General features: G+C 63.1%; 55 protein-coding genes, 1 tRNA gene and 1 pseudogene (2 of these 57 running past the window's edge). 29 read left to right on the forward strand and 28 right to left on the reverse strand.

Annotated features, from left to right (window positions below; all coding sequences use genetic code 11):
• A protein-coding gene (gene rimO, locus LB553_RS01915; RefSeq protein ID WP_224510001.1) for a 30S ribosomal protein S12 methylthiotransferase RimO crosses the window boundary here: on the forward strand, positions 1–969 show its 3' portion. The gene continues 345 nt to the left of window position 1, outside the view; only the last 969 of its 1,314 coding nucleotides appear in the window; its start codon lies beyond the left edge, outside the window; the stop codon is at positions 967–969.
• 80 nt (positions 970–1,049) lie between these two features.
• On the opposite strand, the gene LB553_RS01920 is transcribed toward rimO, so the two are convergent.
• The 8 genes from LB553_RS01920 to LB553_RS01955 form a co-directional block, all read right to left on the reverse strand.
• Positions 1,050–2,117 carry a BMP family ABC transporter substrate-binding protein gene (locus LB553_RS01920; RefSeq protein ID WP_224510006.1) on the reverse strand — a complete coding sequence of 356 codons (1,068 nt, stop codon included), beginning with the start codon at positions 2,115–2,117 and terminating at the stop codon, positions 1,050–1,052.
• A gap of 51 nt (positions 2,118–2,168) precedes the next feature.
• A complete protein-coding gene (locus LB553_RS01925; protein ID WP_224510009.1) occupies positions 2,169–3,089 on the reverse strand; it encodes an ABC transporter permease in 921 nt (306 codons plus the stop codon).
• Complete coding sequence (locus LB553_RS01930) at positions 3,089–4,216, reverse strand: ABC transporter permease (RefSeq protein ID WP_224510013.1); 1,128 nt, start codon at positions 4,214–4,216, stop codon at positions 3,089–3,091. The genes LB553_RS01925 and LB553_RS01930 overlap by 1 nt, the downstream gene beginning before the upstream one ends.
• Positions 4,213–5,790 (reverse strand): ABC transporter ATP-binding protein, encoded by a 1,578-nt coding sequence (locus LB553_RS01935; RefSeq protein ID WP_224510015.1) that lies wholly within the window; start codon positions 5,788–5,790, stop codon positions 4,213–4,215. Before LB553_RS01935 ends, LB553_RS01930 begins: the two co-directional genes overlap by 4 nt.
• Positions 5,791–6,084: 294 nt before the next feature.
• The gene (locus tag LB553_RS01940; protein ID WP_224510017.1) at positions 6,085–7,062 is read right to left on the reverse strand and encodes a quinone oxidoreductase family protein; all 978 of its coding nucleotides are present in this window, start codon (positions 7,060–7,062) and stop codon (positions 6,085–6,087) included.
• 134 nt (positions 7,063–7,196) lie between these two features.
• The gene (gene pcsA, locus LB553_RS01945) at positions 7,197–7,958 is read right to left on the reverse strand and encodes a phosphatidylcholine synthase (protein WP_263483897.1); all 762 of its coding nucleotides are present in this window, start codon (positions 7,956–7,958) and stop codon (positions 7,197–7,199) included.
• Positions 7,959–8,011: 53 nt separating this feature from the next.
• Positions 8,012–8,626: a DUF1326 domain-containing protein gene (locus LB553_RS01950; RefSeq protein ID WP_224510019.1), complete on the reverse strand. Its 615-nt coding sequence runs from the start codon at positions 8,624–8,626 to the stop codon at positions 8,012–8,014.
• A gap of 11 nt (positions 8,627–8,637) precedes the next feature.
• Positions 8,638–9,528, reverse strand: coding sequence for a DUF2182 domain-containing protein (locus LB553_RS01955; RefSeq protein WP_224510490.1), 891 nt, complete (start codon positions 9,526–9,528; stop codon positions 8,638–8,640).
• Positions 9,529–9,629: 101 nt separating this feature from the next.
• Here LB553_RS01955 and LB553_RS01960 point away from each other — a divergent pair, with 101 nt between their 5' ends.
• Positions 9,630–10,841, forward strand: coding sequence for a UbiH/UbiF family hydroxylase (locus tag LB553_RS01960; RefSeq protein ID WP_224510021.1), 1,212 nt, complete (start codon positions 9,630–9,632; stop codon positions 10,839–10,841).
• Here the strand turns inward: LB553_RS01960 and LB553_RS01965 are convergent.
• Positions 10,818–10,988 (reverse strand): annotated as a pseudogene (locus LB553_RS01965) (AEC family transporter); the annotation flags it as partial. The gene LB553_RS01960 and the pseudogene LB553_RS01965 overlap by 24 nt on opposite strands.
• A 172-nt stretch (positions 10,989–11,160) precedes the next feature.
• Here LB553_RS01965 and hspQ point away from each other — a divergent pair.
• Complete coding sequence (gene hspQ / locus LB553_RS01970) at positions 11,161–11,484, forward strand: heat shock protein HspQ (RefSeq protein WP_040983419.1); 324 nt, start codon at positions 11,161–11,163, stop codon at positions 11,482–11,484.
• A gap of 196 nt (positions 11,485–11,680) precedes the next feature.
• Here hspQ and LB553_RS01975 read toward each other — a convergent pair whose 3' ends face one another.
• A complete protein-coding gene (locus tag LB553_RS01975) occupies positions 11,681–12,301 on the reverse strand; it encodes an invasion associated locus B family protein (RefSeq protein WP_040982846.1) in 621 nt (206 codons plus the stop codon).
• Positions 12,302–12,596: 295 nt separating this feature from the next.
• Between LB553_RS01975 and LB553_RS01980 the strand changes: the two genes are divergently transcribed.
• From LB553_RS01980 to mgtE, 5 genes are all read left to right on the forward strand, one after another.
• Complete coding sequence (locus LB553_RS01980) at positions 12,597–14,417, forward strand: extracellular solute-binding protein (RefSeq protein WP_224510023.1); 1,821 nt, start codon at positions 12,597–12,599, stop codon at positions 14,415–14,417.
• Between the two features lie 39 nt (positions 14,418–14,456).
• Positions 14,457–15,140, forward strand: coding sequence for a DsbA family oxidoreductase (locus tag LB553_RS01985; RefSeq protein ID WP_224510024.1), 684 nt, complete (start codon positions 14,457–14,459; stop codon positions 15,138–15,140).
• A gap of 306 nt (positions 15,141–15,446) precedes the next feature.
• Complete coding sequence (locus tag LB553_RS01990; protein WP_411962238.1) at positions 15,447–15,791, forward strand: DUF6252 family protein; 345 nt, start codon at positions 15,447–15,449, stop codon at positions 15,789–15,791.
• A 356-nt stretch (positions 15,792–16,147) separates the two neighbouring features.
• Positions 16,148–18,037, forward strand: a complete 1,890-nt coding sequence (locus tag LB553_RS01995; RefSeq protein WP_224510028.1) for an ABC transporter ATP-binding protein/permease — start codon at positions 16,148–16,150, stop codon at positions 18,035–18,037.
• Between the two features lie 280 nt (positions 18,038–18,317).
• Positions 18,318–19,682, forward strand: a complete 1,365-nt coding sequence (mgtE, locus tag LB553_RS02000; RefSeq protein WP_224510030.1) for a magnesium transporter — start codon at positions 18,318–18,320, stop codon at positions 19,680–19,682.
• A 108-nt stretch (positions 19,683–19,790) separates the two neighbouring features.
• On the opposite strand, the gene gor is transcribed toward mgtE, so the two are convergent.
• The 3 genes from gor to rpiA all read right to left on the reverse strand — a co-directional run bounded on the left by gor (position 19,791) and on the right by rpiA (position 22,632).
• Positions 19,791–21,179: a glutathione-disulfide reductase gene (gene gor, locus LB553_RS02005; protein WP_224510032.1), complete on the reverse strand. Its 1,389-nt coding sequence runs from the start codon at positions 21,177–21,179 to the stop codon at positions 19,791–19,793.
• 118 nt (positions 21,180–21,297) lie between these two features.
• Positions 21,298–21,915, reverse strand: coding sequence for a DUF2059 domain-containing protein (locus LB553_RS02010; protein ID WP_224510035.1), 618 nt, complete (start codon positions 21,913–21,915; stop codon positions 21,298–21,300).
• Between the two features lie 21 nt (positions 21,916–21,936).
• Entirely contained in the window at positions 21,937–22,632 is a 696-nt protein-coding gene (gene rpiA / locus LB553_RS02015; RefSeq protein ID WP_224510038.1) for a ribose-5-phosphate isomerase RpiA, read from the reverse strand.
• A 158-nt stretch (positions 22,633–22,790) separates the two neighbouring features.
• Between rpiA and LB553_RS02020 the strand changes: the two genes are divergently transcribed.
• The gene (locus LB553_RS02020) at positions 22,791–23,471 is read left to right on the forward strand and encodes a phosphoglycolate phosphatase (protein ID WP_224510041.1); all 681 of its coding nucleotides are present in this window, start codon (positions 22,791–22,793) and stop codon (positions 23,469–23,471) included.
• Between the two features lie 67 nt (positions 23,472–23,538).
• Here the strand turns inward: LB553_RS02020 and LB553_RS02025 are convergent.
• From LB553_RS02025 to LB553_RS02040, 4 genes are all read right to left on the reverse strand, one after another.
• Positions 23,539–23,613, reverse strand: a tRNA-Val gene (locus tag LB553_RS02025).
• 110 nt (positions 23,614–23,723) lie between these two features.
• Positions 23,724–23,894: a hypothetical protein gene (locus tag LB553_RS02030; protein ID WP_224510045.1), complete on the reverse strand. Its 171-nt coding sequence runs from the start codon at positions 23,892–23,894 to the stop codon at positions 23,724–23,726.
• A gap of 135 nt (positions 23,895–24,029) precedes the next feature.
• On the reverse strand, positions 24,030–25,547 hold the full coding sequence (locus tag LB553_RS02035; protein ID WP_224510048.1) for an MBL fold metallo-hydrolase: 1,518 nt from the start codon (positions 25,545–25,547) through the stop codon (positions 24,030–24,032).
• Positions 25,540–28,947, reverse strand: coding sequence for a S8 family serine peptidase (locus tag LB553_RS02040; protein ID WP_224510049.1), 3,408 nt, complete (start codon positions 28,945–28,947; stop codon positions 25,540–25,542). The genes LB553_RS02035 and LB553_RS02040 overlap by 8 nt, the downstream gene beginning before the upstream one ends.
• Between LB553_RS02040 and LB553_RS30635 the strand changes: the two genes are divergently transcribed.
• Positions 28,915–29,313 (forward strand): hypothetical protein, encoded by a 399-nt coding sequence (locus LB553_RS30635; RefSeq protein WP_224510051.1) that lies wholly within the window; start codon positions 28,915–28,917, stop codon positions 29,311–29,313. The two genes, LB553_RS02040 and LB553_RS30635, sit on opposite strands and share 33 nt — an antisense overlap.
• Before the next feature lie 435 nt (positions 29,314–29,748).
• Positions 29,749–30,432 (forward strand): Crp/Fnr family transcriptional regulator, encoded by a 684-nt coding sequence (locus LB553_RS02050; protein WP_224510052.1) that lies wholly within the window; start codon positions 29,749–29,751, stop codon positions 30,430–30,432.
• Between the two features lie 71 nt (positions 30,433–30,503).
• Here the strand turns inward: LB553_RS02050 and LB553_RS02055 are convergent, their stop codons facing one another.
• Positions 30,504–34,727 carry a cytochrome P450 gene (locus LB553_RS02055; protein WP_224510054.1) on the reverse strand — a complete coding sequence of 1,408 codons (4,224 nt, stop codon included), beginning with the start codon at positions 34,725–34,727 and terminating at the stop codon, positions 30,504–30,506.
• A gap of 118 nt (positions 34,728–34,845) precedes the next feature.
• Positions 34,846–36,627: an adenylate/guanylate cyclase domain-containing protein gene (locus tag LB553_RS02060; RefSeq protein ID WP_224510057.1), complete on the reverse strand. Its 1,782-nt coding sequence runs from the start codon at positions 36,625–36,627 to the stop codon at positions 34,846–34,848.
• A 416-nt stretch (positions 36,628–37,043) separates the two neighbouring features.
• Between LB553_RS02060 and LB553_RS02065 the strand changes: the two genes are divergently transcribed.
• Both LB553_RS02065 and LB553_RS02070 read left to right on the forward strand, forming a co-directional pair.
• Positions 37,044–37,301, forward strand: a complete 258-nt coding sequence (locus LB553_RS02065) for a PepSY domain-containing protein (RefSeq protein WP_224510060.1) — start codon at positions 37,044–37,046, stop codon at positions 37,299–37,301.
• A gap of 246 nt (positions 37,302–37,547) precedes the next feature.
• A complete protein-coding gene (locus LB553_RS02070) occupies positions 37,548–38,027 on the forward strand; it encodes a hypothetical protein (RefSeq protein ID WP_412033149.1) in 480 nt (159 codons plus the stop codon).
• A 63-nt stretch (positions 38,028–38,090) separates the two neighbouring features.
• Here LB553_RS02070 and LB553_RS02075 read toward each other — a convergent pair whose 3' ends face one another.
• Both LB553_RS02075 and LB553_RS02080 read right to left on the reverse strand, forming a co-directional pair.
• A complete protein-coding gene (locus LB553_RS02075; RefSeq protein WP_224510065.1) occupies positions 38,091–39,971 on the reverse strand; it encodes a L,D-transpeptidase family protein in 1,881 nt (626 codons plus the stop codon).
• 219 nt (positions 39,972–40,190) lie between these two features.
• The gene (locus LB553_RS02080) at positions 40,191–40,937 is read right to left on the reverse strand and encodes a 3-oxoacyl-ACP reductase family protein (protein WP_224510068.1); all 747 of its coding nucleotides are present in this window, start codon (positions 40,935–40,937) and stop codon (positions 40,191–40,193) included.
• Positions 40,938–41,046: 109 nt separating this feature from the next.
• Between LB553_RS02080 and LB553_RS02085 the strand changes: the two genes are divergently transcribed.
• The gene (locus LB553_RS02085; RefSeq protein WP_224510492.1) at positions 41,047–41,658 is read left to right on the forward strand and encodes a TetR/AcrR family transcriptional regulator; all 612 of its coding nucleotides are present in this window, start codon (positions 41,047–41,049) and stop codon (positions 41,656–41,658) included.
• 71 nt (positions 41,659–41,729) lie between these two features.
• Complete coding sequence (locus LB553_RS02090) at positions 41,730–42,131, forward strand: rhodanese-like domain-containing protein (protein ID WP_224510072.1); 402 nt, start codon at positions 41,730–41,732, stop codon at positions 42,129–42,131.
• A gap of 8 nt (positions 42,132–42,139) precedes the next feature.
• Here the strand turns inward: LB553_RS02090 and LB553_RS02095 are convergent, their stop codons facing one another.
• Complete coding sequence (locus tag LB553_RS02095) at positions 42,140–43,048, reverse strand: alpha/beta hydrolase (RefSeq protein ID WP_224510075.1); 909 nt, start codon at positions 43,046–43,048, stop codon at positions 42,140–42,142.
• A gap of 48 nt (positions 43,049–43,096) precedes the next feature.
• On the opposite strand from LB553_RS02095, the gene LB553_RS02100 reads away from it, so the two are divergent.
• Entirely contained in the window at positions 43,097–43,549 is a 453-nt protein-coding gene (locus tag LB553_RS02100; RefSeq protein ID WP_224510077.1) for a MarR family winged helix-turn-helix transcriptional regulator, read from the forward strand.
• Between the two features lie 12 nt (positions 43,550–43,561).
• Here LB553_RS02100 and LB553_RS02105 read toward each other — a convergent pair whose 3' ends face one another.
• Both LB553_RS02105 and LB553_RS02110 read right to left on the reverse strand, forming a co-directional pair.
• Positions 43,562–44,173 (reverse strand): pyridoxamine 5'-phosphate oxidase family protein, encoded by a 612-nt coding sequence (locus tag LB553_RS02105; RefSeq protein WP_224510080.1) that lies wholly within the window; start codon positions 44,171–44,173, stop codon positions 43,562–43,564.
• Positions 44,174–44,258: 85 nt separating this feature from the next.
• Complete coding sequence (locus LB553_RS02110; RefSeq protein ID WP_040982795.1) at positions 44,259–44,612, reverse strand: gamma-butyrobetaine hydroxylase-like domain-containing protein; 354 nt, start codon at positions 44,610–44,612, stop codon at positions 44,259–44,261.
• A 260-nt stretch (positions 44,613–44,872) separates the two neighbouring features.
• On the opposite strand from LB553_RS02110, the gene moaA reads away from it, so the two are divergent.
• Positions 44,873–45,868 carry a GTP 3',8-cyclase MoaA gene (moaA, locus tag LB553_RS02115; RefSeq protein ID WP_224510082.1) on the forward strand — a complete coding sequence of 332 codons (996 nt, stop codon included), beginning with the start codon at positions 44,873–44,875 and terminating at the stop codon, positions 45,866–45,868.
• Positions 45,869–45,903: 35 nt separating this feature from the next.
• Here moaA and LB553_RS02120 read toward each other — a convergent pair whose 3' ends face one another.
• Positions 45,904–46,113, reverse strand: a complete 210-nt coding sequence (locus LB553_RS02120) for a hypothetical protein (RefSeq protein WP_224510085.1) — start codon at positions 46,111–46,113, stop codon at positions 45,904–45,906.
• Between the two features lie 140 nt (positions 46,114–46,253).
• Here LB553_RS02120 and LB553_RS02125 point away from each other — a divergent pair, with 140 nt between their 5' ends.
• The 12 genes from LB553_RS02125 to LB553_RS02180 all read left to right on the forward strand — a co-directional run bounded on the left by LB553_RS02125 (position 46,254) and on the right by LB553_RS02180 (position 54,492).
• Positions 46,254–46,430, forward strand: a complete 177-nt coding sequence (locus LB553_RS02125) for a hypothetical protein (RefSeq protein ID WP_224510088.1) — start codon at positions 46,254–46,256, stop codon at positions 46,428–46,430.
• An 87-nt stretch (positions 46,431–46,517) separates the two neighbouring features.
• Positions 46,518–46,874, forward strand: a complete 357-nt coding sequence (locus LB553_RS02130; protein ID WP_224510091.1) for a hypothetical protein — start codon at positions 46,518–46,520, stop codon at positions 46,872–46,874.
• A 124-nt stretch (positions 46,875–46,998) separates the two neighbouring features.
• Positions 46,999–47,919 carry a DMT family transporter gene (locus LB553_RS02135; RefSeq protein WP_224510094.1) on the forward strand — a complete coding sequence of 307 codons (921 nt, stop codon included), beginning with the start codon at positions 46,999–47,001 and terminating at the stop codon, positions 47,917–47,919.
• Positions 47,920–47,923: 4 nt separating this feature from the next.
• A complete protein-coding gene (gene mobA / locus LB553_RS02140; protein WP_224510097.1) occupies positions 47,924–48,556 on the forward strand; it encodes a molybdenum cofactor guanylyltransferase MobA in 633 nt (210 codons plus the stop codon).
• Positions 48,553–49,068, forward strand: a complete 516-nt coding sequence (gene mobB, locus LB553_RS02145; protein WP_224510100.1) for a molybdopterin-guanine dinucleotide biosynthesis protein B — start codon at positions 48,553–48,555, stop codon at positions 49,066–49,068. The genes mobA and mobB overlap by 4 nt, the downstream gene beginning before the upstream one ends.
• A gap of 152 nt (positions 49,069–49,220) precedes the next feature.
• Positions 49,221–50,006 carry an ABC transporter substrate-binding protein gene (locus tag LB553_RS02150; RefSeq protein WP_224510103.1) on the forward strand — a complete coding sequence of 262 codons (786 nt, stop codon included), beginning with the start codon at positions 49,221–49,223 and terminating at the stop codon, positions 50,004–50,006.
• 78 nt (positions 50,007–50,084) lie between these two features.
• Positions 50,085–50,801, forward strand: coding sequence for an ABC transporter permease (locus tag LB553_RS02155; RefSeq protein ID WP_224510106.1), 717 nt, complete (start codon positions 50,085–50,087; stop codon positions 50,799–50,801).
• Positions 50,798–51,622, forward strand: a complete 825-nt coding sequence (locus LB553_RS02160) for an ABC transporter permease (protein WP_224510109.1) — start codon at positions 50,798–50,800, stop codon at positions 51,620–51,622. The genes LB553_RS02155 and LB553_RS02160 overlap by 4 nt, the downstream gene beginning before the upstream one ends.
• 114 nt (positions 51,623–51,736) lie before the next feature.
• The gene (locus LB553_RS02165; RefSeq protein WP_224510112.1) at positions 51,737–52,606 is read left to right on the forward strand and encodes an NAD(P)-dependent oxidoreductase; all 870 of its coding nucleotides are present in this window, start codon (positions 51,737–51,739) and stop codon (positions 52,604–52,606) included.
• 6 nt (positions 52,607–52,612) lie between these two features.
• Positions 52,613–53,317, forward strand: a complete 705-nt coding sequence (locus LB553_RS02170; protein ID WP_224510494.1) for a DNA alkylation repair protein — start codon at positions 52,613–52,615, stop codon at positions 53,315–53,317.
• Positions 53,277–53,855, forward strand: coding sequence for a GNAT family N-acetyltransferase (locus LB553_RS02175; RefSeq protein ID WP_224510114.1), 579 nt, complete (start codon positions 53,277–53,279; stop codon positions 53,853–53,855). The genes LB553_RS02170 and LB553_RS02175 overlap by 41 nt, the downstream gene beginning before the upstream one ends.
• A 64-nt stretch (positions 53,856–53,919) precedes the next feature.
• A complete protein-coding gene (locus LB553_RS02180; RefSeq protein WP_224510117.1) occupies positions 53,920–54,492 on the forward strand; it encodes a DUF3299 domain-containing protein in 573 nt (190 codons plus the stop codon).
• 14 nt (positions 54,493–54,506) lie between these two features.
• On the opposite strand, the gene LB553_RS02185 is transcribed toward LB553_RS02180, so the two are convergent.
• The 3 genes from LB553_RS02185 to LB553_RS02195 all read right to left on the reverse strand — a co-directional run.
• A complete protein-coding gene (locus LB553_RS02185) occupies positions 54,507–54,998 on the reverse strand; it encodes an Lrp/AsnC family transcriptional regulator (protein ID WP_006205209.1) in 492 nt (163 codons plus the stop codon).
• Between the two features lie 107 nt (positions 54,999–55,105).
• Complete coding sequence (locus LB553_RS02190) at positions 55,106–55,723, reverse strand: uracil-DNA glycosylase family protein (RefSeq protein ID WP_224510123.1); 618 nt, start codon at positions 55,721–55,723, stop codon at positions 55,106–55,108.
• A gap of 28 nt (positions 55,724–55,751) precedes the next feature.
• On the reverse strand, positions 55,752–55,968 hold the final stretch of the coding sequence (locus LB553_RS02195; RefSeq protein ID WP_224510127.1) for a glutathione S-transferase. It continues 395 nt past the right edge of the window; the window shows 217 of its 612 coding nt (coding positions 396–612); its start codon lies off the right edge, out of view — the gene reads right to left on this strand; the stop codon is at positions 55,752–55,754.

Below are 55,968 nucleotides of genomic sequence, written 5' to 3' on the forward strand. Positions count from 1 at the left end.
AGCCACGATCCCTATGTCGATCTGTTGCCGCCGCAGGGCGTGAAGCTGACGCCGCGCCACTACGCCTATCTGAAGATCTCCGAGGGCTGCAACAACCGCTGCACCTTCTGCATCATCCCGGCGTTGCGCGGCGATCTCGTCTCGCGCCCGGCCGCGGACGTGCTGCGCGAGGCCGAAAAGCTCGCCAAGGCCGGCGTCAAGGAGATCCTCGTCATCTCGCAGGACACCAGCGCCTACGGCGTCGACATCAAGTACCAGACGTCGATCTTCGGCGATCGCGAGGTGCGGGCGAAATTCCTCGATCTCGCCGAGGAGCTCGGCAAGCTCGGCATCTGGATACGCATGCACTATGTGTACCCCTACCCGCATGTGGCCGACGTCATTCCGCTGATGGTGGAAGGAAAGATCCTTCCCTATCTCGACATTCCCTTCCAGCACGCCTCGCCGCAAGTGCTGAAGAACATGCGCCGCCCGGCGCATGGCGAAAAGACGCTGGACCGCATCCGTGGCTGGCGCGAGGTCTGTCCGGATATCGCTATCCGCTCGACCTTCATCGTCGGCTTCCCCGGCGAGACCGAAGACGATTTCCAGATGCTGCTCGACTGGCTGGACGAAGCCAGGATCGATCGCGCCGGCTGTTTCAAATACGAGCCGGTCAAGGGCGCGCGCTCCAACGATCTCGGGCTCGAGCAGGTGCCGCAGGAAGTCAAGGAAGCGCGCTGGCACCGTTTCATGCAGCGCCAGCAGAAGATCTCGGCAACGCAGCTCGCCAGGAAGGTCGGCAAGCGCCTGCCGGTGCTGATCGACGAGGCACATGGCACATCCGGCAAAGGCCGCACCAAATACGACGCGCCGGAGATCGACGGCTCGGTGCACATCCAATCGCGGCGGCCGCTGCGCGCCGGCGAGATCGTCACGGTCAAGATCGATCGCGCGGATGCGTACGATCTATATGGCTCGGCGGTCTGACAGCCTCGCGAAAGCTGACATCTGCAATGAAAAGGGCGCCCTGCGGCGCCCTTTTCCGTTTCGGTTCCGCGACTTGCCGCTTATTGCGGCAGCTTGTCGTCGATGCCTTTGACGTAGAAATTCATGCCGAGCAGCGTGGCGTCGTCGGCAACCTCGCCGTCCTTCAGCCAGGGCGAGCCGTCCTGCTTGGATACCGGGCCAGTGAAGGGATTCCAACCGCCGGCGATCTTCTTCTCGGTCGCCTCGGCCATCGCCTTTACGTCGTCGGGCATGTTGGTGTAGGGGGCGAGCTTGACCGCGCCATCCTTGATGCCCAGCCACACATTGTCCGGCTTCCAGGTGCCGTCGAGCGCCGCCTGCACGCGGCTGATGTAATACGGACCCCATTCGTCGGTCAGCGAGGTCAGTTGCGCGTGCGGCGCGAACTTGATCATGTCCGACGACTGGCCGAAGCCATGCAGTTTGCGCTCCTCGGCCACCTGCAGCGGGGCGGTCGAGTCGGTGTGCTGGACGATGATGTCGGCGCCCTGGTCGAACAGCGCCTTGGCGGCGTCGGCTTCCTTGCCCGGATCGAACCAGGAGTTCACCCACACGATCTTCACCTTGAAGTCGGGATTGACCGATTGGGCGCCGAGCATGAAGGAGTTGATGCCCATCACCACTTCCGGGATCGGGAAGGAGACGATGTAGCCGGCAAGGCCCTTCTTCGATTCCTTGGCCGCGATCTGGCCGAGCACATAGCGGCCTTCATAGAAGCGGGCGTTGTAGATGCCGAGATTGTCGCCGGTCTTGAAGCCGGTGGCATGCTCGAACATCACCTTGGGGAACTTCTTGGCGACCTTCACCTCGGCATCCATGAAGCCGAAGGAGGTGCCGAAGATGATCTTGCAATTCTCGCGCGCCAGGCGCTCGAAAGCGCGGTCGGCGTCCGGGCCTTCCGACACGTTTTCGAGATAGGCGGTCTCGACCTTGTCGCCGAGCGCCTTCTCGACCTCGAGGCGGCCCTGATCGTGCTGGTAGGAATAGCCGAAATCGCCGATCGGACCCGTATAGACCCAGCAGGCCTTCAGCTTGTCGGCGGCCTCGGCGGTCGCCGCCAGCGACAGGGCTGCGGCCGTGGTGATCAACGCAATAAGCAATTTTTTCATTGTGTTACCTCTCTGAGTTAAGCCTTGGAGCTTCCCGTCTTTTTGTTGTCGTCAACGATCCGGAACGAATGGCTGCCCCAACGAAGCCGGCGTGTTCATCATCGTCAGCCGCTTGTTGCGCGAGATTAGAACGAGAACCATGATGGTTGCCAGATAGGGCAGCGAAGAAAGAAACTGCGAAGGCACCGGAATGCCAAAAGCCTGTGCATGAAGCTGGCCGATCCACACCGCGCCGAAGATATAGGCGCCGGCCAGCACCCGCCACGGGCGCCAGGAAGCGAACACCACCAGTGCCAGCGCGATCCAGCCGCGGCCCGCGCTCATGTTCTCGACCCATTGCGGCGTGTAGACCAGCGACAGGTGCCCGCCGGCAAGGCCGGCGCAGGCGCCGCCGAAGATCACGGCGAGATAGCGGTAGCGGATGACCTTGATGCCGAGCGCGTGCGCCGACGTATGGCTGTCGCCGATCGAACGCAGCGTGAGCCCCGTGCGCGTCCTGAACAGGAACCACATCACCGCCGCGGTCAGCGCGATCGAGATGTAGAATACCGGATCCTGGCCGAAGACCAGCTTGCCGACGATCGGGATCGAGCTGATCCCGGGAATGTCGAGGTTGGGCAGCCTGACGCCCGGCTGGCCTACGAAGCTGGTGCCGATCATGCCGGAGAGGCCGAGGCCGAGCAGCGTCAGCGACAGGCCGGTCGCCACCTGGTTAGTCGCGAGCGACAGCGTCATGACGGCAAACAGCAGCGAGAACAGCGCGCCGACGATGATCGCGGCAAGCAGGCCGATCCACGGCGATCCGGTCAGATACCCTGCGCCGAAGCCGCCCACGGCGCCCATGATCATCATGCCCTCGACGCCGAGATTGAGCACGCCGGAGCGCTCGACCACCAACTCGCCGATCGCCGCGATCAGAAGCGGTGTCGCCGCGGTCGCGATGGTCAAAAGGATATTGACGGTGATGTCCATCAGCGGGCCTCCCCGAGCTTGGGCGCTGCTTCGAGCGCCGCGCCCTTCGGCTTCGTCAGCGCCATGCCGATCAGGCGTATGCGGTAATGGATGAGCGTGTCGCAGCCGAGCACGAAGAACAAAAGCATGCCCTGGAACACGCGCGCCACCTTGTCGGAAATGCCGAGCGCGCTCTGCACCGCCTCGCCGCCGAGGTAGGTCAGCGCCAGCACCAGGCCCGCCGCGACGATGCCCAGTGGGTTGAGGCGCCCAAGGAAGGCGACGATGATAGCGGTGAAGCCGTAGCCGGGAGAGATCACCGGCTGCAACTGGCCGATGGCGCCGGAGACCTCGGAGATGCCGGCCAGGCCGGCCAGCGCCCCGGACAGAAGGAAGGCGAAGAACACCATCTTGTTGAAGCCGAAGCCGGCAAAGCGCCCTGCCCTTGGGCTTGAACCCAGCACGCGGACCTCGAACCCTTTCAGCATGCGGCTCATCATCAGCCAGATCGCTACCGCGGCGACCAGCGCGAAGACGAAACCCCAATTGGCGCGGCCGGCATCCGGCATCAGTTCAGGCAGCACGGCGGAATCGCCGAACTGGATGGTTTGCGGGAAGCCGTGGCCTTGCGGATCGCGCCAGGGGCCGCGCACCAGCCAGTCGAGGAAAAGCTGCGCGACATAGACCAGCATCAGGCTGGTGAGGATCTCATTGGTGCTGAAGCGCGTCTTCAGAAGCGCCGGGATCGATGCGTAGAAGGCGCCGCCGACCATGCCCAGCAAAAGCATCAGCGGGATCACCAGCGGGCCTTCGAATTGCGGGAATAGCACCGGCATGATCGAGCCGAAGATCGCGCCGAAAATGAACTGGCCTTCGGCGCCGATGTTCCAGATGTTGGCTTTGTAGCAGACCGACAGGCCGACCGCGATCAGGATCAGCGGCGCTGCCTTGATCGCCAACTCATGTAACTGCCAGACCTGGCTGATCGGCTCGACGAAATAGATCTCGAACGCACTGAGCGGATTGACGCCGAGCAGCGCAAACATGATGGCGCCGGCAATGATCGTCAGCGCGAAGGCGATGAAGGGCGACAGCATCGAGAACAGCGCCGAGCGCTGCGGGCGTTTGACGAGTTCGATGCGCATCATGCGACCTCCAAGCTGTGTTCGGCATGGCCGGGCTCGGCGCCGCCCATCAACAGGCCGACCTTCTCGAAAGTCGCCTCGGCGATCGGCAGCGGCGTCGACAGTTCTCCGTTGTGGATGACGGCGATGGCGTCCGACAGTTCGAACAATTCGTCGAGATCCTGGCTGATGACCAGGACAGCGGAGCCGCTGCGGGCGAGCTCGATCAAAGCCTGGCGGATGTGAGCGGCAGCACCCGCGTCCACGCCCCATGTCGGCTGGTTGACGATCATGACGCTGGGCCTGCGGTCGAGCTCGCGGCCGACGATGAATTTCTGCAGATTGCCGCCCGATAGTGCGGCGGCCTCCGGATCGGGCGCGCTCTTGCGCACGTCCATGGCTTTAATGATACGCTGGGCGGCGCTGTAAACCGCGCCGTTCTTGACCGTGCCGCCCGAGCCGACGAAAGCCTTGCCGTCGGTGGCGTGACGAGACAGAAGCAGGTTCTCCGAAAGCTTCATGCGCGGCGCCGCGCCATGACCTAGCCGCTCCTCCGGCACGAAGGCGGCGCCCATCAGGCGGCGGCCGGTGATCGACAGGCCGCCGGCATCCTTGCCGCGGATGCGCACGGAACCGGCATCGTGCTGCAGCACCTCGCCGGAGACGGATTCGAAGAACTCGCCCTGACCGTTGCCGGCGACGCCGGCGATGCCGATCACTTCGCCGGCACGAACGGTGAGGTTGATGTTCTTCAGCGGGATGGCGAAGGGCGTCGCCGGCTTGCGGCTGAGGCCGCGGATTTCCAGCAGGGCCGGCGCCGTTTCGATGCCTTCCGCCGGCGCACGCACCACCGCCTTTACCTCGCTGCCGACCATCATGCGGGCAAGCGATGCGGCCGTCTCCTCACGCGGATTGCAGTGGCCGACGACCTTGCCGTGGCGAAGCACCGTGGCGCGGTCGCAGATGCGTTTGACCTCTTCCAGCCGGTGCGAGATGTAGAGGATCGACTTGCCCTCCGAGCGCAGGCGCTCCAGCGTCTCGAACAGCTTGTCGGCTTCCTGTGGCGTCAGCACCGAGGTCGGCTCGTCGAGAATGATGAGCTGCGGTGTCTGAAGCAAGCAGCGGATGATCTCGATGCGCTGGCGTTCGCCGACGGAGAGGTCTCCGACCAGCGAGTCCGGATCGAGCGGCAGTCCATAGCTGAAGGACAGCGCCCTCGCCTTCGCCGCAATGGTGCTGATCGGCGAACCGTCATTGAGCGAAAGCGCGATGTTCTCGGCCGCCGTCAGCGCTTCGAACAGCGAGAAGTGTTGGAACACCATGCCGATGCCGAGCTTCTTGGCCACGCCCGGGCTGGTGATCTTGACCGGCTTGCCGTCCCAGAAGATCTCGCCCGAGTTCGGCTCGAGCGATCCGAACAGCATCTTGACCAGCGTCGACTTGCCGGCGCCGTTCTCGCCGAGCAGCGCGTGGATCTCGCCCTTGGCGATGTTGAGATCGATGTGATCGCACGCCGTCAGCGTGCCAAAAATCTTGGTAAGGCCACGAACCTCGAGCAGGTTCGACCTGTCATGATTTGCACTCACGGTGCCTCCCATCCAGTTTCCCGGATATGTTCTGTGTTCCCGCGATCATGGTATGCGCGGCCGGCTCCCATCGGAAAGCAGCACCCAACTTGAAAGAGCTTCAAGAATTTCAGCGGAAACTCAAGGGCTAAGATAGATCTCTTGAGAACAACGGCAAATCCGCATCGCTTTTCAGGCAAGCCGTGCCTTCGGGCTCGGCAAGCCGCTGAAAAACAAGGCAGCCGGATAGAGCACGGTGCCGAAGGGTGTAAAGCGGTTTTCCGTCGGGAATTGCAATAGAGCGGTGCGCCGCTTCCGTGAAGCGCTCTAAGGAATGAGAATGGTCGTCCCCGTCGTCTTGCGGGCTTCGAGATCAGCTTGCGCCCTTGCGGCGTCCTTCAGCGCATAGCGCTGGTTGATCTTGATCTCGACGGCGCCGCTCTTGACCACGTCGAAAAGCGCTTCGGCCGATTTTACTAGATCCTCGCGCCTGGCGTTGTAGACGAAGATCGTCGGCCGGGTCGCGTAGAGCGAGCCTTTCTGCGCCAGCAGCGATATCGAGAAAGGCGGGATCGGCCCGGACGACTGGCCGAAGCTGACGAACATGCCCAACGGCCGAAGGCAATCGAGCGATGCCGGAAAAGTGTCGGCGCCGACGGAATCGTAGACAACGTCGCATTTCTTCCCGCCGGTAAGCGCCGCGACGCCGGCGACGAAATCCTGCTCCTTGTAGTTGATGACATGATCGAAGCCATGCGCCCGGGCGAGCTCGATCTTGTCGGCGGAGCTCGCGGTGCCGATCACGGTTGCGCCGAGATGCTTTGCCCATTGGCCGAGGATCAGCCCGACGCCGCCGGCGGCTGCGTGGTAGAGGATCGTGTCGCCGGCCTTCACCGGGAAGGTCCGGCGCAACAAGTATTCGGCCGTCATGCCCTTCAGCATCATCGCCGCTGCCTGCTCGTCGCTGATGCCGTCCGGCACTTTGACCACGCGCTCGGCGGCAATCACCCGTTGCTCAGCGTAAGCCCCGACATTGACGGCATAGGCGATGCGGTCGCCCGGCTTCAGCCAGTCGACACCGGTGCCGAGCGCCAGCACGACGCCTGCCGCCTCGCCGCCCGGGATCAGCGGAAAACCGCCGAGCGGCGGGTAAAGTCCGGAGCGATAGTAGACGTCGATGAAGTTGAGGCCGATCGCTGTGTGCCGGATCAAGATCTGGCCTTCTCCCGGCTGGCCGGGATCGGCATTTTCATAAGCCAGGACTTCGGGGCCGCCATTGGCGTGGATGCGAATTGCCTTGGACATCGCTCAATTCTCCGAAGAGTAGGCACACAATCTGGACCGTGATTCCGAAAGGAAGAACCATTTTCGGGAGGGCATGCACCGATGGACAGTTAGGTCAGGATGACCATTCAGCCAAAAAATATCCTGATCCAGGATCAGGGCTTCTTGGCGCCCAGATTGGGGAACATCTGCATGACGCCCCCGATGCAGGCGAGATAGAGCCCGGTGATGGTGATGCCGATCTTGGTGAAGTCGCTGACCTGCTCCCCCAGCACGCCGATCTTGTTGTAGAAGCTGGCAAGCGCGGCCTGCGCAAGCGCAAGCGCGCCGAAGGCGCACCACAAAAGGATCATGCCGAGATTGAGCGACCTGAGCCGCACCACCCGCACCGGATGGATGAAGTTGATCGGCAGGAAGGTCAAAATGCCGGCGACCACCACCACGGCGAAAGACACCCATTGCCCAGGCTCGATGACGAAGAGCGTGAACACCACCATGTTCCAGACGACCGGGAACCCCTTGAAGAAGTTCTCCTTCGTCTTCATTCCGGTGTCGGCATAGTAGATCGCGCTGGAGACGACGATGATGGCCGCCGACAGGAAGGACAGATTCTCGCCCATGAAGCCGCGCTGATAGAGCGCGAAGGCCGGAATGAGCACGTAAGTGACATAGTCGATAATGTTATCGAGGAGTTCGCCCGACCATGTCGGCAGGATTTCCTTGACCTCGAGCTTCCTGGCGATTGGGCCGTCGATACCGTCGACGAACAGCGCCAGCCCCAGCCACCAGAACATCGCCGTCCAGCGTTGCTCGCTTGCCGCCACCAGCGACAGGAAGGCAAGGAACGACCCCGACGCGGTGAGCAGATGCACGGAGAACGCGCGCGCCTGCGGCCATGTCACCTTCTTCTTCGGCAACGGGATGCGTTGCGCGATCTTCTTGGCTGCCTTGCCGGCCCTTGTGTTCTTGCTCACGGTCCCCGCCAGTCCAGCTTGCAGATTTCGGCCGAGCGGCCGGCGAAATTCCAGTTGCGGCCGAAGGCGCGCATCTTGCTCTTGTCGGACTTCGCTACGATGATCTCCGGCGCGATCCAATATTCGGAATTGGTGATCACCGTATTCTTGTCACGGTCCCTGCCGGGAATGGGCGTCACCGCGCCGTCGATAATCTTGGGAATCTGGAAGACACGTGTCTTGTCGCGGGTCTCATAGGTGATCGGCACCTGCTCGACGCCGAGGAATTTCCCGACGAGGATCGACAGCAGCGAGGTGGTGCCGCCGGCCTTGCCGGTGAAGATCTTGGTCAGCGCCTTCACCGCATGGATCGAGGCGCGCTTGTCGATGAACAGGCCGGCCGTCCAGTTGCCGCGGCTCATGTAACCGGGAATTTCCATGATCAGGCCAAGATTGAGGCTGGAAAGGTCGACCTCGCCGAAATGGCCCGCATCGATGCGGAAGCCTGCCCAAGTCTGGCAATAGCCCTCGGTCGGCGGATGGCTGCCGAGCGACAGCACGCAGGGACAGAAAACCGTGCAATTGCAGGAGAGTACCAGCTCCCCCTTCATCGCCCAGCTTTGGTCGGTCATCGAATTCTCCCTCATGCCGAAACTAATAGCAGGGCTACCGCCCACACAAGCAGTATCGCACCGGCAACCCGGCTGGCCACCCTGCCGGCGGTCTGTTTCTCGATCAGCGCGAATAGGCCGATCAGCGCCATCCAGAAGACGTTCATGGCGCCTACGGCAAACATCACCAGCATCAGCGCCCAGCAGCAACCGAGGCACCAGACGCCCTGCTCCAGGCCGAGCCGGAAGATGCGGCCTGGTTTCGCGCTCCAGTTGGCGAACAGGATCGAGAACGGGTTGCGGCATTTTTCCAGGCACGCCTGTTTCAAGCCGCTGAATTGATAAAGGCCGGCGACAAGCAGCGCGGCGGCGCCGGCAATGCCAACGGCAGGATCGAGCATTCGGCCGGAACCGGCAAAGGCGTAGACCGCGAGCGTCAACACGGTGAAACCCACGGATGCGCCAAGCCATGTGGCGAGATATCCGGCGACAAGCACCAGCGGATGAACGGCGGGCTCGCCCTTGATCCTCGCGGTATCGGCGATTTCGCAATAGGTGCGGATCAACGGCGCCGCCGAAGGCAGCATCGTCGCCACTCCCATCAGGAACCACATCAGCACAAGCGCCGTCGCTTGCAGGCCGGTCGGGCCGGCAAGCGGCGTCGGCGCAAGACAAAGAGCGAAGAACCGGTCGAGAAAATCCGGCAATGGCAGGCTCGGCAGATTTTTCAGCAGCATGTCGCCCGGCGCGCCGGCGGGGCGGCTTTCGGCGCCGCGGATCGCCATTGCGCCGAGGAGGAACCAGGCAAAGGCGATGCCGATGCCAATCGTGAGCATGACCGCGCGGCGCGGGCTGCGCGCCACGCCCGCCGTCGCGCGGCCGGCGCGGTCGAGATGGCTGAAATCATGCTGCTCGCCGCTCATGGCAATCGAATGGGCTGAATCGCCGCGTTGATCAAGCCGGCCGATCTGACCTATATCCCGATAAAGGCCCGACGGGTCGCCTCGCATTGTGGAAGCCTGGCGTGGAGCACAACGACAAAGCCCTCATCCTGGTTGCCGGCAGCGGTCCTGCCGGCCTGGTCGCGGCGCTCGGCTTTGCCGAGGCCGGCTTCGGCGTGACGCTGGTCGGCCCTGAGGTCAACGCCGCCGACGGCCGCACCACGGCCCTGATGAATCCGGCGCTGAAGGTCCTCGACCGGCTGAGTGTTCTTGCCGAACTGAGGACGCAGGCCGCGCCGCTCAAGGCGATGCGCATCGTCGACGCCACAAGGCGGCTGATCCGAAGCCCAACCGTGACCTTTCGCGCCAGCGAGATCGGCGAGGAACAGTTCGGGCTCAATTTGCCGAACAAGGCTCTCATCCCCATCCTTGCCAGGGCCGTTTCAGCTCATGGTCGCATTCATTGGCTGAAATCCACCGTCGAGTCCTGGAACCTTGACGCCGACCAGGCCCATGCAAGGCTGGCCGACGGCAACGAAGTCTCGGCGTCGCTGGCGGTCGCCGCCGATGGGCGTCTGTCTCCGGCGCGTGAAGCCGCCGGCATTCGCGCCTCCGCGCGGCCCTACCCGCAGTCGGCACTCGTCCTCAATTTCGGCCACCGCAGCGAGCACGGCTTCGTCTCGACCGAATTCCACACCGAAACGGGACCGTTCACACAGGTGCCGCTGCCCGGCAAGCGCTCCAGCCTTGTCTGGGTGGTGAAGCCGGAGACGGCGCGGGAGCTTGCGGCGCTCGACGATGCAGCCCTGTCGGGCCTTGTCGAGGAACAGATGCAGTCGATGCTTGGCCGGGTCTCGGTCGAGCCGGGCCGCCAGGTCTATCCCTTGTCGGCGGCCTCGCCCGGCCGTTTCGCGCAAAATCGCGTGGCGCTGGTCGGCGAAGCGGCGCATGTGTTTCCGCCGATCGGCGCCCAAGGCCTCAACCTTGGCATCAGGGATATCGAAGATCTGATTGGAATTGCGAGTGAAAACAGCAATGATCCCGGATCGCGCCGGACCCTCGCCGCCTATGACACGAGGCGCCGGCCCGACATATGGGCGCGCAGCGGCGCGGTGAACCTGCTCAACATGTCGCTCTTGTCCGACATGCTGCCGGCACAGCTAGCACGCAGCGCCGGCCTGAATGCCTTGGGCAGCTTCGCCCCGCTGCGCGCCTTCTTCATGCGCGAGGGGCTGCGGCCCGGCAGTGGTTTTCGCGCCATTGCCGGCGGCTTAAGGAAGGAGGCCGGCCGATAGGATTCCGTGCCGGATCGCATAAAGCAGCGCGGTCGCCGTCACCACCGGGAAGCATGTCGTGATCAGCACGCTGGCCGAGGCCCGCTGCACCCACACGTCATATTGCTATGCGATCACGAGGACGTTGGTCACCGTCGGCAGCGCCGCCGCTGGCCCGTTGCTTGACTCGTTCGGCTATTGAATTGCGGAAGTGTCTGCGCCAAATAGGCCCAAGCCCAAAGTCGGGGTCGATTTTTGGCTGGCTAACGTGTAAATTCAAGGTCTTAGGCGCCCTGTGCGCGGCCAAGAGAGGCGCCTCGGAACCTAAGTGGTGAATGCTATGAAAACAGCCAAGTTCTCGATCGGGCAAGTGGTTCGCCACAGGCTGTTTCCATTCCGTGGCGTGATCTTCGACGTCGATCCCGAATTCGCCAACACCGAAGAATGGTACGAGGCCATTCCGGCCGACGTGCGCCCGCGCAAGGATCAGCCTTTCTACCATCTTCTGGCGGAGAATTCTGAGACCGAGTACATCGCCTACGTGTCCGAGCAGAACCTGCTCGAGGACCGATCGGGCGAGCCGGTGCGGCACCCGCAGATCGGCGAGATGTTCGACAAGCTGCCGGACGGCCGCTACGAGCCGAAGCGCCAGTCGAAGCACTGAAGCGCAAAAGCACATCGCCAGAGTATTTCACCGTTCACAGAAACGGTGAAATGCTCCATCTCCTTATTTTTACGCTATTCCGGACGGAAAACCGCTCACACTTTTCCTGGAATTGCTCCAAGGAGCGCAGCGCGTCAACAACAAAAAAGCGGAGCATTTGCCCCGCTTTTGTTGTTCCGAAAACGCGCTTGCGCGATCAGTTCGCGGTCTTGGCCTTGTCCTGCTCGTCTTTGAGCTTCTTGGCGAAGTCCTGGTTGTTTTTGGCGACGAAGTCCTGCAGCTTCTTCTGCCGGTCCTCGATGTCCGACTGCTGCAGCGGCGGGCCGTCATAGGCGCCGCTGAAGCCGGTGAGCGCGATCTTGATCGGGTTCGGCTGGTTCTGGAAGTTGATCGAGGTGAGCGTGATGCCCTGCCCCTTTTTGAAGGAAGCAACGAGCTGGTCGCTCAGCGGCACTTCCGCCACGCAACGATCCGGGAAGCAGATCACATAATCGAGCTTCTGCGCCTTGCCGGAATCGATCTGAAGCGCAATGCCCGGGGGAACGAGGCGGCCGGTCGGGACCGTGACCTGGAAGACCTTACGGTTCACCTTGCCCTTGAGCTCGATCAGGCTGACGCCGGTGACGAGCTGGCCGTTGCCGGCAGTGACGATATTCTGCACATTGCAGATGTCGACGTCTTCCTGCTTGGTGCAGGCTTTGAACCAGCCCTGCGGGATCTGCGGCTGCTGTTGGGCCGAGGCGGTGAAAAGCCCGGCGCCCAGAACGCCGACCACGCCTGCGGCCAGCACCGAAAGGCGGTACGCGTTGATCGTCATATGGTGCACTTTCCTCTCAAATGATCCCGGGAACCGGCTTCTTCGTGCCGTGTGGTCTAGCTACCTGTTGCCCAAATGAGGCAACAGGATGACTTCGGAGCGCGTGTTACACTGCCAGCGGCGCCGAATCCAGCCCGGTTTCCGCGATTTCTTAGCGGTTTCGTGTGCCAGGGCGGGGCGTCGATCGGCGGTGGAGCGGCTGAGCCCTATTCCTGTTGGCGCGCCGATTCAATCGGATGGCGAAATGCTCTACGGTGCACGGCGAATCACAAAGCCGCCCGGCAAGGAGACGGTCATGGACCGCGTTCTCGTTCGGCTGATCGCCGCGACCTCGTTTCTGGCTCTCTCGCTGCTTCCGGCACAGTCGGAGCCGAAGCACGGCATCGCCATGCAGGGCGAGCCGGCGCTGCCGCCCGACTACCAGCATTTCGACTACGTCAATCCGGACGCGCCGAAAGGCGGAAGCGTGACCTATTGTGTCGTCGGCTCCTTCGACAACCTCAACCCCTTCATCCTGAAAAGCCTGCGCACCACGGCGCGTGGGATGATCGATACGGTTTACGGCAATCTCGTCTTCGAGCCGTTGATGCAGCGCAACTATGACGAGCCCTTCAGCCTCTACGGACTGCTTGCCGACAGCGCCGACATGGATCCGGATCGCAAGAGCATCGAGTTCCATCTCAACCCCAACGCAAAATGGTCGGACGGCCAGCCGGTGACGCCGGAGGACGTGCTGTTCACCTATGACGTCTTCGCCGAAAAGGGCCGCCCGCCCTATAGCGACCGCATGAGCATGATCGCCAAGCTGGAGAAGACCGGCGAGCACAGCGTGAAGTTCACCTTCAACGACAAGGCCAACCGAGAATTCCCGCTGATCGTCGCGCTGACGCCGATCGTTCCGAAGCACGCCTTCGACAAGGACACGTTCGACAAGACCACGCTGAAGCCGCTGATCGGCAGCGGCCCCTACACCGTGGGCAAGGTGCTGCCGGGACAGCGTATCGTTTTCAAGCGGAATCCGGATTACTGGGGCAAGGACCTCCCGTCCAAGCGCGGCTTCGACAATTTCGACCAGGTCACCATCGAGTATTTTCTCAACGCCAACGCCAAGACGGAAGCGTTCAAGAAAGGCATCTGTGCCCTCGACGACGAGACCGATCCGGTCAAGCGCGAGCGCGACATCGATTTTCCGGCCTTCCGAAGAGGCGAAGTCAAGGAAGAATATTTCAACACCGGTATCCCCCCCGTGGTGACCGGCTTCTTGTTCAACACCCGGTTGCCCAAATTCGCTGATCCCGTGGTCCGCCGCGCGCTCGGCATGCTCTACGACTTCGAATGGACCAACAAGAATCTGTTCGGCGGCAAGTTCAACCGCACCATGAGCTATTGGCAGAATTCGGACCTGTCCGCGCTTGGCCACCCGGCCGACGATCGTGAAAAGGCGCTGCTTGCGCCCTATCCTGACCGCGTGCCGCCCGACGTGATGGACGGCACTTGGCGCCCACCCGTGACCGATGGTTCGGGCCAGGATCGCAAGGTGCTCAAAGCCGCCTTCGAGTTGCTGAAGAGCGCGGGCTTCCACGTGCAGGACGGCAAGATGCTCGACCCGCAGGGAAACCCTTTCGGCTTCGAGATCCTGACCTCCTCGCAGGATGAAGAGCGGCTGGCGGCCATCTATCAGCGCACGCTGGAAAAAATCGGCATCGACGTCCGCATCCGTACGCTCGACGGCGACCAGATCCAGTCGCGCAAGCAGCGTTTCGACTTCGAGGTTCTGATCGGGACAAGCGGCTTCAGCAATTCACTGTCGCCGGGCAGCGAGCAGGTCGGCCGCTGGGGCTCGGTCGCCGCGCAAACGGAAGGATCGTTCAATCTCGCCGGCGTCGCCGATCCGGCGATCGATGCCGCGATCGACGCCATGCTGAACGCCCGCACCAAAGAGGACTATGTCGCGGCGGTGCGTGTCCTCGACCGGCTTCTGATTTCAGGCAACTACATGGTGCCGATGCAATACAACACGCAGCAATGGCTCGCTTACTGGAGTTATCTGGAACATCCGCAAAAGACCCCCATATTCGGCTATCAGCTGCCGACCTGGTGGCGAAAGCCAAACTGACGCAAATCCAACCCAATCGGGACCCAACAGGAGACGAGCATGAGCGCCGAGAACTCGATCACCGTCGACGTGGTTTCCGATGTCGTCTGTCCCTGGTGCTTCATCGGCCAGAAGCGTTTGGATAAGGCCATTGCTGCTGCAAGCGGCATCGACGTGCATGTCCGCTGGCGGCCATTCCAGCTCGATCCGACCATTCCGCAGGGAGGTATGGACCGCCGCCAATACATGCTCGGCAAGTTCGGCAGCGAGGAACGCATCCAGCAGATCCATGCGCGCATCGAGCCGCTCGGCGAAGCCGAGGGCATCCATTTTGCATTTGGCGCCATCAAGGTCGCCGCCAACACGTTGGACGCTCATCGGGTCATCCGCTGGGCGGGCGCTGCCGGCGAGGACGTGCAGAACCGCCTGGTGCGCCGCCTCTTCCAGCTGAATTTCGAGGAAGGCGCCAATATCGGCGACCATGCCGTGCTGGTGAAGGCCGCCGGCGAGGCTGGCATGGATACATCCGTGGTCGAGACGCTGCTACCGACCGATGCCGACGTCGAGGCAGTCCGCAACGAGATCGCCACTGCCTCGCGCATGGGCATCACCGGCGTGCCCTGCTTCCTGCTCGAAGGCAAATACGCCGTGATGGGCGCGCAGGACGCCGACACGCTTGCGGACGCGATCCGCCAGGTGGCCCAGGCCAAGGCGCGCGGCGAATTGGAAACCGCCGCAGGCTGAGCGTTCTTCTACGCAATTTCGGACGGAAAGCCGTCGCGCATTTTTCCTGGATTGCTCCTACCTGACAGTCGGCTCGCCAAAACACGATCTGGTGAATCGCCCTGAAGATGGCGCTGAGCTAGACAAGAGTTTAACTGATTTGAGGGGCACCGAATGGCGGTCAGGCGTCGCGCATTGTTGCTGCTGTGCTTGCCTTTCGCTCTCGGGCTTCCGCTGACATTGCAGCGCGTGTCCGCCGAGGAAGCCGTCATGTCGGCGACTTTTGAAGGCAGACCCTGGACAGCGTCTTTCACCATGGCCCAGACGATGCAGATGGGCGGCAAGCCAGTGCTGAATTTGTCGGGAACCGAGCAGGGCTCGCCGACCAAGACCTTCAATTCGATGCTGGTGCTCAAGGATCCGAACGACCTTGCCGGCAGCTACAAGCTCAAGACCGGGTCCGCCGCGAACAGCGCCAATTTCGATATGCTTGATTCCGGCGCCATGGTCGGTCATGTCCGTTTTGCCAGCGGCGAGATCGTCGTCGACAAGTACGACACAGCGGCAAAGACCATTTCCGGTCATTTTAGTGCCTCGGGAAAAGACGAATCGCGCAAGCCTGAAGAGCTCACGGACGGTAAATTTTCGGGCATTCCAGTCAGCGCGCAGTAGCCATTACGGCTGAGCGGCGCCCCTTTTTCGTTCACAAGCTCGTGTTTTTGCTTCCCCTGGGGAAGCGTTCGTCGGCTGGCTCAATTGCCCTTAACGCCCTGGAATGAAACCCAAAATCTGCGCGCTGAATGGATCTCCCGGCACCGGCCTCCTGTTGCCCGCGCGCCACGGCGGGTAACCTTGTTCACATTCTCCGCCAGAAAATTAATGGAAGATGATCAATTGGTGTTACCCTGTGTAACAAAACTAAGAAAGGTTTGGGCGGGATCGTGATTCGGGTCGGTAGACCGCGACGTACAATACCGGAGCCAATATCCAGCGAGGCAAAGACCTCGTCTCTGACGCCGGTATCGTCGATGCGTACATTCTGGGGGCTTATGCGAGCCTACTGGTTTTCCGACCGGTGGAAGGAAGCCTGGACCCTCACCATCGTCATCGCGCTGCTGACGGCGCTGTCCAGCAAGGCAGGTGTCTGGTTTGCCGTGGCGCTGGGCGAGCTGGGCAATTCGATCGCCTTCCTGCACGACGCCGCCAACACTCACCCCTTGCAGACCATTCTGACCAATGGCGGCATATTGGTGCTGCTGGTGGTGCTGAAGGATGCCGGCCTTACCGGCGTGCGCAATCTCGTTTCGACGACTTTGCACCGCAAATGGCGGGGCTGGCTGAACAACCAGTTCAACCGGGCCTTGCTCGACGGCAACCATACCCATTTCCATGCGCAGCACGGCTCGGTGGCGGGCGGCATCGTCGCTCCGGACAACATCGATCAGCGCATCCAGGAATCGATCAAGGACATGACCGGCGGCGCCATCGGCCTTGCCATGGGCGTGTTGGGTGTGACGACTTCGCTTTATTTCGTCGGCGAGAACCTGATCGGATCCTCGGTCGAGGTCAAAGGCCTGGAATTCCTGGGCAGCTATGGCACGGCGGTGCTGGCTTTCCTTGCCGTCGCCACCTACGTGCCGCTGAATACCTGGATCGCCATCAAGCTCGGGCGATTGCTCGAGCGGCTCAATGTGCGGATGCAGCAGGCCGAGGGCAGCTACCGCAGCGAGCTGACGACATTCCTGCGCCGCAGCTTCCATGTCGCCGCCTCGCATGGCGAGGGCGTGCAAAAGTCGATGCATGACAGGCTCTATGTCGATATCGACAAGACGTGGGGGCGGCTCAATATCGTCAACACGAGCTACACGTCCTTCGAGCTGATCTACAATTTTGTCGGCGCCCGTATCGTTGCCTACGCCCCGGGCCTCGTGTCGTTCATCCACAACCGTCTCGACTACAAGGGCTACATCACTGGCTCCGAAATGGTCGCGCAATTGATCAGCCAGTGCTCGTGGTTCATCCATGTGATGCCGGCGATTGCGACGCTCAGGGCCAACAGCCAGCGCGTGACCGAACTCGCCGACGCCATCGAAAATGTCCAGCACCCGCGCGAATTCTATCAGCAGACCGGCCGCTCCGATTTCAGCTACGGCAGCCAGAATCCGGTCTTCGGCCTGAGCATCCAGAAGCTCGAACTGGCGCATCAGGGCGAAGATGCGACGCCCTTCCTCAGCGCCGCCAATCTGCGCTTCCGCCGCGGCGAATGGACCTTCCTCAAGGGCGAGTCCGGCTGCGGCAAGACTTCGCTGATCAAGGCGATCAACGGCCTGTGGCCCTATGGCCGCGGCACCATCGTCTTTCCCGAGGGCGTGACGAGCTTCTACGCCGCGCAGGAAGTGAAGCTGCAGCAGGTTTCGCTGAAGCAGCTCGTTTGCCTGCCGGGTTCAGAGAGCGATCATAGCGACACGCAGGTTGCGGCCGCCCTGCACAAGGCCGGTCTCGGCGACTTCATCGGCCACCTGGCGGACGAAAGCCGCGAGGGCAAGATCTGGGACCAGGTGCTTTCGGGCGGCCAGAAGCAGAAGCTGGTGGTCGCACGCATTATCCTGCAGCAGCCCGGACTTCTGTTCCTCGACGAGGCGACCGGTGCGCTCGACCCCGAAGGCAAGATCGCTTTCCACCAGGCGATCAAGGACAATTGCCCGAACGTCACCGTCATCAGCGTCATGCACGAGGCGGTGGCGCCGCGCTCGCTGTCCGGCGAGGAATTCTACCACAGCGTGGTTTCGATCGCCGACGGCGTTGCCACCAAGAAGCCGCTTGCGCCCAGCCTGCCGCGTGAGCTCACCACCATTCTCACCCAGCCCCGGCCAGTCGAGGACAAGTGGCTGCGCTTCCGCCGGCTGAAGCAGAAATAGCAGTCATACCAAGCCTTTGACCGGCGACCGTAGCCCGGCTCGGGCTGTCTTCGATCACAGTCTCGCGATCCGGCCTCCCCGCATCCCTTTTCAGCGCCCTTCGTGATTGACTCGGCAAGAACGGCTCCTATGTTGCGCCCGCTCGCCAAATTCAAACTCGAACCCCGCGAGCAGAAAGGTCAACCCGCCATGCCTGGCGACAGTCACAGTCGAACGCAACCGCCGTCCGCCCTGACGTGACCTGACGGCTCACGTCCTGCCGGACGGCATGGAGTGAGCCATGAACGAATTCGCACCCGTATTGGACGACGAAGCCGTCGCCGTAGCCCGTGTTCTTGCCAACGATCACGTCGCCGACGTCGTCGAAGCCCTCAACCACGAGCCCCGCGAGACAGCCATCGAGCTTCTCTGCGCCGTGCCGTTCGAGCGGCTGGTCGAGATTTTCGATCAGCCCGAGCTCGAAGCAGCACCCGAACTTGCCGAGGCCCTGCCGCGCCCGAAGGCGAGCAAGCTCCTGACCGCCATGTCGGTCGACCGCGCCGCCGACATCCTGCGCGAGCTGGACGAACCGGCCCGCTCGGAGCTGCTCGGCGCCTTGGCGCCGCCGCTGCGGGCGACGCTGCTGTCCATCCTGGGATACCCGGAAGGCAGTGCCGCCTCGATCATGACGACGGAATTCGTCAGCGTGCCTTCGGACTGGACCGTCGGCCGCACGCTCGACTACATCCGCAAAGTCGAGCGCACGCGCGAAACCATCTACGCCATCTACATCGTCGATCCGGACACGCAGCTCCTGCTGCGTTCGACCGGATTGCGCCGGCTGATCACCGGCAACCCCGAGGATTCGATCCTGTCGGTGGCGCCCGACCGCATGCCGGTGACGGTGACGCCGCTCACCGATCGCGAGACCCTGGCGCAGACCATCTCCAAATACGACCTGCTGGCCTTGCCTGTCGTCGATCACGGCAGGATCCTCGGCATCGTCACCGTCGACGACATTATCGACACGATGATCGAGGAGACGACCGAAGACGTGCATCGTTTCGGCGGCATGGAGGCGCTGGACGAACCCTATATGAAGATGGGCTTCCTCGCCATGATCCAGAAGCGCGCCGGCTGGCTCTGCGCGCTGTTCCTCAGCGAGATGCTGACGGCAAACGCCATGCAGAGCTACGAGGGCGAGCTGGAGAAGGCGATCGTGCTGACGCTGTTCATCCCGCTGATCATGAGCTCCGGCGGCAATTCCGGCTCGCAGGCGACGTCGCTCGTCATCCGCGCGCTGGCGTTGCGCGAGATCGGGCTGCGCGACTGGTGGCGGGTAGCGCTGCGCGAGTTGCCGACCGGGGTGGTGCTCGGCTCGATCCTCGGCATCGTCGGCATCTGCCGCATCGCGCTCTGGCAACATTTCGGCTTCTACGACTACGGTCCGCACTGGATGCTGATCGCGGCGACGGTGGGCGCGGCGCTGGTCGGCATCGTCACCTTCGGCTCGCTGTCGGGATCGATGCTGCCCTTCGCGCTGAAGCGCATCGGCTTCGATCCCGCAAGCGCCTCGGCGCCGTTCGTCGCCACGCTGGTCGATGTCACCGGGCTGGTGATCTACTTCTCGGTGGCGCTGGTGATCCTGCGCGGCACGCTGCTTTAAAACGCTCTATCGCCGCCGGCGTTGCCGGAGGCGGCTTGTCTCATCATCGGGCTTGCTCACCATAGATCGCGTCGGGAAGCGCCCATCCAATTGCAGACCAGCTGAATGTCAGACCCGTTCGCCGTTCTTCACGCGATAGGTAGGCTTGTACATCGTCACCAGCTCCTCGGCCGCGGTCGGATGCACGGCCATGGTGCGGTCGAAGTCCTCCTTGGTGAGGCCAGCCTTCAGCGGGATACCGAGAAGCTGCGCCATCTCGCCGGCATCGGGGCCCAGAATATGGGCGCCGATCACCTTCCTGGACGCTCCGTCGACCACCAGCTTCATCAGCATCTTCTCGTCGCGGCCGGACAGCGTGTGCCGCATCGGACGGAATGACGCGCGATAGATCTCGACGTCGGAGAAGCGCTTGATCGCGTCGTCTTCCGACAGGCCGACGGTGCCGATCTCCGGCTGCGAGAACACCGCCGTCGGAATGGAGTCGTGGTCCGGCGCGGTCGGATTGTCCTTGAAGGCGGTCTCGATGAAGCACATGGCCTCGTGGATGGCGACCGGCGTCAGCTGCACGCGATGGGTGACGTCGCCGATCGCCCAGATGTTGTCGAAATTGGTTCGTGAGTATCGGTCGACGACGATTGCGCCCGTCTTGCCGAGTTCGATGCCGACGCCTTCCAGGCCCATATTCTCGGTGTTGGGAATACGTCCGATCGCCAGCATCACCTGGTCGACCGTCAGTGTTTGGCCGGATGACAGCAACACGTCCAGCCTGCCCTCCGGGGACTTGCGCACCCATTCCGAAACCGCGGGGCACAGGATCTTGATCCCCTTTTTCTCCATCGTCTCATGCAGCGAGCGGCGCAGATCCATGTCGAAGCGGCTGAGTATTTCCTGGCCGCGATAGACCAGTGTGGTGTCGACGCCCAGGCCGTGGAAAATGTTGGCGAATTCGACGGCGATGTAGCCGCCGCCCTCGATCATGATCGCCTTCGGCAGTTCCTTGAGGTCGAAGGTCTCGTTGGAGAAGATGCAATATTCATGGCCTGGCAGCGCCGGATGGGGGGCCGGACGGCCACCGGTGGCGATCAGGATCTGGTCGGCGCTGACCGTGCGGTCCTCGGCAACCAGATAGATGCTGTGCGCGTCGACGAGCACTGCGCGCGAATGAAAGGTCTCGCCGCCGGCGCCTTCGACATTCCTCTTATAGATCGCCTCGAGCCGCGCGATTTCCTTGTCCTTGTTGGCGACCAGCGTCGGCCAGTCGAAGCTCGCCTCGGGCACGGTCCAGCCATAGCCGGCCGCGTCGGCGAAATGTTCGGGAAACTGCGAAGCATAGACGTAGAGCTTCTTCGGCACGCAGCCACGGATGACGCAGGTGCCGCCGAACCGGTACTCCTCCGCGATGGCGACCCGCTTGCCGAGGGCCGCCGCCACCCGGGCCGCCCTCACCCCGCCTGAGCCGCCGCCGATGACGAACAGATCATAGTCATAAGCGGCCATCGCTTGGGCTCCTGCGGATGAGAAAGTCGGGGGTCACAGGTAGGCTGACAAGCGGTAAAAGAAAAGCCCGGGGAACCCCGGGCTTTGTGGTCCAGTGGTCGTGGGCCTGTAATGTAGATCAGTTCTGCGAGTCGTCCGCAGGAGCCGAATTGTCGGCTGGGGCTGAATTGTCGGCCGGAGCGGCGCCGTCGGCGGGCGCCGTGGCGGCCGGAGCCGGTGCCGCCGGCGCCTTGGCCTTGGCCGCGGCGGCAAGCGTCTCGCCGACCTGCTGCGCTAGGTCGCGGGCAACGCCGTTCTGCCAGATGTCGGCGGCCTTCACGAGGTCGCGCGTCACCGCGGGTCCGCTGTCGAGCAGCTTTTTACCGGCTTCGGAGCTGTAGAAGGTGGCGATGTCATTGAGGTCTTTCTCGGAGAAAACCTTGGCATAGGCCATGGCTGCCTCCTTTTCGAGGTCGGCGCGCCGCGAAGCCATGCCAAGCGCCTTCTCGGTCACGGTCTTGCCGATCAGCTCCTGCATGTCGGGGTTCTTCTGGATGAGCTGTGATTCCAGTGCCGCTGCCGCCTGCGGCAGGATGTTGTCGAAAGAGTCCGTGGCGTGGATCGCTGCGACCGCCGCGCGGGCGGCCTTCAAATGCGATTCGCTGACGTCCTGTGCAAACACCGGCGAGGACAGCGCAAGAACGGCCGAGGCCGCCAGAAGCGTCGAAAGGCGGCGAACTCGTTTAGACAACATCATAGTCAGTAGAACTCCCTGGTTTCAGGCTGCATGGACGGTTTCGATACCGTCGCCGCCGGCGATGATGGCCGTTGACGCCAGCCCGATGAATAGACCGTGCTCGACAACGCCTGGAACGGCGAAGAGAGCATTCGAAAGCGCTCTTGTATCCGGAATGCGGCCAAAAGATGCATCGAGGATAAAGTGGCCGCCGTCTGTAACAAATGGCTGGCCCCCCGTCATCCTCAATGTAACCGGGCCGGAAAGGCCGAGCTTTGCCGCGGCGGCTCGAACCGCGATCTCGGTGGCGCGAAGGCCGAACTGGTTGACCTCGATCGGGAGCGGGAACCGGCCGAGGGTCTCGACCAGCTTGGACTTGTCGGCAATGACGATCATGCGATCGGACGCCGCCGCGACGATCTTCTCGCGCAGCAGCGCGCCGCCGCCGCCCTTGATCAAGGTCAGGTCCAGGTCGATCTCGTCGGCGCCGTCTATCGTAAGGTTGAGCTCCGGCGTGTCTTCCAGTGTAGACAGAGGAACGCCGAGCTCGCGGCAGAGCGCCGCGGTGCGCTCGGAAGTCGGCACGCCGATGACCTTGAGGCCGGTCGCAACCTTCTCGGCCAGCAGCCGCACGAATTCTTCCGCCGTGGTGCCGGTGCCGATGCCGAGCCGCATGCCGCTGCCGACATGGGCGAGCGCGGCCCGCGCGGCTTCGACCTTCAACTGCCTTGCATCCATGGGAAGCCCCGATTTCGCCGGTTTCGCGCGCCTCCTAGCATTTTTGCCTGCCCCGTCAAAGGCTCCCGTTAAAGCCTCTGTGGACCGATCGAGGCTTCTTGCTTGAACCCGGCCCAGCCTGTATCGGCTGCGGCAACTCAATTGCCGCAGGACCGCCCATGACTCGCCCGATCATCGTCTTCGACCTGGATGGAACGCTGATCGACACCGCGCCCGACCTGCTCGACAGCCTCAACCACAGCCTGGCGGCAAACGATCTTGCCGCTGTCGATGAGGCCGGCTTCAGGCGCTTCGTCGGCCATGGCGGGCGCGTCATGATCGAACGCGCGCATGCCGCGCAGAACAAGACACTGATGGCCGAGGAGCACGATCGGCTGCTAAAGCTGTTCCTGGACCATTATACGCTGAACATTCCCGGCAAATCCCGCCCCTACCCCGGCGTCATCGCTGCGCTCGATCGTTTTCAGGCCGCGGGTTATCTGATGGCGGTCTGCACCAACAAATATGAAGCGAATTCCGCGACGCTGATCGGCGCGCTTGGCATGTCGAACTACTTTGCCGCGATCTGCGGCCAGGACACCTTCGCCTTCCGCAAGCCCGACCCGCGCCACCTCACCGAGACGATCAGGCTCGCCGGCGGCGATCCGCACAACGCCGTCATGGTCGGAGATTCGCAGACCGATATCGACACCGCCAAGGCGGCCGGCATTCCCGTGGTCGCGGTCGATTTCGGCTACACAGATCGCCATGTGCGCGAATTCGAGCCTACGCTGGTGATCTCGCACTTCGACACGCTGACGCCGCAACTGGCGGAGCGGTTGATCGCTGCGGCGCGCTGAGCGGCTAACAACCAAACTGGATTTGGTGGAAACTCGTCGGATCATCCAACTTTTTCAGAACGTTGGATGGTGGGCGATGCAGGGATTGAACCTGCGACCCCACCCGTGTGAAGGGTGTGCTCTCCCGCTGAGCTAATCGCCCGCTCGTTGCCCGAAGGCCAAGCGAGCCGCGATATAAGGTAGGCAAGCTCTCGAAGTCAAGGCGATCTGCCGACGATCTTCCAAGTCGGAAAACGTCGATCGCACAGCATGCTAAATCAGCCCCCGCCTCACATTCATGCGCGTCACGGCCGTCACCAGAACGGCGCCGGTCATGAAATAGAGCGTGGCGATGATGTGGCCTTGATGGAAATGCAGCCCGGCAAACAGCAGGGCTGTGACCACCGCAAGGAAAGCGATGACGCGCGAGAATTGATCGGGCATGGGGCGACCTTGTGCAATGTGTTGAGTGGCCGCCCTCACTCAGCCGCTCGCTCCATAAATCGGTTTTCGATTTTTCGCAATCGGTCTTGAGGCCGTACTGATCAGCGCCTGCCGCGCGGCGGCGTTCCGGTGGTCCTAGACCAGATCCACTTCCACCCACAGCCCGCCCGGTCCCCCGGTAGCGTCGCGCGGCAGACTGCGCACCGCCTGGATCGAACCGGATGGCGCGGCAAAGGCCGGCTTTCCGTTCTTGTCCGCCAGCCAAGGATCATCGGCGCGGATGACGCGGCCCTTGGTCTTTGCATCGAGCGCGGTCAGGATGCCCTCATAGGGCATCTCGCCCCAGTGCACTTTCAAGGCGTCGAGCTTGTTGGTGGGGATGAAGGCCGACAGGTCAGCGCTGGTCAGCAGATCGAAACCCTGTTTCTGCGGCGTGGCGTTCTGGCTGCCGTGATGGGCGACCTTGAGATAGACGGTACGCGCCAGAAGATCGGCCGATGTGACGGTGCCCTGCCCGACCGGCCACTTCAGATCCTTCCAGCTCAGCCAGTTGCCGATCTGGGCGTCGCCCGGGAACAGCAGCACCCGGCCCGAGTCGGTGAACTCGAAGGCTAGCACCAGGCTGGTGTTGTTCACGCCGCGGTCGAGCTGCAAAGCAAGGTCGGCGGCGATCCCCATCCAATCGGCGTCGATGCGCCGCCAGGACTGGTCGCGGTCTTCAATGGATGCCGCGGCCGAAACCGGTCCGGAATAGTGCTTGCGGACAAAGGCGGCGATGTCGATAGCCGGGTCGCTGCCCTTGTCGCCGGTGAGCGCCGCGGAAAGCGGCGTGCCGACATTGCGCTCGAACGGACTGAGCTCGTCGACGTAATCGGCATCGGTCGCCTCGTTGACCTTGAGGCCGCTTGCCAGCGCCCGCGCGAACGGGCCGCCGCTGGCCAGAGGGAACATCTCGCTCGCCTTTTCCTCCAGGCGAAGCGCCGCCTTGTCGCGCGGCGGGCCGAGCACATAGACGCGCAGGTTGGGCAATGCGTCGATCGTCACCGGCGGCCCGCCGGGCTCGAAATAGGTCGGTGACGGCTTTTGCGAAAGCCTGGCCGCTGCGTCGCGGGCCGAGCGCACCCGCTCGCCGGCCGCGCCGAACTGGAAGCCGAGCACCGATTGCAGCCCGTCGCGGACGCCGGCCATGTAGGAACTGAGCCCCTGCATTGCGTCGAGCTTCTGACCCACGCCTTGCAGCGCGGCGATCGCCTGGCCCTTGAACTTGTCGAGCTCCGCGGCCTCGGCGTCGGCGGGATTTTCGGTCCACGCCATCCAGACGTCGCCAACGACAAAATCCTTGAAAAGGTCCTTGGCGGTCAGGAACCCGGAGACATGATCCCAGTGTTCGTGCGTGACGACGAGGACGTCGATCTTGCCGCCGGTCTCTTTCTTGAGGTCGGAGACAATGTCGGCGACCAGCGCTGGGCCGCCCGCGACCGAAACATGAATGCCGCAATCGATGAGCATGCGGAAAGGCTTTCCATCCGCCTTCTTGAACGTCAGCAGATGGCAATCGCCGATCCCTTGGCAATAATGCCGCACGGTAACGCCCGATACCGGCTTCGCGGCCGTTTTTGCCGGCCTAGTCCTCGTCGCCGGCTTTCTAGACATGGTCGTCGTCTCCGTCGCTGGCGTGCAGCAAGGCAAAGGGCTCCGACACTTCGCCGCCGAAATAGAGCGCTCGCAGCGGCGACAGATAATTGGCCGCCATCGTCCCGGCCTGACGCTTCTGCCGGTCCGTGCTGCCGGTGTTCTTGATGATGGAGTAGCGGATCTCCTCGAACCCCTCACGCGGGTCGATGATGATCGTGGCGCCGCCGCGGAACCAGAAGAAGCCGTCGCCCTTGGCCATGCCTTGGGGCATCGCCGTGCCGTCCAGCGCAACCGGAATGCGCTGCTGGATCACGGCCACCACCTCGACCCGAAACGAGCCGTCCGGCTCGACGCGGCGTGTCGGGCGCACGCTGTAGATGTCGAAGGTCGTCTCGCCTTTCTTGGGCGCATGCATGACCGTGCCGTCCTCATTGTAGCGCGGCAGATCGGGCAGCAGGCCGAACTGCTTGTAGAGGTCCGGATCGGAGGCGAAGGCCTTGTGCATCGCCTTCCACAGCGCATAGCGGTTCCTGTCGTTGAGCGCGAAGATCTCGGCCCGCTTCAATTTCTGGTTCCAGCCGAGGTCGATCTTGCTGAGCAGCCCCTTCAGCCAGGCAGGCGACGGGTCCTCTGGCGCGCTCCAGGCCAGCGTCTCTTCCGAGATGGTGCGGACGTCGCGCGGCAACAGCTTCCATTTGCGAAACGATTCCAGGAAGGCCAGGCGATAGTGGAGCGGATCGTCCGGATAGGCGTCTCGGTCGGCAGTGATCAGGGCGCGCAGATATTCGCCGAAGGTGATGTCGACGGAAGGGCAATAATCGAGCGCCCGGATGCACATGGTCAGCATCTGCCTCGCGGTCTTGGCGACCTCGTCGGTCAGGCGCTCGACCAGGCTCGGATGCAAGGTTCCCGCCGGCAGGATGCCGGAGCCGCCGGTGGCAAGTTGGATCAGATCGTCAGTCCGCCGGTAGGTGATCGCCAGGAAGGCCTGGTAGACCGCGAAGACCAGGATCGAGCCGCGATCATGCGCCTCGAAGGACTTGTCGTAGTCGAGGTCGGCCATGCCGGCGCCGCCATATTCGCGCAACGGCCCGGCCCTGCCGCTGCCTTCGCCGAACTGCTTGGCGATACCGGAAAGCAGAGAGGCGGCCGACAATTCGCCCCTCGCCTTGCCGATTTCGAAGCTGACCAGTTCCTTCAGCGTAAAATGCTGGAACAGCGCGACGATATCGGCGAAGGCCTCGTGGAAGGCCGGGACATCCGGGTTGGATGCTTCCTGAAAGCGGCGATGCAGCCCGTCGAGCAGCGCATGCGACATCTCATGCGCGACGATATCGCTGGATAGGCACGAAAACACCGTCGTTCCGGGCGTGGTGACGTCGCCTTCATTGCCGGTCGCCGGGAAATAGCCGAACAGAAGCGCCTTCTTTTCCGGGCTGTAATAGGCATTCTCGGCGCGCAACGCATGCGGGTAGATGCGCAGGCGCGGCACATAATGCGCCTTCACCGTCATGTCGCCGGTGCGGCCGGGAGCCTCGGCGTAATGCGGCGCCCACAATGCCCGCCGGCCGAGGGCGCGCTCGAAATGGCCGATCGTGGTCATGGCGACCGCGTAGACCATCTGCTGGTGGAATTTCGGATTACCTTCCGAAGGCGGCAGGCCGTCCTGCGCCAGAAGCACCTTGTCGTTGAGAACGACCGGATAATAGACGCGGTCGGACGCGGGGTCGACATCGACCACTTCGAGATATTCGCCGATCGGACCGGGCAGCAGCGGCCTGTCCGTCGCCGGCTCGTCGTCCCACGGCACCGAAAGTGTCGCCTGGTAGACCGAAACCGAATCCAGCCGCTTGGCGACCGACGGATCGAGCGCATAGATGCGCAGGCGCCGTTGCGGCGGCGGCAGCGGCCGCGGCTTGCGCCTGATGGCCGGCGCGGTGCCAATGACCGGTGCGGGAACCGCTGCGCTGACGCCGGGCCGGCCGAGCAAATCTTCCAGAAACGCCTTGAGCGGCTTCGACGGTTTGCCCTGGTCGAGCGCCGCTTCGAGGAAGCGGTTGCGTGCCGCGGCCGAAACCTGATCCGGATCGCCGTCCGGGTCGGCGATCGTCTGTTCGATTGCCGCCGAGGCTTGCGCCATCTGGGTCAGCTCCAGTGCAAACATCATCCGCTGTCGCATCATCGACGGCGATAGCGGCGCCAACGAATTCCCGCCGGTCAGAAGGTCGAGCCAGCTCCATGTGTAAGTGGCGGGGGCAAGCTTCGTCAGGCTCCCCGCCGCCGGCGGCAGGAAGTCCAGCGCATCAAGAGCCCGCAACACGCCCTGCCCGATCTTCTCCTTCGTCTCCGCCGCATTCATTTTGGCAGTCGATTTCAAGGCCTTTGCGAACAACGCCTTGCGTACCGCCTCGATGCGCATCCAAGGCTGAGGATAATTCTTCACCACGTCCCAATGCTCGGCGAGCCACAGTGCGGCCGCGGCGGCGACCTGCGGGGTGGCCGCCGATGTGCCCTTGCCGTCCATGTCGACCACTTTGCGGCAATCGATTTCGGCCCAAGGCACGTTCGGCGTGTAGGCGCCGAGCGCCGTGTTCATCTTGGAAGGCGGCCCGTAATTGCCTTGCATGGTGCCGAGACCGAGCCCGGCATAGGCGCGCCCGTCGCCCATCACGCCGCAGGCCGCGAGCACGCGGTTGTAGCGCGCCGGATAGACGATGCTGCGCGGCGTGATGGTGAAATTGTTGCCGGCCGCCGTGACCATGACCAGACCGTGCTCGTAGGCAAGGTTGACGGCATCGACCAGGGCCTGCGAGGCGAGGCCGCCCATGCTCATCGACAGCACCTGCGCGCCCTGCTGGCGCGCATAGTCGATACCTTGCACCATGGTGCCGGTGGTCAGCCGCACCACCCAGTCGGCGATGCGCACCGGCAGGATCTTCGCCAGCGGCGCGCCGCCGACGAAATCGGTGAAGCCCGGCCAGTGCGGCGAGGAGCCGTCGAGCTTGTTGCCGGCAAGCAGGCTGAGCGTGCCGGTGCCATGGCCGCGATTGCTGGTGAGCGTGCCTGCCGGAGCGTGATCGGTTGCGTTGTCCGGACCGGTCCCGTCGTCGACGAAGTTGCGTTGCTTCTCTGTAAGAAGCCCAACTGGCAGGGTCTGGTGCCCCGGATCGAAACCGGTATCGAGATGGGCGATGGTGATGTTGGCCTGCTTGGCGCCCACCCTGTTGCGCGCCGCCGCGAACTGGCTGAAGTCCGGCGCGGCATTCCAGGCGATGCGCCCCGCGACCACCGCCTGTCCGCCCTGCGGGTCCTGATCGTCGAAAGCGCAGACGGGACTGGCGCTTGCCGCCATGCCGCGGTCGCCGGCGCCGTTCCTGTAATCCCATTGCTGCTGGATGTCGGGCTCGATCGCGAGCACCTCGCCGCCTGCGGCCGCAAGCGCTGGAGTGCGGCCAAGAAGATCGTGGGCGTGGTCCCAGGGATTGTCCGTATCGGCGGCATCCGTGGGCAGCCGCAGCCAGGTGGCGCCGCGATCCCCGGTCGCGGCCGGACCTGCGCTATCAACACCAGGCGGGAGAGCAAGGATTGGTACGGCTTCGATTCCGCCAATCCGGAGCGGCCCGCCTCGCAAGGCGAGTCCCGCGCCGTCGCCACGAACCTTGACAAGGAGTCCCTTCACGGCTGCCATGGCGTGCCCCTCCCCAATGCGAACCATGGCGCCGACCATCCGCTCCAGTCAAGCCAAGGTTCCTGCCATGCTTCGATTGATCTCTTTGCCGAGTAGGCAATGATGCAGCCTCTTTCAAAGCAAAGCCGATCGAGACATGAACCCGCATATTCAGAAACGACAGTCGCTCCGCCGGACATGCACATCTGTGAGCGCCTTCACATACGCCAAACAGGATCTGCGCGCAGATACTGCACCGGTTTCTCGAAAAGAAATTTCGATCACCTAGCCATTTTCAGATTTGCTGTCTGCGCGCATGGGCACCTCCCACCCAAGCGCGCGGACGGCGTTCCCAAGGATCGGCCCGCAGCCGCCAGTGCGCCAGATCTCCATACAGTTTGCCGGCTTGCCCAATTTCGGCGTGTCGGGCGTGACATCGGAATCTCGTCCGCCGCCTGCCGAATTCGGTCAGCCACCACAGAAGGAGACGACGCTTTGATCGAGCACGCACTTATCCTACAATTTCCGCTTAACGAGAGGCGGAATCGTATCATGGCTACAAACGGCGCGGACGACAGGAACCTGCCGCGCCTGGCGCGCATCGACCCGCGCCAGTTCGACCTGCTGTTCAGCGGCTGCAAGCTGGAGCGCTATGCCGCCGGCCAGCATTTGTTCGTGCAGGAGGATGCGTCCGACCGCATCTACGGCGTGATGAGCGGCACCGTCGAGATTTCGCTCTATTCGCCCGGCGGGCAGAAGCTGGTGGCCAATATCGAACTGTCGCGCAGCCTGGTCGGTGAGATCGGGGCGCTGGACGGGCGCCCGCGCACGGCGACCGCCATCTGCCTCACCGCCTGCGAGCTGGTTTCGCTAAGCCGGACGCAACTGTTTGATCGCATTGAGAAAAATCCGCCTCTGGCCCGCGCGATGATCGAATTGCTGTGCACGCGGCTGCGCTGGGTCAGCGGCGAGCTGGGCGATCAGGCCTTTTTCGGCATCGAAGCGAGGCTGGCAAAGCGGCTGGTGTTCCTGAGCGGCGTCATGGCCGATAGCGCCGGCTGGATTCCGATTTCGCAATCGGAGCTCGGCGAATTCCTTGGCGCGACGCGCGAATCGGTCAACAAGACGCTGAACGATTGGCGCAACCGCCAGATGATCGCCATCAAGCGCGGCGGGCTGCGCATCACCAACGTCGCCGCGCTGAACCACATCGCCGAATCGCAGGACGACGACTGAACATCAGGCTCGGCGACTTTCGCCCTGATTCTGTCGTCCCGACGGAAAGACGAACAGCCTCAGCCTTTCGATCACAGCCGCGAGATCAGATAGCGCAGCGCAGAGCGGCTCGGCATGAAGAAATAGCCGCCCCCTTTGGTGGTGACGAACTGCGGCACATCCTTGAGCACAGTGACCTTTTCCCAGGACGGGATCGAGAAGCGGCCGCCGCCGCGCGCGCCGATCGTTGGATCCGTTTCGCCCACCAGGCCCTGGAACGAGTTCGATGAGACCCATGTCTGCTGGATGAATTCGTATTGGCGTTCGATGTCGGCGTTGAGGCACATGAAGAGCAGTCCCTTCTCGGTCTTTCCGCCTCTGCCCTTTTTCTCATAGGTACGGCCGACGCGCAGGATGCGGTGGCGCTTGCCGATCCTGATCTGCGTCTCGCGGTCCTCGCCGAGCGAATCGCGTGGGTTGGAACGGCGTATGTGGGAGCCGAGCGGACAAGCGTGCCCTTGCGGGTCCTCGGCGCCGAGCGCGAAATCATTGTCGACGCCGCGGCCCGGACGGCCGTTCGGATTGCGCACCAGCGAGCTGCCATCCTGCCAGCGGCCAAGCATTTTTGCCGCCACCCAGCGCGGCGTGATGGTCGCATCGCCGGTCTCGCCAGCGGCCTGAACGGCGGCCTGCCGGCAATATTCGTCGAACAACTCGACATGCTGCTCGAACTGGCGCACGACGAGGAAGGTGCCGTTGCGGCCGAAATCGCGGGGCGGAGGCGGCTGGCCCGGGATCTGACGGTTGCGCCGCACCTGCGACAGGATCCCGGTGCGGTCCAGCGCCGCCTCCACCGACGGCGAAGCAGGATAGAAGCCATGCTCGTCGCGATAGCCGAACAGGAACTCGCCAGGCGCGACGAGATGCATGGGCGCGGCTCCCTTGGCGGCGCGCGCCGTGCCGCGAACGATCGGCTGCGAGACGCCGTCGACGAAACCGAAATGCTCGACCGCCCGCTTGCCGTCGCGCCGAACCATCAGCGGCAGCTCGGCGGTCACGGACATGCCAGCGCCCGTCGTCCGTCGCTTCATGCCCGCGATCTCGGCCTTCAACGTGGCCGGCGTCTCGGCGTAGCAGACGATGACCAGGTCGACAGGATTTTTGGGCGAGCCCCACTGCCATTTGTCGGGAGCGTCGGGGCCGATATCGTTGAGGATGCGGCTGCGCTCGGGCGTTCCCATGCCTTGGCGAAAAGCCACGGGGAACGTGTCCAGCGGCTCATCGTCGACGCCGCCCTCGAGCCCCAACCGGCGCAGGCCGTTGGGGCCGAACGCCACCGTCATGGCGCGGCCGGCCGGCACGCCGTCGCCGAAGCTGGTTTTTTCGGTCACGAAGTCGAGCCACGCCTTGCGCTTCGCCGCCGACAAACCGTCAGGCACCTCGATCGCAAGCATATGCGCATGGCCGAGCGCGCCGAACGGCCCGAAGAAGATCGACTGGATTTCCCCGGATTCCAGTTCTTCGAGCGGCGCGGACGCGGGTCCGGCCAGGTTGGTCGCGTCCGCCGGCCGCGCTTGCGGGCGTGGAAGCGAACCGAACAGACTCAGCCAGTCGCGCGCCTCGTTGCCGGTGGCCGAGGCTATACCGCGCCTGATCCTGGAGTTGATGCGGATGCGCGTGGTGTTGAGATGCGGATAGGCGCTGTACCAGAACAGCGTCGGCACCTGCTGGCGCCGCGCCCAGCGCTTGAAACGATCGCCGTCACGCGCACCGTCGAGGAACAGCCAGCGCGTGCGCGGATAACCTTCGGTGTTGCTCCACACACCGGTCAGGCCGGCCGCGGCCTTGGCGATGAAATCCTCGAGATAGCTTTCCCAGCTGCCCCCGTAGTTGGAGAAGAACACCAGCCTGTCGGTGCCGGGCAGCAGCACCCAGCGGGCGAAATGAATGGTGTTGATGGTGGCGAGGAAGCCCGGACGGAACACTTTCTGCGCCGATATCGAGATGAGATAGAAGGAGAGCCGCAGCGCCAGCCGCCGCAAGATCCCCGGCTTCATCGTCGAAATCGCCGTCAAATTGTTCTGCGCGGCGTGGTCCTCCTTGGCGAGGATATTTTCGAGCGCGCTCACATCGACAGGCGTGTTCGCCGGCCGGTCCTTGTCCTCGAGCCGCCGCAGCGCCAGGAAGCAAAGGCCGACGAAAAGGACGAGGATGGCCAGCAGGCCGAGCACCGAAAGCAGAAGCGCAGCGCCGGCGATCGCGACATTGGCGAAGGTGACGCCATGCGGATTGCCGAACACGAGCACATAGGTCATGCGCCAAAAAGCGAGAACGACGAGCGCGACGGTGGCGAACATCGCCGGTGTCAAAAGCGTCGTTGTCAGCGCGCGCGACCAGTGGCCCGGCGGCCTTTCCAGCAGGCTTTCTGCGGGCTCGAACGCCCAGCTGAATTGCCCGAGGCAGCGCACATGCCGGCGCGCCTCGGCCAGCACGTCCATCGCATTGCCGGGGCCTACGCGCGGCTTCTCGACGATCTCGCGCACGCTGTCGGCGAGCTTGGCCTCGGCCAGGATCCGCCGCACGGAATGTCCCGGCGTGCCGGAGAAAACCAGCCCGGCGGCGCTACCGAAGGAGGGCGATATCTCGATATGGTTCTTCTTCAGGAAGTCCTCCAGCGAGCCGCCGTCCGGCAGGCCGCAGACATCCCTGAAGATCGGGCGCAGCCGATGCCCGATCGATTGCGCAATGGCGGCAATGACGTCATCGGTGCTGCCGTCGCCGGAGATTTCGAACACCAGCGCGCCGGTCTCTGTCCCGGTTTTCTCGTCCTTGCCGGTGGGAGCGACGGCCAGGCTGGTGAAATGAATGGTGCCGACCTTGTCCAGCGCGGCGCTGAGTTCGCCGATCGCCGGATTGCCGAGATCCGCAACCTTGTCGCGCACCGCATCGAGCGGCAGCAGTCGAGTGATCGGGCAGACAACCGTCACCATCGATTGATCGGCGGTGCGGCAAAGCGGCGAGCGCTCGAAATCGACCTTGAGGCTTGCCGGATAGGCGCCGACACTGACCATCTTGCCGGCCCTGCCCCGCGCGCGGGCGAGCTTCGGTTTGCTGAACAGGGCGCGGACGCATTCGCCGATCTGGATGCGGGCGATCTCGGCGCCGATGCACAGATGGATGCCGTAGCCGAACACCATGTAGTCGCGATGCGGGCGCGACGTATCGAATTCGTTCGGCCGCTGCACAATGTCCGGATCGAACATGGCTGAAAGCGTCGCCGGCATCACCACCGTTCCGGCCTTCACCAGGCGCTCGCGGCGCGTGCCTTTGCCGATGACCGCGTCACGCCTCGTGTAGCGCCATGGCCCGATCCAGATCGGCTTGAAGCGCATGGCCTCCAGGACGGCCCGGTCGAGCTTGCCGGTATCGCCGGCAGCGATGGCCTGATCGATGGCTTGCCGCGCATCGCTGCGCGACAGGATCACATCCAGGCAGTTGCTGCCGGCAAGCACGTTGGTCGGCACAAAGCCGGCGACCATGCCGAGCATGATGGAATGGATGTCGGGCAGCGACAGGCGCCCCTGATCCATCAGCGCGACGAGGCGGGCCAGCGGCCGGTCGTCCTTGCCCGGTCTTTCCCTGATCGCTGCGATCGAGCGGTCTGTGACCTTGATCAGGCGATCGCCGCCGACCACAGCAAGCTGGCGCGTGCTGGGGTTTGCTGTCGGGTCGGAGAAGAACAATGCGCTGAGCGCGATCGACCAGTCGGCGAATTCGGTTTCGTCGTCGATCTCGAGGCCGAAATAATCGCGGCAGATGCGCACCGGCACGATCTTCATCAACCCGGCGATGGCATCGAAACCGGGGCTGGCGCGAGTCATGATATCGCGCGAATGGCGCTCGGCGATCGGCCGGACGATGGCTTCGACTTCCGCTGGCGGGAAAGCGCTCAGCACCGCCGATTTCATCTGCCGGTATGCGGCGCCGTCCTGCATGCCGAGAATGAAATTCGAGCCCCGGGCGAGTTCGACCATTTCCGGCCCATAGGGCGTCTCGAACTCATCGCCCCGCTCCAATATGTCGCGCACATCCGCGCCCTTGGTGACGAGCAGGAAATTGCCGAAGCCGAGATTGGGCCAGAAACGGCGCAGCAGCGACAGCAGCCAGCGCGGATCGCTAAGAAGAAAGCCGGCGATGCGGGAAGCAATGCCGCTCTTGGAACGCAGGCGGTTGATGTCGAAAGGCGGCATCTCGACGACTGGACGCTGGCTCTTCTGAGCGGCGCGGACGGCGGCGAAGTATTTTAAAGTGATCATCGCGTTCAAGCCCCCCGGCTATCCACGTCAATGCGATGCCGGCATTGTTCTGGCCTAGGTTTGCATCGGTCCGGCGTATGTGAACCCGTTCACAGTCATTTGTTGTCGGCCTAAGCGATTATGCGGCAGACTTGGCCAGATCGAAATTGCCGATCAGGAAATTGTTCTTGGCCGGGTCGACGAACGGTATCCAGCGTATCCTCTGCTCGGAAAAATCGGGATGCCTAGTCATGAAAATCGCAAGCTCGCGCGCCGCCTCGTCGCGCCGGCCGCTTCTCATCAGCGCGCCTATCTTCAGGAACCTGGCGTAGAAGTAGCCTGGCGACAGGTTGAGCGAGCGCTCGGCGGTGGCGATCGCAGCCGGCCAGTCCTCGACGAAGCAATAGGCCGCGGCCAGTTCCCCCAGATTGTGGAAGCGATAAAGGTCGAACGGGCTCAATCGGTCAGTGTCGAGGAAGAAGGGGATCGCGCTGGTCGCATCGCCAAGCAAAAGGTGCGCGCTGCCCATGGCCGAGCGGGCGAAGGCAAAGCTCGGATTGATGTGGATCGCTTCGGCAAGATGCTCGGCCGCCAATGCCGGCAGGCCGCGCATGATGTCGGCTGCGCCGAGATAGGCATGCGGACGCGCATCGAGGCTGTCCATCAGAAGCGCCTTGCGCGCAAGCGTCTCGACTTTCTCCAAATCGTCGCTGTCGCCGAAACGCAGCCATGCCCGCCAGAAATACCACCATGCGAGCTCGTTGAGCACGGCGCTTGAATTCGGATCTTCCTGATAGGCCTTGTCGAAGAAGTCGAGCGCGATTTCGGTATCGCGACGTGTCCGCCTGTTCATGTGCCAGCGGCCGCGCCTGACCAGTTGCCAGGTTTCGAGGCTTTCCCACGGCACCTGGAACGTGCGCGCCTGCTCGGCGCGGTCGACCTCCTTGTCGAGGATGGAAACGATCTCACTGCCGATCTGGTCACGCAGGCTGAAGATGTCGACGAGATCGCGGTCGAAGCGCTGCGACCAGACAAGGCGTCCGTTCGAGGTGTCGGTGAGCGACGTATTGAGGCGGATCTGCCTGTCGGAGCGCGCCAGCGTGCCGCTGACGATGTAGCGGGCGCCGAGCGCATTGCCGATGAGCCTTGTGCCCAGGCTGTCGTCGCGAAACTGGAAGCTGGACCCCTTGGCGATTACCGAAAGCCAGCGCGTGTTGGAAAGGCCGTATATGATGTCCTCGGCGATGCCGTCGGCCATATAGCCGACATCGGGTTCGCTTCCATTGCCCTGGAACGGCAGCACCGCGATCGCAGGGGGGCCTTTGGCGATCGGCCTGAAATGGCCGGGCGTGGCAGGGATGGAAGCGAAGGAAGCCGTCGCCGCGGGGCCGTTGCCCCCGCGGCCGGCGATCAGGACCCGCACCGGCAGGGCGATGTTCTTGAGGCTGAATTCGCCGAGGTCGGTGAAGACGGCCGACGTCTTGTCCTTCACGTGATGCCACGTCGTCGCCGAGATGGCGACGCCGTCATGCGGTGCGAATTCCTGCAGCCGGGCTGCGATATTCACGTCGTCACCGTAGAGACGGCCTTCCCGGGCGATGACGTCGCCGGTGTTGATCCCGGCCCGAAACGGCATGCGCATGTGCTCGTCGACCGCGGCATTCAGCGCCACGATCCGGTCCTGGAAATCGAAGGCCGCCCGCAAGGCTTCGATCGGGTTGCCGAATTCGGCCATGATGCTGTCGCCGGCATCGCCGAACGTGCGCCCGCCGAAGGCGCCGCAACTGTCGGCAATGATGTCGCGCCTCTCCTCGAAGGCGGCGACGGCGAGCTCGTCGTCGATGCCCATCAGCCGAGAGAATCCTACGGCGTCGATCGAAATGATTGTCGCAAGCTGACGGGTATAATTCCGTTCAGCCATGATCCGCCCCCAGTCCCGCTTCCAGTCCAGAACAGGCGACCTGCGCTCAAAAGAAACGCGTCGCCGTCTGCCGATGGATATTCACCGGCAGGTCCGGCGCGCTGTTGCCACCCTGTTGTGATCAGAATTCTATCAGGGTCTTGCCGAAAGCTCTACTACGAAGAGCTAATATGACGAACTCCCCATACGGCGCATGGTTAGTCATTTGTTACATCGGGCGACACATCCGGATCACGCCTCTACCTTTTGAAATCAAACGATCTTTCTCGCCCCGAGGCGCTGAATTGATTACCGGTGGATATGGATTGGCCGTATCGAGACAAACGCCTCGGGAAGCGTAATTCTTACCTAGCGGAACCAACCTGCCCAGGTGCGGGTTTCTGACCGCACCTGCCAACCGAGATTTGAGGGCTCTCATGCGCACTGTTGTTTTGGCAACCGGTATCGCGGTCTGCCTTGCCGGCGGATCGGCCTTTGCGGCGGACGACCGGCCACTGCCGCCGCAAAATGCCAAGAAACTCTCGGAGATCGTCGCCAAGGTCGAGCACCGCAGCGACTTCCGCTATGTGAAGGAGGTGGAATGGGACAGCGACGGCTACACCATCACCTACTACACGACGGACAAGGCCAAGGTCCAAATCACCTACGATCCTGTCAGCGGCGAACCCAGATAGGCCACGCCCGCCCGCGGCCGTTCAGCCAGGCCTGCTAGGGCAAATGGACCCCTGCCCGATCCCCGGCATCTGTGGGTTAGAGCGTGATCCCGACAAGTGGGAATCGGTTTTCGATCAGGATGGCGATGCAACAAAACGTCATCCTGATCCAGCGCCTGAACGCTCCGGTGCCGCGCTCCGGCGTGACAGGCTGCCCCTTCTTCGGTGGCTGACTTCCGCCATGATTGCGGGCACGGGTGCATGGCGATGATCAGCTACGTCCTGAAGCGCATCCTGATGGTGCTTGTCGGCTATCTGGTCGCCGTGCTTGTCGGGTTGATCGCCGTAGTGGTGATCTACGCGCTATTGAGCTCGCTGCCCAACGCGCCAGCTTGTTTCGGGCTTATGGAATTCACGCCGGTCGCCGTGCTGGTGGTGCCGCCGCTTGGCATGTTCGTCTATTTCCTGACGATCATCCTGACGGCGATGCAGACGCTGGTCTTTGCAAAGATGGCCGAGTTCTTCTCGCTGCGAAGCTCTTGGCTGCACATGTTCTTCGGCGCCGCCGCCGCGGCTGCCGGTTTCATGCTGATCTGGCCCGGCGCCGCCGATGATCCGGCGCGCTGGGCCGACATCGGCATCATCGCCGGCGCCGGCCTGGTGGCCGGCCTGCTCTACTGGTTGATCGCCGGGCGCGACGCCGGCTTCCGCCGGCCGTTGATCAAAGCAATTCCAGGAAAAGTGTGAAGCGGTCAGGCTCGGCGGCTTCGCCGTAGCCTTCGTCCGTAATTGCTTGAGAGTAAAAAGCGCTCAGCTTGACGGCGTGCGCACCGCTTCAGTCGCGTCCAACGCCTGCATCAGCTTGGAATCGCGGCCGTAGACGTCGTCGAAATACTCGACCTTGCCGGACATGTCCGGCCAAGCGGTGAAATAGGCGACATAGACCGGAATGACGCGCGTGACATTCTCGGTCGAATGGCCATGCTTCAGTTTCTCGGCGATGTCGTCGATCGTGGTGCCCAGCACGGCGGCGGCCATGCCGCGCGGATCCTGCAGCCGCACACAGCCATGGCTGAGCGCGCGCATGTCGCGCGCGAAGAACGACTTCTGCGGCGTGTCGTGCATGTAGATGGCATGCTTGTTGGGGAAGAGAATCTTCAATTCACCCAAGGCATTGGCCTCGCTCGGCTGCTGCCGCACGCTGAACGGAATGTTGGCGCCATAGGCACCCCAATCGACCGCCGCCGACGGGATGCGCTTGCCGCGCGAATCCGTCACCTCATAGCCGGCACGGTCGAGATAGCCCGGATCGCCGCGCAGCCTTGGCAGCATCTCGTTAACGATAATCGACTGCGGCACGCCCCAGTAAGGATGGAAGTCGACCTGCTTGATCTGGTTGTAGAAGAACGCGGTCTGGTTGGTGACCCGACCGATGACCGCGCGGGTCTTCAGCTTCTCCTCGCCATTGTCGATATAGCTGGCGGTGAAGGCCGGCTGGTTGATGAAGACGCGCGGGCTGCCGAGATCCGACGGCATCCAGCGCAGTTCCTCGAGCGCCACCTTGACCTTCTCGATCTTGTCAGCCTTCGACGCGCCAGCCAGCGAAGCCACGGTGCGCGGGCCGATGACGCCGTCGCCCTTCATGCCAGCGCGCTGCTGCACGGCCTTGATCACCGGCACCAGCTCGGGTTCGTAGACCTCGCTCTTGCCCAGCCTGGAGAGCACTTCGCCGTAGTTGCCGCCCATCTCATCATCAAGATTGCGGGCGATCAGCGTCAGCAACTTGGGCAGTTCCGGGCTGCTCTCGCCCGGCTTGAGCAGCAATTTGGGATCGACGACGATCTCGTTTTCCTCGCTGGCCTCGAGCGCCTCCAGCTCGACGCGCAGCGCCTGGTACTCGGCATTCTGCGGATGCCGCGATTCAAGATAGGTGCGGACCTCCTGAGTATGCGCCAGCGTCTTCAACGCGCCTTCCAGATCGAAGGGCTTGGCCGGGAAATCGTAGTAGCCGGTCATCCGGTTAGGGTCGACGCGGCCGCTCTGGGCATCATGCGCATAGCGCAGCACGCGCGCCGAAAGCGCCATCTCGAAGCGGACCAGTTCCTTGGTCCGTTCTTCCGGTGTGGCGGCGGAACTGGCGGCTGCTGGGATATCGACGGAGTAGTCGGCCGGCGTCAGGCCGTAACTCGCCGCCTCGCCCAGGACGCGCACCGCATCCTGCGCCCGGCTGTTGGGGGCATTGTCGCTCACCCAGATGAAATCCGGATTGGCCGAATAATAGGCGATCAGGGCCTTGGCGATATCCGGCTCGGCGAATAATTCGTAATCGCTCAAGCCTGCGACGGCATCACGGAAGCTGTTGCTCGTCACCGACGGGACAAAGGCGGCGTCTTGCGCAGTCGTCGGCTGCGGCGCCGGCAGCAGCGATTTGAAATCGACCCGCACAAGCTTGTCGGCCCTGTAGGTGTTGTAGGTCGGGCTGCTGATCCTGACGCCGCCACCATCCTCTCCGGCCGGCCGCACCTTGCGCGGTTTCGGCGGCGGCGGAAACTCGCCTTGCGGGTTGTGCCGGATGCCGCCGCCGAACAGCATGTCGAACAGCCCTTGCGCGCTTGCCGACTGCTGCCCAAGGGCCAGCGTCGCCGCCATCGCGATCGGCAGGATGGCTTTTTTGTTCCCGAGGATTTTCATGCTTCACCCGCACCGGTTGAAACCGGTTCCCGTTCCACGCCGCTGGACGGTCCCGCCCTCCGCAAGGCGGATGTATGACGTGACCATACCGATTCATACTGATTTGGTTAAGCTTCCATAAATTTTCGGAGCCGTGTTGCAGAACGGTTTCACATCACCGTGAGACCCAAAGCGGCGATTGCGCCGGGCCCCACGCGCTCGCAAAGGTGTCGAAAACAATCAGGCGTTGGCGCCGCCATCTATGGTCAACGATGCCCCCGTGACGAAGCGTCCTTCAGGGCCTGCCAACCAGGCCACCATTCCCGCGATCTCCTCGGCCTCGCCGAAGCGCGGCGTCGCCATCTTCCGACGCTGGTGCTCCGCATGTGGCCCGTTGGCGGGATTCATGTCGGTGTCGGTGGACCCCGGATGAACAATGTTGGCGGTGATGCCGCGCGGACCGAGATCGCGCGCCAGGGCCTTCGTCAGTCCGATCAGCGCCGCCTTGCTGGTCGAATAGGCGCTGAGCCCAGGATAGGTCACGCGCTCGGCCAGATTGCTGCCGATCGAGATGATCCTGCCGCCATCCGCCATATGCCGCGCGGCGGCCTTGGAGGCGATGAAAGGCGCTCTGAGATTGACCCCTATGCTCTCGTCGAAATCGGCGAGCGACAAGGTGTCGATCGGCGCGGCGCGCCAGATGCCGGCACTGTTGACCAGGATGTCAAGTCGCCCAAACGCATCCATCGCCTCATCGACGGCGCTCTCGATCGCCTGGGCGTCGCGGCCATCGGCCTTGATGGCGATGGCGCGCCCACCGGCCGCCTCGATTTCATTGACCACGATGCGCGCCTGCGCCTCGCCATTCACATAGGTCAAGGCAACGTTCGCGCCGTCACGCGCCAGTCTTTTCGCGATTGCCGCGCCGATACCGCGGCTGCCGCCGGTGACGAATGCGGCCTTGCCGCGCAACTGGTTGGAAGACATCGGACTCTCCTTTATGTAACGATCGATACATAAATACCTGCCAAGCTTGCCGGATGCCGTCAAGTGGATTATGTATCGATCAACACAGAAAACCCAACAGAAGGACACCATGCCGGAAAGGGGCCGCCCGCGAAGCTTTGATCGAGCGTCTGCATTGCGCCGGGCGATGGAGGTTTTCTGGGCGAAGGGCTATGAGGGCGCGTCGCTCAGCGACCTGACCGCGGCCATGGGCATCAATTCGCCCAGCCTCTATGCCGCTTTCGGCAGCAAGGAAGCGCTCTTTCTTGAGGCGACGGACCTCTACACGCGCAGCGAAGGCACCGACATCTGGTCGACGCTGGAAGAAGCTCCGACCGCGCGGCTCGCGATCGAAGGCTTCTTGACCCAGACCGCCCGGGCCTACGCACAGACCGACCGGCCGCAGGGTTGCCTCATCGCGCTCGGAGCCTTGCATCAGGATTCCACGCAAGGGCTGATCTGCCAGGATCTGCGCCGTCGCCGCGCCGAAAATCAGACGGCGCTTGAAAGGCGTCTGGGACGGGCAGTGGCTGAAGGCGAGTTGCCTGCCGACTTCGACTGCCAAGCCGCGGCCACCTTCTTCGCGACTGTACAGCATGGCATGTCCATCCAGGCGCGCGACGGCGCAACCCATGCCGCCCTTATGGCGACCGTTGCCGGCGCTATGGCGGCGTGGACGACGATGGCCGGCGCCGACGCCTGACCAGTGACAAACGCAAGGCTTTGTGATCGAAATTTCGGCGGTCGCAGCGAGCGTGGCCGGGAGGATTTGCCGTGAAGAAAGGTTATCGCCAGCTTCTCGACGAGGCGAATGCCGAGATCGAGGTCGTGTCGCCGGAGGAGGCAGCGGGGCTGCTGGAGGATGACGAGACGATCTTCGTTGATCTGCGCGACCCGCGCGAGGTCGAGCGCGACGGCAAGATCCCCGGCGCCAAGCATGTGACGCGCGGCATGCTGGAATTCTGGATCGATCCCGAAAGCCCGTATCACAAGCCGTTCTTCGCAAGCGGAAAGACCTTCATCTTCTTCTGCGCCGGCGGCTGGCGCTCGGCGCTTGCCACCAAGACGGCGCAGGACATGGGCCTGACGCCGGTCAAGCATATCCTCGGCGGCTACACCGCCTGGAAGGCGGCCGGCCTGCCCGTAGAGCCGGGGCAGAAAAAGAAGGCGGACTGATAGGTCGATTAGTGCAGGGTGGCTTCCCGCTGCCCAGTCACGAAGCCGACCGCGCGCGCGACGACATCCCTGTCGGCGAGGATACGGCGGTGGCCGAGCCCGCCGGCCCAGTGCAGGTGGACATGTTCGCCGGCGCCCGCATAACGCTTGGCATGGTCGGCATGGACCTCGCGATCATCCGGCGCGTGGATGACCAGCGTCGGCACCGACGCTGCGGCCAGTTGGCGATCGCCGGTGAATTCGCTGAGCGGCCGCCCAGACAGATGCTTCACCCGGTCTGCCATGGCGACGCGCGAGAGCGGCCCGACATTCATCATGCGGCTGAAATCGTCGAAGATCGCAGGCAAGGAGCTCGGCGCGGCAATTAGCACCAGCTTTTGCGCCGGAAGCGGCGGCATGCCCTTGATCGACGCCGCGACGGCGTTGGCGGCAATCGCGCCGCCGAAGGAGTGGCCGACGACAGCGGCAAAGGGGCCGAACCATTCGCCGGCAACCCGCGCAGCGTCCACGGCATTCACCATGTTGAGATGACGGCCGAGCGAATGGCCATGTCCGGGCAGGTCGAGCGACACGACCTTGTAGCCGGCTCCACGAAATCCTTCGATCAAGGCGCGCATATATTCGGTGCGCGAGCGCCAGCCATGGATGACGAGCACCGTGCCGCGCGACTCCCTGCCCGGCTCCGGCCGGAATTCATGCACGGCGACGCAATCCGTCCTGGTCTTAAGCCTGTGATGGCGCGCCTCGGCCATGAAGGCTGAGGCACGCTCGACGGCGCGGCGTTCGCCGTCGCTCAAGGCCTTGACGCTCGGTGTGCGGCAAAACAATTCGAACGCGGCGCGGCCGCTAAGACCCGGCGCAACATGCTCGGCCGCGCCAAAAACGCTCCGGATGACCTTCATTCCAAATGATGCCATATTGGCAGTCCATTCCATTCGTTCAAGCATGAACATAATAGTTCAAACATGAACATTAAGCAAGAGCTGCCCTGGGACAATCCTCGCTTTCGCAACTGGGTTGCGGTGGCGCGCGCCTGCCATGTGCTGGAGCGCACCCTGGCGGTGAAGCTCGCCCCGCTCGACCTCAAGCCGGCGCAGCTCGACGTGCTGATGAACCTCTACCGCCACCCCAGCATGTCGCAGCACGACCTTGCCCGCAAGCTCTTGGTCGGCCGCTCCAACATCACCATGCTGTTGCCGCAGCTGGAAATCCGCGGCCTGCTGCGCCGCGAAGGCGACGAGAAGGACAAGCGCGTGCTGCGCTTGAACCTAACCGAGGCGGGCGAGGCGCTGCTGATGAAGGCGCTGAAGGTTCACATGGCGCTGATCGAGAAGGCGATGAGCCAGTCGACGCCGGAACAGTGCGATATGATCGGCGAGCAGATGCGCAAGATCGCCGATGTCCTCAAGGAAGCCTGAGCCGGCTTCCAATCACCACATCTTCTTCTTCGCCCGTTCCGGCCACTCCCTATCATAGGCCTCGCCGTCGATGTTCTTGCGGCTGGTGACCTCGAGGATCTGGCCGGGCGTCGGCAGCGACTTCGGGTCGACATGCCTGGCCGGGTTCCAGAGCTCGGAGCGCACAATGGCGCGGGCGCACTGGAAATAGACCGTATCGACATCGATGATGGTGGCCGAGCGGGCTGGCCTGCCGTCGACCGTGAACGACGCGCAAAGCTCGGCATCGGTTGTCATATGTGCGCGGCCGTTGACGCGCAGCGTGGTGCCCGATCCCGGAACCAGGAAGAACAGCCCGACGCGCGGATCGCGAATGATGTTTTTCAGCGAATCGGCGCGGTTGTTGCCGCGCCTGTCGGGCATCATCAGCGTCTTGTCATCGACGATGCGCACGAAGCCGGCGAGATCGCCGCGCGGCGAGCAGTCGAGCCCCTCCGGCCCGCTGGTCGCCAGCGCCACGAAAGGCGAGGCCTCGATGAAGGCGGCATATTCGGGAATCACATGGTCGAGTTCCTTGACGACCGAAGCCTCGCCCGGCAGCCCGTAGAGGGCCTCGAACTGCTCGACGGATGTGATGCGCGACATCTTTTCGCCTCCTGACCTTTTGCCGGCGCTACCCCAAGTCCGTGACGCCTTGACGACAGCCGACATTGGATTGCCACGCGCCAGGCTAGCGATCCCGGCTCAGCCCCTTCTCGGCCAGCTCGGCGAGATAGGCGTTCCAGCGCTCGTCCTTTTCGTGGCCGAGCGTATGCAGATAATTCCAGGTGAAGATGCCGGTGTCGTGGAAATCGTCGAAGGTGATGCGCACCGCATAATTGCCGACCGGCTCGATCTTGAGGATCGCAACATTGCGCTTGCCCGGAACTGTCACCCGCTGCTCCGGCGAATGGCCCTGCACTTCCGCCGACGGCGAGGCCACGCGCAGGAACTCCGCCGGCAGTTCGAAAGGCTGATGTCCCGGAAAGGTCACGGTCAGCAGCTTGCGGTCCTTCGAGACCCTGAGTTCCTTTGGCGCGGTCATGGCTGGTCCTGTCTGGGTTGCGCCCTTCCCTACGCCGCTTCGCGCGATCCGGAAAGACCGGTGCCAATGCATGTCGCCCAGAAGTGTGCAGCGGTTCGGGGACAAACGACATGCATCAGACAGAGACTTTTAGCCAGCCGACACGCGATGTCGGCCGGGGAATGTTACCAAAGATCAAGACCTTCTATCTTGAATGCGGCATTGGATCGTATCACATAGCTGTATATAACGACGCCGCTAGGCCACGGGAAACGCTTGCAATGGACATGATCGACCCCTTCGGTCGCACAATCAGCTATCTGCGCGTGTCGGTCACCGACCGCTGCGATTTCCGCTGCACCTATTGCATGGCCGAGGACATGACCTTCCTGCCGAAGAAGGATCTGCTGTCGCTCGAGGAGCTTGACCGGCTCTGCACCGTTTTCATCGAGAAAGGCGTGAAGAAGCTCAGGCTGACCGGCGGCGAGCCGCTGGTGCGCAAGAACATCATGCATCTGGTGCACCAGCTGTCGCGGCATCTCGAAAGCGGCGCCCTGGAAGAGCTGACGCTGACCACCAACGGCTCGCAGCTGTCGCGCTTCGCGGCCGAACTCGCCGATTGCGGCGTCAAGCGCATCAACGTCTCGCTCGATACGCTTAATGCCGAGAAATTCCATCAGATCACGCGCTGGGGCAATCTCGCCAAGGTGATGGAAGGCATCGACGCCGCGCAGAAGGCAGGGCTCAAGATCAAGCTCAATGCGGTTGCGCTGCGCGACTTCAACGATGCCGAAATCCCCGAGCTGATGCGCTGGGCGCATGGCCGCGGCATGGACCTCACCCTCATCGAGACGATGCCGATGGGCGAGATCGAGGCCGACCGCACCGACCAGTATCTGCCGCTGTCGTTGCTGCGCGCCGCGCTGGAGCGCCAGTTCACCCTCGCCGACATTCCTTACAAGACCGGCGGCCCTGCCCGCTATGTCCATGTCGCCGAGACCGGCGGCCGGCTCGGCTTCATCACGCCGATGACGCATAATTTCTGCGAAAGCTGCAACCGCGTGCGGCTGACCTGCACCGGCACGCTCTATATGTGCCTTGGGCAGGAGGACGCCGCCGACCTCCGGGCGCCCCTGCGCACCTCCGAAGGCAACGAGTTGCTCAGCGTGGCGATCGACGAGGCCATCGGCCGCAAGCCCAAGGGCCATGACTTCATCATCGACCGCCGCACCAGCCGCCCTTCGGTGTCGCGGCATATGAGCGTCACCGGCGGCTGATTTTTTCTACGATTTGGTGCAGGATCTACCTTTGGTCATTGACCAGAGGGGGGATCATGCAGAATCTTCGTCGCCTCGGCTTGTTTTCCGCGCTTCTGTTCTTGTCGACGAATTTGACGATGACGGCGCTGGCCAAGCCGTTCACCTACATCAACGCGCGGTTCGGCACCGTGTGCACGTTCCCGGACCAGATTTTCACCAAGCGCATGCCCGAGCCGGAAAACGGCGATGGTCTGGAATGGCATAGCGCCGATGGCGCCAGCGTTGCGTGTTATGGTAGCTACAATGCACTCGACGATACCCCCGAGAGCCTCGTCAAGAACGAAAAAGCTAGCCCCGAGCCAAAGAAAAAGTCACCTACGGCAAGACCGGCAAGAACTGGGCGGTGCTGTCGGGCACGAAGGGCGACAAGATCTTCTATCAGCGGTCCGTGTTCGGAAAAGAGGACGTCATCCACACCGTCTCCATCGAGTATCCAGCAGCACTCAAGGCGAAATACGACCCGCTGGTCGGCGCCATCGCTGCAAGCCTGCACGAGGCGTCCGGGCCACACCGGAAATAAACCATCCACACAGCCTTCCGCCCGATTTACCGCCAGCCTTTTCCAGCCTAGCCTTCGAGCGCGATTTTCGCTCTAGGGGGAGTGCACATGCGCACAATCATGTTTTCACTTGCAGTGCTTGGGATTGCCCCTGTGCCGGCCGCGGCTCAGTCGATCGGCGGCACCTACACCGTCGCCGGCACCAATTTCGACGGCTCGAAGTATGGCGGCGAGGCAACCATCACGCTGACCAGCGACACGACCTGTACGATCCACTGGGAAACCGGCGGCTCGACCTCGGACGGCATCTGCATGCGTAACGACAATGCGTTTTCCGCCGGCTACGCGATGGGCAAGGAAATCGGTCTCGTCGTCTACAAGATCGAGAAGGACGGCTCCCTGCACGGACTGTGGACCATCGCCGGCCAGAACGGCAACGGCACCGAAGTGCTGACGCCGAAGTAAGTCTCCGCAGCCTCGGCAAAATCGATCTCGTGGGCCACGCAGAAATTGGTGGCCCATTTCTTTGCCGTTGCTGTTTTCCGGCTGCCTGCTAGACGCTGATCTAGAACTAAATCCGGAAACGCCTTTGCCCCTCTCGCCAAATCTGCGCGGCGCGCTGTTCATGGTCGTGGCCATGGTCGGCTTCACCTTGAACGATGCGATCACCAAATTCTCGTCCGAATCGATGAACATGGCGCAGGTCATGCTGGTGCGCGGCGCCTTCGCGTCCCTGTTCGTCGGCCTGCTCGCCTGGCGGCGCGGCGCGCTTGCCAATCCGGCCGCCATGCTGCAGCCGATGGTGGCGACGCGCGTGGCCGGCGAAGCAGGCGCCACGGTATCGTTCCTGATCGCGCTTGCGCATTTGCCGATCGCCAACGTCTCGGCCGTGCTGCAGGCGCTGCCGCTGGCGGTGACCATGGGCGCGGCGCTGTTCTTCGGCGAAGGCGTCGGCTGGCGGCGCTGGCTTGCTATTGCCGTCGGCTTCGCCGGCGTGATGATCATCGTGCGGCCGGGCTTCGAAGGGTTCAGCGTCTATTCGCTGCTGGCATTGGCCAGCGTCGCCTGCTGCGCGGTGCGCGACCTCGCCACCAAGCGCATCCCAGAGGCGATCCCGACCATGCTGGTGTCGACGGCGACCGCGCTTGCCATGACCGTTCTGGGCGCGCTGCTTTTGTCGCCAATGGGCGGCTGGACGCCGATGAGCGGCCGGGCGACCACGCTTCTGGCGCTCGCGGCGGTGCTGGTGCTTATCGGCTATCAGTTCATCATCATGGCGATGCGCTCGGGCGACATCTCCTTCATCGCGCCTTTCCGCTACACGGCCCTGCTCTGGTCGATCCTGCTCGGCCTCGTCATTTTCGGCGACGTCCCCGACCTGCCCATGATCGTTGGCGCCGCCACCATCATCGGCTCGGGCCTCTATGCGCTCTACCGCGAGCGCGTCGTCGGCAAGCAGCAACCTGCTGCCGAAAGCGCTGGACCCGACATGGCGCCGGACGGCATATAGGCCGATGGACCGAAATGTCGCAGGGATCGTTCTGGCGGGGGGCCAGTCGCGCCGAATGGGCGGCGGCGACAAGCCGTTGCTTTCGCTGGGCAAAGCCAAGCTGATCGATCATGTTGCCGCGCGATTGAAGCCGCAGGTCGCGACCCTGGGGCTCAACGCGAACGGCGATCCGGCGCGGTTTGCCGCCATGGACCTGCCGGTGCTCGAAGATACGGTGCCGGGCCATGCCGGGCCGCTGGCGGGCATTCTCACCGGCCTCGAATGGGCGACGAGGCAAACGGGCTGCCGGTGGCTGATAAGCGCCGCCGGCGATACGCCGTTCTTCCCCGAAAACCTCGTCGAGCGCCTCGCAGCCGCAACCCGCGACCGCCCAGGCGCAATCGCCGTCGCCAGTTCGGACGGCAGATGGCACCCGACCTTCGCGCTCTGGCCGCTCGGCCTGCGCGACGCCCTGCGCCATTTCCTGGTCGATGAGGATAACCGGCGGGTTTCCGCCTTCATGGAGCGCCAGGGCTATGTCGAGGTCGAGTTCCCCATGATCGAGGCCGACGACAAAACGATCGATCCGTTCTTCAACGTCAACACACCGGACGATCTTGCGGCGGCGGAGCGTCTGTTGCAAAGGCTCAGGCCATGAGACGCGTATTCGGCATCACCGGCTGGAAGAACTCCGGCAAGACGACCCTGACGGAAAAGCTGGTCACCGAACTGGTGGCGCGTGGCTGGACAGTGTCGACGGTGAAGCACGCCCACCATGACTTCGACATCGACAAGCCGGGCACCGACAGTTTCCGCCATCGGCAGGCGGGCGCGACGGAGGTCGCGATCGTCTCCGGTCGGCGCTGGGCGCTGATGCACGAATTGCGGGCCGAGGACGAGCCGACGCTGGACGATATCCTGGCGCGGCTATCGCCCACGGACATCGTGCTGGTCGAAGGCTACAAGCGCGAAGCGCACAAGAAAATCGAGGCAAGGCGGCTCGAAGCCAAGGACCGAACGCCACTTTCGGCCAACGATCCCAACATCGTCGCGGTCGCCGCCGACTTTGCAGTCGAAGGCGAGGACCTGCCGGTTTTCGACCTCAACGACACCAAATCGATAGCCGACTTTGTCGAGCGCAGCACAGGTCTCGTTGCTCGAACCAAGTAACGCAGCGGCACGTCCTGACTGTCGTTTGCCGTTGATTTGCAGTTGCTTTTTTCTTGGAAAGAGTGGGAGTATCCGCCCCAGCGGGCGGTCAGGAAACGACCGCCCACAAGAGCCGCCCGGGACAGCGGCCATGACAATATGAGAGGATTATCATGCGTATTGCACTGCGTATCGCGCTTGCCGCTTCGGCCGCGCTGCTGACACTTGGCGTCGCCCAGGCTCAGGAAAAGACCCTGAGGATCGGCACCGAAGGCGCGTACCCGCCCTTCAACAACCTGACCTCCGACGGCCAGCTGGTCGGCTTCGACATCGATATCGCCAAGGCGCTCTGCGACGAGATGAAAGTGAAATGCACCTTCGTCGCGCAGGATTGGGACGGCATCATCCCGGCGCTTCAGGCCGGCAAATTCGACGCCATCGTCGCCTCGATGTCGATCACGCCCGAACGACAGGAAAAGGTCGACTTCACCCACAAATACTACAACACCCCGTCTGCCATCGCCGTGCCGAAGGATTCGCTGGTCAAGGGTGTGACTAAGGAAGATCTCGCCGGCAAGACCATCGGCGTCGCCACCACCACCACGCACTACAACTATGCTTCGAAGACCTACACGGACAGCACCATCAAGGGCTATCCGAGCAGCCCCGAGGAACAGGCTGACCTCGCCAATGGTCGTCTCGATGCGATCGAGGACGACATCGTCGTGCTGCAGCAGTGGCTGGATTCGCCGGACGGCGCCTGCTGCAAGATCCTCGGCCAGCCCTCGCCGCAGCCGGTCGAGATCTTCGGACCGGGCGCGGGCATTGCCGTGCGCAAGGGCGAGACCGATCTGGTCAACAAGCTCAACAACGCGATCGACGCCATCCGCAAGAACGGAAAGTACAAAGAAATCAACGACAAGTACTTCAAGTTCGACGTCTACGGCGCCGAATCCTGATCGATAAGCCAAGGGCGGCGAGCCATCCCTCGTCGCCCTTAAATCCATCCGGGACCGCCACGGAGACACGACCCGTCAATGCCGGCCCAAAGCATTTGGACACTTCTCAGCTGGGGACCGGATGGCTGGAGTGACGATATTGCCTCTGGTGTGCTGGTCACCATTGCATTGGCGCTCGCCACATTGCCGATCGGCCTGGTGATCGGCTTTTTCGTCGCCTTCGCCAAACAGCATGAAGAGCCGTCGCTGCGGCTCGCCGGCAACATCTACACCACGGTCTTTCGCGGTCTGCCGGAACTGGTGACGCTGTTCCTGTTCTTCTTCGGCATGCCGCTTCTGTTGCAATATGTCGTGCGGCTGTTCAATCCGGACGCGACGATCGACGTCAACAGCTTCGTCGCCGGCATGATCGTGCTGGCGCTGATCTTTTCCTCTTATGCCAGCGAGGTCTTCCTCTCCGCGTTCCGCGCCATTCCGAAAGGCCAATATGAGGGTGGCTACGCTATTGGCCTGTCGACATGGCAGACGATGCGGCTGGTGATCCTGCCGCAGCTGATACGTATCGCTTTTCCGGGCCTCGAAAATTGCTGGCTGAGCCTGCTCAAGGACACCTCGCTGGTTTCGGTCGTCAATCTCGCGGAGACCCTGCGCCAGTCCGGCGTGGCGGCGCGCGTCACCAAGCATTCGTTCCTCTTCTACAGCGTCGCGGCGCTGATCTTCCTGGCGCTGGCCGTCCTGTCGTCGATCGCCACGAGCTACATCCTGCGCTACCTCGGACGGAGGGAAGCGCGATGAGCGTCAGCCAGGCTATCGTCATCGACAAGCCGCCGCCGCAAGCGCGCGGCTGGCCGCGGGTCCGCATCCTCGGCTACGCGCTGGTCGGCATCTGGATGCTTTTCGGCCTCGGCATCGTCGCCTACCTTGTCTATGCCTGGAATGCCGAATTCTTCGCCCGATATGCTCCCGCCTATCTGCAGGGCCTGGGCACCACCCTGTCGCTGGTCAGCATTTCGATGGTCCTTGGCGCCATCCTGTCGCTTCCGGTCGCCTATGGCCGCATGTCGAAGAACCCGTTCCTGTCCGGGCTCGCCTATTGCTACGTCTATTTCTTCCGCGGCACGCCGCTGCTCGTGCAGACCTACCTGGTCTATTACGGCATCGGCTCGTTCCGCCCTGAGCTTGAGACGGTCGGGCTGTGGTGGTTCTTCCGCGAGGCCTTCTATTGCGGCGTCTTTGCCTTCTCGCTCAACACCGCCGCCTACCAGGCAGAAATCCTGCGCGGCGCCATCGAAAGCGTGCCGCTCGGCCAATGGGAAGGTGCCGCTTCGCTTGGCTTGCACAAATTGCAGACGCTGCGCAAAGTGGTCCTGCCGCAGGCGATCATCGTCGCGCTGAGACCCTATGGCAACGAGCTCATCCTGATGATCAAGGCTTCCGCGATCGTCGCCATCATCACCGTCTACGACCTGATGGGCAACGCCAAGCTCGCCTATGCGAAATCCTTCGACATCCAAGCCTATATCTGGGTGGCGATCGTCTATCTGGTGATGGTCGAAATCCTGCGCCATGGCGTCGAGTGGATCGAGCGCCGCATCACCGTCCATCTGCATCGATAGATTGCCGCTCGGTCGCCTGCACCAGCCGATGCCGCGCTGCGTGCCTTGACGAATTTTTCGCATGGCCTAGACCTTCCGCCACTGGAAACTGTGTTTTGTTGGAAGGCAGGCTTTATGGCATCGGTTGCATTTCTCGGTCTTGGCGTCATGGGTTATCCGATGGCCGGACACCTCTGGAACAAGGGCGGCCATGACGTCACCGTCTACAACCGCACCAAGGCCAAGGCCGAGCAGTGGGTGGCCCAGCATGGCGGCAAACTGGCGCTGACGCCGGCCGAAGCAGCCGAAGGCAAGGACTTCGTTTTCTCCTGCGTCGGCAACGACGATGATCTGCGCTCGGTCACGACCGGCGCGAACGGCGCCTTCGCCGCGATGAAGAAGGGCGCCATCTTCATCGACAACACCACCGCCTCGGCCGAGGTGGCGCGCGAGCTTGACGAAGCCGCGTGCGAGGCCGGCTTCTCCTTCCTCGATGCGCCGGTATCCGGTGGCCAAGCCGGCGCCGAGAACGGCGTGCTCACCGTCATGGTCGGCGGCTCAAAGACCGCCTTCGACAAGGCGAAGCCCGTCATCGACGCCTACGCCCGCATGGTCGGCCTGATGGGGTCGGCCGGCGCCGGCCAGCTCACAAAGATGATCAACCAAATCTGCATCGCGGGCCTCGTCCAGGGGCTGGCCGAGGGCATCCATTTCGGCAAGAAGGCCGGCCTCGACATCGAAAAGGTCGTCGAGGTGATCTCCAAAGGGGCGGCCGGCTCCTGGCAGATGGAGAACCGCCACAAGACGATGAATGCCGGCAAATACGATTTCGGCTTCGCGGTCGACTGGATGCGCAAGGATCTCGGCATCTGCCTGGCGGAGGCCAACCGCAATGGCGCCAAGCTGCCGGTGACGGCGCTTGTCGACCAGTTCTACAAGGACGTGCAGGACATGGGCGGCAAGCGCTGGGACACGTCCTCGCTGCTTGCGCGCCTGGAAAGATAGGTGACGATGCCCCTGCCCGATCCGAGCTGGAGCGCCGACGACATCGTTGCGCATTTGCGCGCGATCGGCACCGAGGCGAACCGGGCGGGCATGGCGCGCTACGGCATCAACACCGCCAGCGCACTCGGCGTCGGCAATTCGCAATTGCGGCCATTGGCGCGCAAGCTGAAGAAAAACCACGAGCGGTCGCTTCTGCTGTGGGACAGCGGTGTCCGCGAAGCGCGGCTGATGGCGGCCTTCACCGGCGAGCCTAAGAAGGTCGACATCGATCAATGCCGGCGCTGGGCCGCAGATTTCGACAGCTGGGAGATCGTCGACACCGTAGCGGACCTCTTTGCCTTGACGCCATTCTGGCGTGAATTGATAGACGAGTTCGCCGAAGACGACCGCGAATTCGTTCGGCGCACCGCCTTTGCCATGCTGGCCTGGAGCGCGGTGCATCTCAAGAAAGAGCCGGACGCGACGTTCCTTGCCTATCTGCCGCTGATCGAGAAACATGCCGGCGATCCGCGTAATTTCGTCCGCAAGGCGGTCAATTGGGCGCTGCGGCAGATCGGCAAGCGCTCGATGAGCCTGCACGCCCCTGCCCTTGCGCTGGCGGAAAGATTGGCGGCATCGTCCGACAAAACGGCGCGCTGGATCGGCAAGGATGCGGTGAAGGAACTGACGGATGCCAGACAGCTCGAAAGGCTCGCAGCCGCAAAAGCCTGACCTTGCCGGGATTCGGTTCGTCGAGGTGACGCCAGAGACACGCGCCGACTTCGAAAATCTGTTCGAGCAGCCGGGTGCGCCGAAATATTGCTGGTGCATGGCCTGGCGCCGTTCCAGCCGCGAGCACATTGAGAACGACGAGAAGAAGCGCATGATGATGGCGCTCATCGATGCTGGCACCCCGGTCGGCATCCTCGCAGAGTTGGACGGCAGACCGGTCGGCTGGTGCTCGGTCGCGCCGCGCGAGACATACCGGAAACTTTCAAAACAGCAGGACGACACCGAGACCGGCGTGTGGTCGATCGTCTGCTTCTATGTCCCAAGGGCCTTGCGCGGCGGCGGACTGGCCTCCGCTTTGCTTGACGCTGCGATCGACCATGCCTTCAGCAAAGGCGCGTATATAATCGAGGCCTATGCCGTCGACGAGGCCGCGCCGAGCTACCGCTTCATGGGCTTTCGCGACATGTTCGCCGCGCGCGGCTTCCATGAGACCGGAACCGCCGGCACGCGCCGGCATGTGATGCGGCTAAGCCGTTGAGCCCGGACCGGTCACGACGCTTTTACTCGATTCCGGAAATCGGCTGGCGGAGGATGGAACAACCATGAGCAAGCGTTTCAAATCATGCGCGGCCCTGACAGCCGTGCTCCTGCTCACCGCCTCGGGAGCCGATGCGGCGGCCGATGTCGCGCATATCTTCTGGAAGGATCTGCGCCCCGCGGCGCAGGCGATAGCCGAGGACGCAAATCTGCCGATGATCGCGGCAAAACTGCCCGACCATGGCGAGACCTTGTCGCTCAATCTGCAGGACAAGACGATACAATTAGCCGGCTATGCTTTGCCGGTCGATCGCGAGGGTGACCTTGTCTACCAATTCCTGCTGGTGCCGTGGACCGGCGCCTGCAGCCACATGCCGACGCCGCCACCCAACCAGATCGTGCTGGTCACGCCGGCGCATCCTTACAAGATGAAAGAGGCTTACGAGCCGGTCGCGGTCACCGGCGTGCTGAGGCCCGGCATGGAGAAAAGCCAGCTGTTCATCCTCGACGGCGTCTCGATCGTCCAGTCCGGCTACACCGTGCGCAAGGCCGAGGTGGCGAGCGTCGACAGCGTGCCGGACACCGTGACGCTGCCGGTCAACTCGCCGTGGAATTTCCTCGACAAGAAGAAAAACTAAGGCCTGCCTGGCGCCTACGCCGCGTTGGCGCCCGATTCCTTGTCCAGCACCATGTAGTCGAGCGGGATTTCGGTCGTGTACTTGATCTGCTCCATGGCGAAGGATGACGAGACGTCGCGGATCTCGATTTTAGCGATCAGCCGCTTGTAGAAAGCGTCATAGGCGGCGATGTCCGGAACCACCACGCGCAGGAGGTAATCGACGTCGCCGCTCATGCGGTAGAACTCGACCACTTCCGGGAATTCCTGGATGACCTCGGAGAAGCGCCGCAGCCATTCATGGCTGTGCGAATTGGTGCGGATCGACACAAAGACGGTGACGCGCACATTGACCTTCTCATGATCGAGGATGGCGACGCGACGTTTGATGACGCCCTCCTCCTCGAGCTTCTGGATGCGCCGCCAGCACGGCGTGGTCGACAGGCCGACTTTCTTGGCGACATCGGCGACCGCGAGCGTCGCGTCCTCCTGCAGGAGGCGGAGAATTTTTCTATCAAGGCGATCCATGCGAGGCTCCAGGGGAATAGTTTGGCTATAATCCCCTTTATCCGAGCCTTTCACAAGAAAGAAATTCTGCCAAGAGTGGTAAAAGCGAGTGATTTCTTGCAGGATGCCTAATCGATGCGATAGCGGATTTCCGACCTGAGAAAGGGCAGCAAATCCATTTCAAACCAGGGATTCTTCTTCAGCCAGCCGGTGTTTCGCCAGGACGGATGCGGCAGCGGCAGCACTTTGGGCATGGCCGGTCCATCCCATATGGCGCGCCAGTTCCTGACCGTCTCGGTCAGCGACGGCAGCCGTATCGTGCCCATATGCCAGGCCTGCGCATAACCGCCGATGGTCAGCACCAGGTCGATCTGCGGCATCAGCGCCATCAGGTCCGGGCGCCAAGCCGGAGCGCATTCGCGACGCGGCGGCAGGTCGCCGCCCTTGGCGTCCTGGCCGGGAAAGCAAAAGCCCATCGGCACGATGGCGAACTTTTCTGTGTCGTAGAATTCCTGCGCGCTGACGCCGAGCCAGTTTCTCAGCCGGTCCCCCGAGGCATCGGTGAACGGCATGCCCGACACATGCACCTTGGTGCCCGGCGCCTGGCCTGCAAGCAGGATCCGCGCCGTGGAGGACGGCTGCAGCACCGGCCGCGGCTCATGCGGCAGGGGCCGGCCGTGTGGCTCGTCGACGCAGATACGGCAGGCCCGCACCCTTTCGGTGAGGCGCTCCAGCGCTTGTCTCATATCGGGCGGATTATCCAATTTCTGCCGCTCAGGCCGTCGCGCTCGGCCGGCTTGTAAGCGCCGCGTACCAGCGCAGCACGTTCGTGCACTCTTCCGGCACCTTAATACGGGCCGGCTTCATGAAATCGATGGCGATCATGCCGGTGATGTCGGCGACCGAATAGGTGTCGCCGGCGGCGAATTCGCGCTTCGCCAGTTCATTGTCGAGCAGGCGCAGGAATTCAATCGCCTTCGGCTTGTTGGCC

The organism is Mesorhizobium sp. CA8, from assembly GCF_020164955.1.
Classification (GTDB): Bacteria; Pseudomonadota; Alphaproteobacteria; order Rhizobiales; family Rhizobiaceae; genus Mesorhizobium.

Excerpts from the sequence above, each read along its gene's own strand:
- mobB (WP_224510100.1), top strand. The coding sequence starts at position 48,553 with ATGAGACGCGTATTCGGCATCACCGGCTGGAAGAACTCCGGCAAGACG.
- LB553_RS02175 (WP_224510114.1), top strand. The coding sequence starts at position 53,277 with ATGCCAGACAGCTCGAAAGGCTCGCAGCCGCAAAAGCCTGACCTTGCC.
- LB553_RS02160 (WP_224510109.1), top strand. The coding sequence starts at position 50,798 with ATGAGCGTCAGCCAGGCTATCGTCATCGACAAGCCGCCGCCGCAAGCG.
- LB553_RS02165 (WP_224510112.1), top strand. The coding sequence starts at position 51,737 with ATGGCATCGGTTGCATTTCTCGGTCTTGGCGTCATGGGTTATCCGATG.
- LB553_RS01985 (WP_224510024.1), top strand. The coding sequence starts at position 14,457 with ATGAGCGCCGAGAACTCGATCACCGTCGACGTGGTTTCCGATGTCGTC.
- LB553_RS02080 (WP_224510068.1), bottom strand. The coding sequence starts at position 40,937 with ATGTCTTCCAACCAGTTGCGCGGCAAGGCCGCATTCGTCACCGGCGGC.
- hspQ (WP_040983419.1), top strand. The coding sequence starts at position 11,161 with ATGAAAACAGCCAAGTTCTCGATCGGGCAAGTGGTTCGCCACAGGCTG.
- LB553_RS01925 (WP_224510009.1), bottom strand. The coding sequence starts at position 3,089 with ATGGACATCACCGTCAATATCCTTTTGACCATCGCGACCGCGGCGACA.
- LB553_RS02060 (WP_224510057.1), bottom strand. The coding sequence starts at position 36,627 with ATGGCTGAACGGAATTATACCCGTCAGCTTGCGACAATCATTTCGATC.
- LB553_RS01955 (WP_224510490.1), bottom strand. The coding sequence starts at position 9,528 with ATGAGCGGCGAGCAGCATGATTTCAGCCATCTCGACCGCGCCGGCCGC.
- LB553_RS02180 (WP_224510117.1), top strand. The coding sequence starts at position 53,920 with ATGAGCAAGCGTTTCAAATCATGCGCGGCCCTGACAGCCGTGCTCCTG.
- LB553_RS01940 (WP_224510017.1), bottom strand. The coding sequence starts at position 7,062 with ATGTCCAAGGCAATTCGCATCCACGCCAATGGCGGCCCCGAAGTCCTG.
- LB553_RS01920 (WP_224510006.1), bottom strand. The coding sequence starts at position 2,117 with ATGAAAAAATTGCTTATTGCGTTGATCACCACGGCCGCAGCCCTGTCG.
- LB553_RS01975 (WP_040982846.1), bottom strand. The coding sequence starts at position 12,301 with ATGACGATCAACGCGTACCGCCTTTCGGTGCTGGCCGCAGGCGTGGTC.
- LB553_RS02150 (WP_224510103.1), top strand. The coding sequence starts at position 49,221 with ATGCGTATTGCACTGCGTATCGCGCTTGCCGCTTCGGCCGCGCTGCTG.
- LB553_RS02110 (WP_040982795.1), bottom strand. The coding sequence starts at position 44,612 with ATGACCGCGCCAAAGGAACTCAGGGTCTCGAAGGACCGCAAGCTGCTG.
- LB553_RS02030 (WP_224510045.1), bottom strand. The coding sequence starts at position 23,894 with ATGCCCGATCAATTCTCGCGCGTCATCGCTTTCCTTGCGGTGGTCACA.
- moaA (WP_224510082.1), top strand. The coding sequence starts at position 44,873 with ATGGACATGATCGACCCCTTCGGTCGCACAATCAGCTATCTGCGCGTG.
- LB553_RS02050 (WP_224510052.1), top strand. The coding sequence starts at position 29,749 with ATGGCTACAAACGGCGCGGACGACAGGAACCTGCCGCGCCTGGCGCGC.
- LB553_RS02035 (WP_224510048.1), bottom strand. The coding sequence starts at position 25,547 with ATGTCTAGAAAGCCGGCGACGAGGACTAGGCCGGCAAAAACGGCCGCG.
- LB553_RS02120 (WP_224510085.1), bottom strand. The coding sequence starts at position 46,113 with ATGCCATTCCAGACCATCGCCGTTTTCCGGCTCGGGCATGCGCTTGGT.
- LB553_RS02020 (WP_224510041.1), top strand. The coding sequence starts at position 22,791 with ATGACTCGCCCGATCATCGTCTTCGACCTGGATGGAACGCTGATCGAC.
- LB553_RS01935 (WP_224510015.1), bottom strand. The coding sequence starts at position 5,790 with ATGGGAGGCACCGTGAGTGCAAATCATGACAGGTCGAACCTGCTCGAG.
- LB553_RS02070 (WP_412033149.1), top strand. The coding sequence starts at position 37,548 with ATGATCAGCTACGTCCTGAAGCGCATCCTGATGGTGCTTGTCGGCTAT.
- LB553_RS02185 (WP_006205209.1), bottom strand. The coding sequence starts at position 54,998 with ATGGATCGCCTTGATAGAAAAATTCTCCGCCTCCTGCAGGAGGACGCG.
- LB553_RS02170 (WP_224510494.1), top strand. The coding sequence starts at position 52,613 with ATGCCCCTGCCCGATCCGAGCTGGAGCGCCGACGACATCGTTGCGCAT.
- LB553_RS02065 (WP_224510060.1), top strand. The coding sequence starts at position 37,044 with ATGCGCACTGTTGTTTTGGCAACCGGTATCGCGGTCTGCCTTGCCGGC.
- LB553_RS02085 (WP_224510492.1), top strand. The coding sequence starts at position 41,047 with ATGCCGGAAAGGGGCCGCCCGCGAAGCTTTGATCGAGCGTCTGCATTG.
- LB553_RS01995 (WP_224510028.1), top strand. The coding sequence starts at position 16,148 with ATGCGTACATTCTGGGGGCTTATGCGAGCCTACTGGTTTTCCGACCGG.
- rpiA (WP_224510038.1), bottom strand. The coding sequence starts at position 22,632 with ATGGATGCAAGGCAGTTGAAGGTCGAAGCCGCGCGGGCCGCGCTCGCC.
- LB553_RS01950 (WP_224510019.1), bottom strand. The coding sequence starts at position 8,626 with ATGACCGACCAAAGCTGGGCGATGAAGGGGGAGCTGGTACTCTCCTGC.
- LB553_RS02095 (WP_224510075.1), bottom strand. The coding sequence starts at position 43,048 with ATGGCATCATTTGGAATGAAGGTCATCCGGAGCGTTTTTGGCGCGGCC.
- LB553_RS02130 (WP_224510091.1), top strand. The coding sequence starts at position 46,518 with ATGCGCACAATCATGTTTTCACTTGCAGTGCTTGGGATTGCCCCTGTG.
- LB553_RS02105 (WP_224510080.1), bottom strand. The coding sequence starts at position 44,173 with ATGTCGCGCATCACATCCGTCGAGCAGTTCGAGGCCCTCTACGGGCTG.
- LB553_RS02190 (WP_224510123.1), bottom strand. The coding sequence starts at position 55,723 with ATGAGACAAGCGCTGGAGCGCCTCACCGAAAGGGTGCGGGCCTGCCGT.
- LB553_RS02075 (WP_224510065.1), bottom strand. The coding sequence starts at position 39,971 with ATGAAAATCCTCGGGAACAAAAAAGCCATCCTGCCGATCGCGATGGCG.
- gor (WP_224510032.1), bottom strand. The coding sequence starts at position 21,179 with ATGGCCGCTTATGACTATGATCTGTTCGTCATCGGCGGCGGCTCAGGC.
- mobA (WP_224510097.1), top strand. The coding sequence starts at position 47,924 with ATGGACCGAAATGTCGCAGGGATCGTTCTGGCGGGGGGCCAGTCGCGC.
- LB553_RS02055 (WP_224510054.1), bottom strand. The coding sequence starts at position 34,727 with ATGATCACTTTAAAATACTTCGCCGCCGTCCGCGCCGCTCAGAAGAGC.
- LB553_RS02010 (WP_224510035.1), bottom strand. The coding sequence starts at position 21,915 with ATGATGTTGTCTAAACGAGTTCGCCGCCTTTCGACGCTTCTGGCGGCC.
- mgtE (WP_224510030.1), top strand. The coding sequence starts at position 18,318 with ATGAACGAATTCGCACCCGTATTGGACGACGAAGCCGTCGCCGTAGCC.
- LB553_RS02155 (WP_224510106.1), top strand. The coding sequence starts at position 50,085 with ATGCCGGCCCAAAGCATTTGGACACTTCTCAGCTGGGGACCGGATGGC.
- LB553_RS02100 (WP_224510077.1), top strand. The coding sequence starts at position 43,097 with ATGAACATTAAGCAAGAGCTGCCCTGGGACAATCCTCGCTTTCGCAAC.
- LB553_RS01930 (WP_224510013.1), bottom strand. The coding sequence starts at position 4,216 with ATGATGCGCATCGAACTCGTCAAACGCCCGCAGCGCTCGGCGCTGTTC.
- LB553_RS01990 (WP_411962238.1), top strand. The coding sequence starts at position 15,447 with ATGCAGATGGGCGGCAAGCCAGTGCTGAATTTGTCGGGAACCGAGCAG.
- LB553_RS01980 (WP_224510023.1), top strand. The coding sequence starts at position 12,597 with ATGGACCGCGTTCTCGTTCGGCTGATCGCCGCGACCTCGTTTCTGGCT.